The following is a 56,950-nucleotide window of genomic DNA, read 5'->3' on the forward strand; positions in this document are numbered from 1 at the left end:
TTTTCCCGTTGCCGGGCAACAGGCAGAGGTCGAGTTTGTTTTTACTGACATCAATACCGAGATAAATCATAAGACAGCTCCCTTTCACATGAACCATCACGCCATCTTGCCTTGTACATACGAAGTCAGAGCTTCTGGTTACCGTTCAGAGTAGATGCTGGCGTGAAAGGAGAAACGGAGGGCTTTAAGCTACGGCACAAGATCGGGTCTTAAGCGGCGCGACAAGCTGCCTCCGTTTCGTGTAACGGGTAGCTAACCAGTTACAACTTCAAGATACAAGCGGCGCGATTTATCGCGCGTATTTTCATTTTTAGCGCGATAAATCGCGCCGCTACGGTTCCTGCCTGACAGACTTGATGATTACTTCATGGCCGGTGTTTGTAATTTGTCTCCCGCGCCGGTGGTTCGACGTCGCGTTGTGACATCGCTGGCCTGCACTTCCCCCGCCTGGTTACCCCAGGAGTTCCGCACGTAATTCAGTACATCCGCCATCTCCTGGTCATTTAATTTCCAGGCGAAAGCGGGCATTCCGGCGGCGGTCGGGCGGCCTGTAGTATGCGGTGCGCGCGCACCATCCAACAACGCATGGATCATGTTGGTGGGATCGTTCAGCATCGCGCTGTTACCGGCAAAGGCGGGTACCATGCCATGAATCCCTTCACCCGCCAGACCGTGACATGCTGAGCAATCAACTTCATAACGCAGGGCCGCCAGGTCGTGACGGGTTTTATTCATCTCGAAGTGGGTGGGTTGCGGCGTTGTCGAAGCTGGCAGACTGCGCAGATAGGTTGCGATAGCTTTCAGATCCTGGTCGTTGAAATACTGCGTTGAATGTTCAACCGCTTCGGCCATTGGCCCGGCGGCCACACTGGTGCCGTTAGAGCCGGTTTTCAGGTAATCAGCGATCTCTTCGTCCGTCCACTTGCCGATTCCGGCATGGGGATTTGGTGAGATATCCGGCGCATACCAACTGCCAAGATTGCCGCCCTGCAAATACTGGCTACTGATTTCACCGCCAAGAGCATTACGTGCCGTATGGCAGACGCTACAGTGCGCCGGACCATCGACGATATATTTGCCGCGGTTCCACTCATCGTTCTGCGCGCTTTGCGGTTGAAATGCGCTGTTGTCAAAGAACAACAGGTTCCAGCCCGCCATCGCCAGACGGATGTTATACGGGAAATGCATCCCGGCATTTTCGTCGATGGCATTTTTCACCGGTTTCTGCGCGGAGAAATACGCCCAGAGATCGTGCATGTCCTGATCGCTCATCTGGGTGTAGGCGGTGTAAGGCATGGCCGGGTACAGGAAGCCGTGTTTACCGCGTCCCTGACGTACCGCATTGAAGAAATCGCGTTCGGTCATGTTGCCAATCCCGGTGTCGCGATCCGGGGAGATATTGGACGTCAGTAACGCGCCAAATGGGGTATCGATTTTATATCCGCCGGAGAAGTCTGCGTTGTGGCAGGCGGCGCAGTCGGCGAGACGCATCACGTATTCACCGCGTTTGATGGCAGCATCGTCATTGCTGTGAAAATCCGCCAGTTGCACCTTATTGTCAGCTACGTCCGAGCGTGCGCTATCCAGCACCCCCCACATTCTGCCGGTCACGCCAAGCGCTGCCACCACCGCCAGCGCTGCGAAGGTATAAGTAATCTTTTTCGCCTTAGCCATGATTACGCTCCCACCAGCGGTGCCGGATTTTTGACGTAGGTCTGGTGGATGGCCTGCGCGGCACGCACCGCCAGCGCACCCACGGTGACCGTTGGGTTGTAGCCACCGTTATTCGGAAACGCTGACGCACCGACGACAAACAGGTTGTGCGCATCCCAGCTTTGCAGATACGGGTTCAGGGCGGAGGTGGTAGGATCGGTCCCCATCACCGCACCTCCAATGGTATGGGAACTGTGCTGCATATACGGGTTCCAGCTCTTTTCCGCCTGGTTGTCCACCACCAGATGCTGACCGCCGATCTCACGCATGATGTTGATGGCGCGATCGGTGACATATTTCGCCATACGCACATCGTTCTGATTCCAGTCAAAGGTCATGCGCAGCAGCGGCTGGCCGTGGCGATCTTTGTAGTGGGTATCGAGGTCAAGGTATGCCTCACGCATCGGCATTGAGGTGCCCTGGCAGAAAATGGTGCCTGCGGTCTGGTAATCGCGCGCATAACCGGCTTTCCATTCGCTGCCCCAGCGTTTGGTGCCGGGACGTAAGCCATTCATGTTCTGAATTGGGCGGCCATTGGTGGAGAAGCCCATAATTCCGGCTCCACCGATAAAATCGAGGTCACTATGGTCAAAGTTGTCGCCGTTGAAATCGTCGATTTGCACCGCCAGCGCGCCACCGCCGATAAACGGATTCATATATTCGTTATCAAAGAAGCCGGTGACGCTGGAGCAGGTTTGATAGTTGTAGTTACGGCCAATGGTGCCGCGTCCGGTGCGCGGATCGTATTGCTCGCCAACTTGTGACAGCAGCATCAGACGGACGTTATCCATCTGATAGGCGGTAATACAGACGATATCGGCGGGCTGGAAACCTTCCACCCCTTCTTTGGTGATAAATTTCACCCCCTTCACCGTCTTACCGTCGTCGTGTTTGACCGCGTGCAGCACTTCTGTCTCCGTCAACAACGTAAAGTTGGGACGGCGCATCAACACAGGAAGAATGCAGGCCTGCGGCGAAGATTTAGAGAAGTTGCCGCAGCCGTGAAAGTCACAGAAGCCGCAGTAGGTGCAGGGGCCCATGCTGACACCGAGCGGATTGACATAAGCCTGTGACAGATTGCCTGCCGGAACGGTAAACGGGTTATACCCCATGTTTTCCGTGGTCTGGCGGAATTTGCTCATCCAGTGGGTATCTTGCAACGGCGGAGTGGGATAGTCGCGGGTGCGCGCACCTTCGAACACGTTGCCGCCTTTGCGGCGTTCGCCGTTGAGATTGCCGGCATAGCCGGAGGTGCCCGCGATACGTTCGAAGCGATCGTAGAAAGGGGCCATTTCATCGTAGGTGACGCCCCAGTCCTGCAACTGCAATCCCTGCATTTTTCCTGCACCGTAGCGCTCACGCGTACGGGTGGCGACTTCAAAATCCCACGGGGTAAAGCGCCACGACATCCCAGCCCAGTGTGTACCGGCACCGCCGACGTTCCAGCCATACTGGAAGGCTGACCAGTTACGTACCGGTGCTGCCAGTTGATCGTGGCGATTGCGGAAGGTGGTGGTTTCCACGCTCATTGGTTGCAGGATTTTACGCCGGGTGTGGAAGCGTAGTTCATCGGCATCAATTGACACCGGAAAATCGGTTGAGGTATCACGCCAGGCACCACGCTCAATCGCGACGACATGTAATCCGGCGCGGGTCAGTTCTTCAGCCATCACCGAACCGGCCCAACCCAGACCGACGATAACCACGTCAGCCTTATTTCTGATTTGTGACATTAACTCAGCTCCGGCGTATTAATCGTTGGGAATCAGACTGACAGGAATAAGCGCCAGATTTTCATTGCGACGCGTAATATAAGGACGGTAGTCATAGCGGGCGCCGGGGAAGCCAATCATTTTCCAACCCGCCATATTTTTATTGCCGCCGTAAATTGGATCCGCCAAATAGCTTTCGCGTGCGTTTTGTAGCATTAATTCAAAAAAAGCCTGGCTATTCACTTCACGGCCTAAATCAATCTTTCCGTCTTCCATATTTGTCAGGAATTCGTCGATTTGCGGTGCGGTTAAAGTATGAAATGATGCCTGGTGATTTTTTTGCGCCCAATTCTCTAATGCGGTCAGTCCGGTTAAATAACGTTCTTTAGGTGTGGCAAGAAATTGCGGACTACCCATGATTTTCTCTTCATTTTCCGGGTGCAAAGGTGCTGCTAAATAAAGTGCCGCCCCCGTGCCATAATCTCCGGCCAGTTGGTTATCGAGAAATTCGATAGCACCGGCCTCACTGGCCGCAGGGCCCAGGTTGTCGGCAGGGATCAGGCGGTCAAAAATCGCCGCCAGATTCTGGCGATCGAGCGGGCTGATTAAGACCTGATAGCCCTGCTGCCAGGCGGGTTGCGGCAGGTGGTCGGGGCTCATTTGGGTGCTTAGCGGGACATTATGCAGCTCCTTCGCGCGCAGTTGCGGTGCAACGGCCAGTGACGCCACAATCGAACTGAGCGAAAAAAGCGCTTCTCTTCGGTTCATACAACTTTCCTTTCATCATTCCGTCTGATGACGGATACGGCAGATAAATTTTACAGAGCACGACGTTCAAAACATTCAGATGTAATTACGCCGCGCGATAATTCGCGTAGAGGCGTGGTGTTTATATTTATTCTGTAGCGGCGAAATTTATCGCGCGGTGCGAGGTGCGCGATAAATCGCGCCGCTACAATTTTTGCAGAGAGTATTTAAATATGAGGCGGGCGATTCATCATGTGGGTCGCCATTTATATTAATTAATATATGTTCTCATGCTGTCTAAACAACTGCGGGAAATATCCCACAAGTCGTGTTCCCAATGACGCGGGCTTAATAATTCTGGTGACCATACGCCGTCGTAACCGGTGGCTTTGACCGCCGCGACCCAGGCAGCAATATCAACATCGCCTTCACCCGGCGCATAGTTTCGTTGCACCCATTCATCCCAGGCTTCGTCTGGATAAGCCGCACGGCCATCACAAAAGTGGACGCCGTAGATCAGGCTTTTATCCATCTGCGCCACCTCGTCAGGAGTGGTTCCACCTCCGGCGTGCAGATGCCAGAAATCGACCACTACGCCGAGGTTGTCTTTGCCGCTGCGGGCGATAAGGTCCAGTGCCTGTTGCAGGGAATTAAACGCGGTGAAGGCCACCACCTCGATTTGGAATTTGATGCCGTGGGCTTTGCCGATATCGGCAATGGCGGAGATGTTGTCGAGCAGAATGGCATCACGCTCGGCAGCAGGCAGCTGATCCAGCTCGGTCAGTGCCATAATTTGCACCACCGGGCAGCGCAGCTCCACCGCCGCCTGACAAATCTGTTCCGCTTCGCGCAGCAATTCAGCGCGTGCTTCAGGTTGGTGGCGACCGATGCGTTTTAGCGCGTTGATGCAGGTAACGTCGATGTGATGTTGCGCCATCAGCTGACGGAATGCGGCGTAACTGCCGCCATTGTCGAGATAGCGATACAGATGCTCCGGCAGAATCTCCAGACCGCTAAAACCGGTTTCCTGCGCGATACGTAACTGGGTGACGGCATTGCTGTACCAGACAGAAACGCCATGTAACGACAACTTCATCTCTCCTCCTTTCGCTTACGGCTTCAGGTGAGAGCGTCGTACACGCAATTCTCCCTGAGACCAGGCACCACCCGGTGTGGCATGTTCATCAATCAGCCGGTTAAGGGCTTCTTCAATTAACAGGTCAATCCGCTGGCTCCAGGTGGTCAGTTGCCAGCCGGGCAGGGCGGCTTCGTCAATTCCGTCGAAACCCACCACCGCCATATGTTTGTTACCCGCGCCTTCGCGCAAGGCTTCGAGCGCACCCAGCGCCAGCGCATCGTTTTCGCAAAACAGCGCATCGATGCGATCGGCAGGCGCATGTGCGTTGAGATACTCCGTCAGAACCGCGTAGCTGCGTTCCTGCGCATAACAACCGGCGGTCAGCATCTCTTCCAGTGTCAGCCCGACTTCGGTAAGCGCCTGCTGTAAACCCTCCAGCCGTTGCAAATGATTGCTGTTGGTTGCCGGGCCGCGCATGTAGCCAAAACGTGTATATCCCTGAGCCAATAGCAACTCGCCAAGCTGCTTACCGGCGTGGTGATCATCGATTTTCACCACATCAATGCCCGGTACATCGTTGTTGCGGCACAGCTGCACCAGCGGGATGTGGTGCAGGTCCTGTGCTATATCCACCAGTTCCTCGGTCAATACCGTGCCCAGAAACAACAAGCCATCAACCTGCAATTGATCGGCCAACAGCATCACCGATTTGTGGTTCTCGCTATTGGTGATGTTGAGCAACAACGCCATGTAACCGCGCTTTTGTAACTGGTTGGTCACTGTGTCGATCAACAGTAACGAGTGCGGGTTTCTCATCTCATCGATCACGACGCCAATAATGTGCGTTTTCTTCTGCGACAGACTGCGCGCCAGCAGATTGGGGCGATAGCCCAGCTCGGTGGCGACAGCCAGCACGCGTTCGCGCGCTTTGTCGGAGATGGATGCACCGGGCGTAAAGGCACGCGAGACCGTCCATTTCGACACACCAGCGTGACGTGCGACATCACTGGCGGTGGCTTTGTGAGATTTTGCGATGGGTTTGCTCATAGCACCTGCATATCGGAGTTGGCGAAAGACCCCTGCATTGAACGTGAATCCCAATCGAAAATAAACACCCAAAGCGTAAGTGCGTTGAAACCTTATGCGAAATAACCCTGTTTTTATGATGTTGCGATTATGTTTGATCTTTGCACCCGATTGCAACGTTTTTTGCAATCGGGTGCATTTCATCAACATTTTGTGATCACCTCCGCTGATTTTCGTTTTGCCGGATTGACTAAAATGGCTGCATCGCTGACATTTTCGTCAGTAACTCGCCCGAAGAATTGACTGATAGTCTCTTTTTTTTACTTATATTGCACCCGGGTGCAAAAGTAAAAATCAGCAGTGTCTCTCTTCCGGTCGGATCATCACAACATGACCCTACAGGAAACGACCATGAAGACTTTGAAAACCCTGGTGCTGGTATTGAGTGTGCTGTCCATTGGCACTGCGCAGGCAAAAACCTGGCAAGTGGGCGTTGCGCTCGCCAATTTCGATCTCAATTTTGTTTCGATACTGCGTACGCAGATGGTGCATGAGCTGGATGCTTCCGGCATGAAAGGCCAGTTTTCTGATGCCAAAGGGGATGTGGCGCTCCAGGTGCAGCAGGTAGACGATTTTATCAACCAGGGCGTTGACGCAATAATCCTTAATCCGGTCGATACCCAGGGAGTACGCCCGATGATGGAGGCGGCCAAACGCGCCAATATTCCGCTGATCTTTGTCAATCGCAAACCCGAGGTAAAACTGGACGGGCAGATGGCGTATGTCGGATCCGACTCCGCGTTGAGTGGCAAAATGGAGATGGAAGCGCTGGCGAAGCGTATGAATTACAAAGGCAATGTCGCCATCATTATGGGGGCGCTGTCAAATGAAGAGGCGCGCGAACGCACCCGGGCAACGGAAGAAGTGATTGCCGCACACAACGATATGAAAGTGGTGGAGAAACAGACTGCCAAATGGCAGCGCAATGAGGCGGTAGATGTGGTTTCCAGTTGGTTGCTGAACGGCACGCCGATTGACGCCATCGCCGCCAACAATGATGAAATGGCGATTGGTGCCATCATGGCGCTGAAGCAGGCGAAGAAAAGCAATGTGCTGGTGGCGGGGATTGATGGCACACCCGACGGACTGCAATTTATCAAAAACGGCGACATGGCGGTAACCATCTTCCAGGATGCAAAAGGGCAGGCGACCGGGGCGGTGCAGGTCACGAAAGCGATGCTGGATAAGCAGAAAACCGCCGCCTATAACTGGATCCCTTACGCTACGGTGACGCAGGCGAATTATCAGCAGTTTGAACAGAAAAACCAGAAATAAACCCTTGTCTCTGACCTCATTTGCACCCGGGTGCAAAATAATTAAGGAGTGACTATGCTCAATGGTGAAAAGAAAATCCCCCGCCCGTTACGCTGGGCAATGATCGGTGGCGGTCGTTTAAGTCAGGTTGGCTATAAACATCGCTCCGGCGCACTGCGCGATAACACCGCGTATCAACTGGTCGCCAGTGCCTTTGATATCGATGCCGAACGGGGGCGCGATTTCGGCGTCAATCTCGGGCTGGCAGCCGAACGTTGTTACGACAATTATCAGCAACTGCTGGCAGAAGAGGCGAAACGGGAGGATGGGGTGGAGGTGGTCACCATCGCCACGCCGAATGGCACCCATTATGAGATTACCAAAGCGGCACTGAATGCCGGTATTCATGTGATCTGTGAAAAACCGCTGTTTTTTACCACCGCCGAAGCACAGGAAATTAAAGTGTTGGCGGAGGCCAAAGGGCTGATCGTTGGTGTCACCTATGGCTTCTCCGGGCATCCGCTGTTGATGCAGATGCGTGCGATGATCGCCAAAGGCGAGATCGGCGAGGTACGCATGGTTGAGCTGCAATATACCCACGGCTTTAGTGCAAACGACAGTGCCGACAAGTTTAACGATGCGCAGAAGTGGCGCGTTGATCCCAAAATTGCCGGTCCCTCTTTCGTGCTGGGGGATATCTCCACCCATACCTTCTACATCTCACAACTGGTGCTGCCGCATTTGCAGATCACATCGTTGTTATGCGACCGCCAGAGTTTTATCCCGTCGCGCGCGCCGCTGGAAGATAACGCGATGGTGTTGATGCACTACGACAACGGTGCCGTCGGACGGATGTGGGCCTCCTCGATCAACGCCGGTTCCATGGACAGTCAAAGTATCCGGGTGATCGGTTCACGCGCCAGTCTGGAATGGAGCGATTACAACCCCGGCGAGTTGAAATATGAAGTGCAGGGGCAACCTAATCAGGTGATGCATCACGGTATGCCGTATCTCGATGACAGCGCGCTGGCTGAGGAGCGTCTCGGGGCGTTGCATACCGAAGGGCTGGCAGAGTCCTGGGCCAATATCTACCTCAAATTTGCCATTGCCATCAGCGCTGCGCAGCGTGGCGATCAGCAGACGCTGGCGAACCTGATCTATCCCGACATTAACGCCGGGCTGGAAGGGGTGCGCTGGATTGAAAACTGCGTGCGCTCGGCGGATAACGGCGCGAGCTGGGTTAATTACCAATAAGGAAACGTCATGAGACTCTCATTTTGTACTGACAGCCTCGGGCATCTGCCATTTGAAGCGATGCTGGATAAATTACTCGAACTTGGCGTTTGTGGTGTGGAGATGACCACCGGTGGCTGGTCGTCCGCCCCGCATCTGCGTACCGAGGAATTGCTCGCCAGCGCCAGCCAGCGTCAGCAACTGTTGCGGGCGCTGGAGAGTCGCGGTATGTCGATCGCCGCGCTGAATGTCTCCGGCAATCCGCTCGACGTGGGCGAACTGGGCCTGCGCCATAAACGTGATACCGAACAGACCCTGGCCCTGACCGGTGAGTTGGGGGTGAAGAAAATTGTGATGATGAGTGGACTGCCGCCTGCCAGCCCGCATGACACCATCCCCAACTGGATTACTTATACCGTCAGTTGGCCGCCCACACTGAAGAATTGTCTCGATTATCAGTGGAACGAAGTGGCCATTCCTTACTGGCTGGGATTGGTGGAACGTGCCAAAAACCACGGCGTGGAACGCTTCGCGCTGGAGAATTTTAGTTCGATGCTGGTGTGGAACCCGGAAACGCTGTTCCGTCTGCGTGATGCGGTGGGGCCAATGGTGGGGCTGAATCTCGACCCGAGCCATCTGCTATGGATGGGGGGGGACCCGATTGCCGCGGCGCGGGCGCTGGGCCCGGCGATCCACCATGTGCACGGGAAAGATGTACGGCTGGAGCGCGGGTTGGTGAATATCAACGGCTTGCTGGAAACCAAACCGGTGGAGGATGTCGCTAACCGTGCCTGGAACTATGTCGCGGTGGGCTGCGGCCAGGATCTGCAATGGTGGAAGGAATTCTTCTCAGTGGTGCGCATGATGGGATACAACGACTGGGTGTCGCTGGAGATGGAGGATCTCACCATGTCGGTTGAGGCGGGGGTGACCTCGTCGATTGCCGCCCTTCAGCAAACGCTCAGCCAGTGACGCCTGACGGCGCGATAACTCGTGCCGTTACAGCAGGGTTGTTATTGCAACAGCCAGTCAACAGTGGTTGTTGCAAATACCACAGCGTTATTTCCAGGTCGTTGTCATAAATATCGATAAATCATTGCGTTATCCGTACAACAAAACTGGCATAGCCACTGCATAGCGATATATATCCAAAAGATTTAAGTGGTAATAAATCTTTTGATTTTCGATATAAGACACACATCGCATGAGGATTCGCTATGTCTGTACCACAACCTGCCAGTAAACCCCTGCAATTTGCCTATTGGGTGCCAAATGTCTCTGGTGGCCTGGTGATCAGCCAGATTGAACAACGCACGCGCTGGGACGCGGATTACAACCGTCAGCTGGCGAAAATCGCGGAAAATGCCGGTTTTGATTATGCGCTGACGCAAATCCGCTTTACCGCTGGATACGGCGCAGAAAATCAGCACGAATCGGTGACGTTTTCCCAGGACCTGCTCAGCCACACCTCACGGTTAAAGGTCATCGCCGCGTTGCTGCCTGGGCCGTGGAATCCGGTGCTGGCCGCCAAACAAATCGCCACGATCAGCCATCTTTACGGGCCGCGTATTGCGGTGAATATTGTGAGCGGTTGGTTCCGTGGCGAATTTAAAGCCATTGGTGAACCCTGGCTCGACCACGAAGAACGTTACCTGCGTTCGGAAGAGTTTATTCGCTGCCTGCGCGGTATTTGGGGAGAGGAAAGCTTCACCTTTGCCGGGGATTTCTATCGTTTCCGTGACTACGCGCTGAAACCGAAACCGCTGTCACCACAGCCGGAAATTTTCCAGGGTGGCAGTTCGCGTGCCGCGCGTGATATGGCAGCGCGGGTGTCCGACTGGTATTTCACCAACGGTAATACGCCGGAAGGGGTGCGCCAGCAAGTGGAAGATATCCAGGCGAAGGCGCGCGCCAGTCAGCACAGGGTAAAAATCGGCCTGAATGGTTTTGTCATCGCCAGAGAAACCGAACAGGAAGCGCAGGCGGTGTTGCAGGAAATCATCGCCAAAGCCAACCCGGATGCAGTGAAAGGCTTCCAGCATGAAGTGAAAAATGCAGGCAGCGCTTCGCCGGAAGGGGAAGGGAACTGGGCGAAATCCTCGTTTGAAGATTTGGTGCAGTACAACGACGGGTTTAAAACCAACCTGATCGGCACGCCGCAGCAGATTGCGGAACGCATTATCGCGCTCAAGCGTGCCGGGGTGGATTTGCTGCTGCTGGCGTTCCTGCATTTCCATGAAGAGGTGGCATTCTTTGGCCGCGAGATTATCCCGCGGGTACGCGAGCTGGAACGTCAGGAAGCGGCAGCGCTGGTGTGATCAAATATGACGGTCGCGGCCTGCCAGGGTCGCCACCACCATTTGTAGGGCAGAGATCACCAGCAGCAATGTCAGCGGTAGCATCCAGTTGCCGCTGGCATCATGCAGCATCCCGAAACACAGTGGTCCCAGTGCGGCGACGCCATAGCCGACACACTGCGCCATCCCCGAGAGCTTTGAAGCCTGACGATGATCCTGAGTGCGTAAATTAAACAGCGCCAGACAAGTCACCATCGATGCTCCGGCTCCCAACCCCGCCAACAGCAACCATATCAAGGCCCATGTGGGGGCCAGCAGCAATCCCGTCACGCCAGTAAAAATTGCCAGCGATGCCAAAAAACCGATGGCGCGTTGATCGCGTAATCGTTTCAGAGCGTTCATGCAGACCAGGTTGGCGACAATCGCCACAATTTGATAGACGAACAGCAACCAGCCCGCCGCCAGTTGGCTGATCCCCTCATCCTGAGCAAAGGGGGTAAACCAACCAATCAGGGTATAAAACACCAACGACTGGCAGGCCATAAATAAAGATACCTGCCAGCCAATGGCTGAACGCCACGGCGAACGTTGCAACGATTGCGGGACGGCTGGCTGCGCATGCCCGGCGGCGTGTTTGAGTTGCGGCAACCAGGCCAGCAACGCAACCACGCCGGGCACCAGCCAGATACCTAACGACAGAGGCCAGCCCGCGTCAGTGAGCTGCGCCAGCGGCACCGCCACGCCGGATGCGATGCTGGCGGTGATCGCCATAGTGGTGGCATACAACCCGATGTAACGCGCGGTATGCGCAGTGAAATCGCGCTTAATCAGTGGTGGCAATAAGACGTTAGCGGCGGCGATACCGGCGCTGAGCAGCAATGTCCCCGCCCATAACGCATTTTCGCTGCCGGTGATGCGCAGCAACGAGCCGAGGGTGATAAGCAGCAATGCGCTCCACAGGCTGCGTTCAAGTCCGAAGCGGTTGCCCAGCCAGGCGGCAGGTGGCGCAAGAGTGGCGAACATCAGCAGCGGTAAGAAATTCAGCACGCCAGCCGCGCTGGCACTCAACCCGAACGTATGGCGAATGTTTTCCAGCACCGGACCGGTGGCGGTGATCGGTGTGCGCAAATTGGCCGCGGTCAACAGCAGCAAAAACAGGAAAAAGCCGTAACGACGCAGGACAGGATTTACGCTAACAACGGTATGGGTCATCTTTTCGCACCATAGAAAAAAAGCAGAGCAATCCTGCACATGGTGCGTTGGTTAACGTTAACGCTTACGCAGCGACAGAGTGGCGCTGGGAGTCGGCCATACTAGCGGGGGTTAATCGGGATGTAAAGTCGAGCCGAAGCAGCGCGATTTATCGCGCGCCTTTGACCTTGATGCCGCGGGCAAAAGACGCGCGATAAATCGCGCCGCTACTCAAATTGAAACTCAGGCGGTGGTATTTATATTGCGCCCAATAGCCGGATTAGCAGGCAACTGCGGGATTGAGGCGAGGATACTGCTGGCCGCAGACTCCTGGTTATCCAGTGCCTTTTTCAATACCAGGGTATTCACCTGACTTTTCAGATCCAGGTTATCAAGGCCGGAAGCCAGTGAAGTCACTTGCGATACATCCATTTTGCTCTCCTGTTTAGTACAAACAAAAAGGGAACCTATTAAAGCTTGTCGGGTTATCGGCAACGCTGAAGAAGACTTTAGGGCTTATGCAAGAACATGTTCCTGATAGGTTTCAGTCAATTGTGTAATCTGGATTGGCTGCCCGATCAGATAGCCTTGTAAAACATCACAATTGAATTTCTGCAATTGCTCTTTTTGTTGTAATGTCTCGACACCTTCGGCGGTGATCACCAGAGAATAGGCTTTGCCCAGACTTATCAGATTTTCGACGATTTTCAAGGCATTATCAGATTCATGCATTGCAAGAATAAATGACTTATCCAGCTTCAGACCATTAAATGGAAAGTTGCTCAGATAGCCAAACGACGCATACCCGGTGCCAAAATCATCGACATGGAAATTAATGCCAAGTTTATGTAATTCACGCATCGTTTTTAGGGCATCGTCTGGGTTTTTAACTAAGGCATTCTCAGTAATTTCAATCTCAAGGCGATGGCTTGCAAAACCCGTTTTCTCAAGGATCCTCGTTATCCGCTCAGTTAACCCACGGTCGCTAAACTCCAGAGCGCTGATGTTGACCGACACTTTCATTTGGTCAAAGCACGATTGCATATCAAAACAGGCGCGTTCTATCACCCAGTCAGTAATCTCTTTAATCAGCCCGGTCTCTTCCGCTAATGAGATAAACTGGTCAGGCATGACTAACCCACGAACCGGATGGTTCCACCGTACCAGCGCTTCCACAGCGGTAACTTTTGCCAATTTCATATTGAGGCGTGGTTGATAAACAACGGCTAATTGTCCCGAGCGGATAGCTTCTCTTAGCTCGCTTTCCATTTCCCGACGTTGAACAATCTTATCGGTTAACTCCGTATGATAAAATTCATATTTATTACCACCGTTATTTTTTGCTTTATAAAGGGCAAAGTCTGAATATCTTAATATATCCGTAATGTTATCAGCATCTTTGGGGGTGGTAGCGATGCCCATGCTGACCCCAATAGAAATTTCAGTGCCATTGATGTGAAAGGGAGTGTTTATTTTCTCGATGATTTTATCACACAGGTTACTTATTTCCTCCGTGTCCATTGCGGGAACGATAATGACAAACTCATCACCGCCAAGACGAGCGGTAAAACCAACATCATCAACACAGTGGCGAAAACGCAAAGAAACCTCATGCAGAACCGCATCACCCATAGCATGACCATAAATATCATTTACCGGTTTAAATTTATCTAAATCAACCATAATCACAGCCAGGGGGTTGTCGCAGGTATGGTGAATTTCCAATTCGCCGGTTAGAAATTGCTTCATTTGCGTACGATTAGGTAAGCCTGTCAGGTCATCATGCAAGGCGAGGTATTTTGCTTTTTCTTCTGCTTCAACTTCGAGTGTGACGTCTGTCACGGTACCACGAAAACCTTGCCTGCCATTTGCCAGTTCAATCCGGCGGATGGTGAGATCGCAGTAGCGGATGTATTGTTGGGCTGAGAGGTAGCGGCAACGTGACAGGTGAGTGTATTCACCGGGTTTGAGCTTGTCCTCGAGTGAGTTAAGCAGTGAATTCCCATTAAAAAGAAAATCTTGCAGGGTACGGTGAATCCATATATTGCTACTGTAGCCCGTGATGGCAGAAAACCTTGACGATATCCAGTTGAATGCCAGATTGTTGTCAGCTTCCCAAATCCAGTCGGTACTTGTTTCAGCAACATCGCGAAAACGCTTTTCACTGGCCAATAAGGCAAGCTGGCTTTGCTGCAACATAAAGATGTTTTCATCCGAACTTTGGACTATTTTAATAATATGTTTCAATTGCATTATCGCCGCGAATAACATTCCCAAATAAATTACTACGGTTATTGGTAATAGTAACACGATGAGCTGTTTTCCTGGGTTCTCACTCTGCCATGTAAGAATGCCCCGTGCACCGAATTCAGACAGCGGAATCATATTTTTAGCACCATCATACGGAGTTTCTGACTCCTCATAATGAAGGTTATTGATTGTATAGTCGGCACCGAGTTTAATTAACTTCGCATCAGTCATATTAACGACGAATAGCAAAATAGAGTGCTGTTCTGAAACATTTTTGATTGTATTATCGCTACCTGGCGTGATCCATGCGGCGCTAACCAAAACCGGTTTCCCCTTGACCATCATGAATTGCGTTGAGGCCGATCCGTTGCTTTTTCTCAGTTGATGGAGAATGGCAGGCGTTGGATCGGTCTCCATCCATTGTTGGATGGAATCTGTACTTAATTTCCCATTGATTATGCTGTAAACTGTTTTTCCTGCTGGGTTAATCACAAATATCCCATTATAACCAAAATCCTTATATAAGGATGCGCCGAGGTTTTGTTGTTCCCATGCCCAGTTAAGGTTAACCTTCTCATGGAGGTTTTTATAAGATCCGCCCCAAACCGCATTGTCAGTCAAATGAGAACTGATGTCGTCTTGCTGATTCTGGATAAGTTTCCTTATCAGAACGCTATCCTCCGTATCTGAGATGGAATTTAAATCACTGGCGATAAAAAATATCATTCCCAACGTTATTATGAATCCAAAAAACATTAGGAGGATCATGATTATTAATGGTTGCCTGATCAATTTCCGGCTGCTTGCAGATGAAAAGTTCGTGAAGGATTTCAGCATATCGACAACCTTTGTAAGCTTCAGGATTTGAGTAAGGTTGGGATAATAGTCTAATGCTAAAATATATCTTATTGTTTGATAAGAATATTCCCACCTTTGATATGTCGTTATCGGTTCTACCCTTAAGAACTTTAAGGTTATTTGTTGGCGTTGGGTCATTAGTCACAATTTGGCGGGTTTATTATCAGGCTAAATATTTCATCCCTATTTATAACGCATTATCTTTTTTGCAGCATAATTTATGTATTCCAGAATAAGGCGGAAGTTCCGAACTGAATCGCCGGACAGCAGAAAATCGTTGCTGGCTAAGGGGGCAGGGTCAATAAATTGAACTGTGGCACGGCATTTTGGATGTTTGCCATGTCGACGGTGGTCATGATTTTCCTGGGCGTTAATGGCCTGTGGCTGTTGCAGGGCAAAGAAGTTTGCGTGTCATTGGGCTTTTTGTGTGCACCGGCATGCAAAAGTTACAAAAATCACTGCGTCAGCACCATGATAAAAAGCCTGCGTAGCTGTAAAGACGTAGTGTACATCGGCATTGTGTTTTACACTGCGCGCTGCAAAACTGAGTAGATAAACGATTAAATAGGCGGTAATGGCGATGAACGGTACGATCACAACCTGGTTTCAGGATAAAGGTTTTGGATTTATCAAAGATGAAAACGGTGATAACCGTTATTTTCATGTCATTAAGGTCGCCAACCCTGAACTGATTAAGAAAGATGCCGCGGTCACTTTCGAGCCCACGACCAACAATAAGGGGCTGTCAGCGTATGCGGTGAAAGTTGCGCCTGAAAGTAAATACATCTTTATCGCCGGGGAGCGCATCAAGCTGACCTCGATTAAGTCTTTCCTTGTTTACAGCGAAGAAGTGCCGGTCGAAACTCGCATCGATAAAGACAATGCGGTGCTGTCTGTTGGGGTACTGATGAGCAGCATCAGGCCCAAATCAGCCGCTCAACCAGGTGCCATGCGCTCACTGAAGAAACTGGCGATCACTACTTTCCAGGGCACAACGTTAATTTTCTCGGAAGAGGAGATCGACATAGACAGCACGGTGAAGTTGCTGAAGGTCTGATCCTGACTACCGGGTTGGATGACGAGATTCGCTTTGCTGTTTGTTCCAGGGCATGACTGCCAGCAACTTTGCCATCCCGCACCAGCCCGTCACTCCGGCAAACAGCAGGCCAGCCCCGACAAAGCCAGGGATGATATAAAATTCCGGTGCCAGCGCCGCTCCGGCTAGCGTGCCTCCCAGCGCCAGTACCCCGGCTGATATTTGTACCTGCCGCATCAGCGGTAGCGGCTGACGGCGGTCAGTTATCACCGGATAACCGGCTGATTTCCAGGCGTTCAAGCCGCCCTGCATAATCAGAACCTTTGCCGGATGTACCGCTGCGATCAATTGTGCCTGGTATTGTTCGGTTCGCATGCCACTCTGACAATGAAAAATAACCGTATCAATCTGGCTCAACTCCTCCTTACCTAAACAACCAGGCGTGATGTCTTCAACTGGCAGAGAACGGGCACCGGAAATATGTTCCCGACGCCATTCGTCTTGCCCTCTGATATCAATCAGCATGGCATGATCAGAAAGTGCATTTATCTCAGCGGGTGTCGCAAAAGTAGCAGGCATATTATTCTCCGGGACAGTAAATATTTTTAAGCGTTTGCACCACGGCGAATATCGCTTCGTTCTTAATGTGGTAGCGAATAAATCTGGCCTCGCGTATCCCTTCTATCAATCCTTCCGATTTCATTCTCGCCAGATGCTGAGAGGTTGCGGAGGCGCTCAAACCGCTGATCCTCGTCAGCTCTCCGGCTTCGGTTCCGGGTTTATCAATCAATACACATAAAATCATTAAGCGCTGGGTATGGCTCAATGTCTTAAGCAGAGCAGCAGCTTTATCTGCCTGTGTCTGTAGAAGGTTCAGCTCGGTCATAGCGCAACAATTTAGTATTTTCTAAATTTAGATAATGCTAAATTGTTGCGACGCTTGTCAAGAGGACGTATTGAAGAAGAGGGGGTCAGGGGGTGACGCCGCGATCGCTTTCCCATCTGAGTTGATCCACGCGGAAACCGAGTTTACGCGCGGTGTTAACGTAATCCTGCTTGATGGCTTGCGGGATGTCAGGCGTTCGGGACAGGATCCACAGATAACCTCGGTCAGGACCGCTGACCAGCGCGTACTGATAATTTTCATCCAGTTTGATGACGTTATAGCCGCCATAGAAAGGGCCGAAAAACGAAACCTTAAGCGCAGCAGTGGTTGGTGCCCCGGTAAAGTACGCTTTGCCCTCACTTTCGCGCCATTTTTGTTGCTGCGGATCGTAGCCCCGGTTGAGAACGCGAATTCCGCCATCGCTACGTTTACTGTAGGTCGCCGTGACGTGATCCAGCCCTCGTTCGAAGCGATTTTCCAAACGGGCAACTTCGTACCATTTGCCAAGATAGCGATTGGCATCGAAGCCAGTGATCGGCTCGACACCTTTTGGCGGCGTTGGGGATTGGCAGGCAACCAGACTCAATGCAATGGCAACACCTGCCACAACAGGCCATAACTTCATGAAAACTCCTTTCAGCAGCACAGTTGGGGTTACAGTGTAGTGCAAAGCGCCGGGAGTGAATCGGCAGGGAGTGAAGTGATTGGGTATTTGCCTTTACTGGGCTGCCTGTTTGCAAATAACCTGGACATATATCCGACAAAAGTACCGACTGTGGTGAGAGGCAGCTTTGAACGAGGAGCGGAAGTTCGCAGTTGTCCTCAACTATTATGTAAATATTGCTAACTTGGTTATGGCTCCAATTAGTGAACATATATTTTTCAATGAAGGATCTAATGATTATGACGTTCTTAATGCCGACTTTCAGTGTCCTGGTGGTATCACGAACCCCAGCACCATTGAAGGCCATTTCGGTGTTCTGCTCTTTAAACCCTGGTTTAGGGCCTCATAAGATATAAATGAGCTGAAACACGCGGTGGCAGTCACGGCAGCGAAACCTGTCGTATCCTTTAGGGTTCTGACCATGACGGTAAACCTGGGCGGACTGACAACGGGCACAGTGAACGGTAACGCTGACCATGAGTGAATCTTAAAACCAGGCATTATACATCGCATTCAACCAATTAGAGGTATTACCTAAGAACAATGAACTATATTGTCAGGAAGTACAGCCATGATTCGCACTTGAGTTTTTCTTCAAGTCTTGTTCGAAAATATACAAAATTTACTTCTTTAATCAGAAACCGCTCTCAAGAAAGTGGTCTATAAATTCCATTTCCCTCAATCCATCCCGATCTTTTTTTTCATAGTAATCGCGACCATAGGTAACAATCGGGATATCCAAGTAGCTTAATTGTTCGCAAGCAAGTCTATTCGCATAAATATCACAAGAAAAAACATGCGTTCTGTACTCAGTAAACACCTTAGACAGCAACTTGTATATGTCATAATAAGCATCACCAATCATGATCAATTGATCCAATCTAGTGATTTCATCATCCAAAATTTCACGCCTGCGCCTAACAGACAACTGCTTAAGGTATCTTTCCTTATCGTATCTTATTTTTATTAAGTATCTGGCATTGTGCTTATATTCAACAGATTCAATCATTGTAAAATACAATCCATCATAATAATTGCTGTAGGAAAAGTTCATTAAGTTGCAATTTAAGCTTTTCCAAAAAAAATCCCGGGACTGATAGAAGTCTCTTATTTTTACAAAAAGACTTTCAGATATGTATATTGAGTTTATCTCAACCCCACTTTCTTTCAATGAAGCTGGCGTGAGGCTGTCAAATTGAATTTCTGTATTTTCCGGGTGATACTTAATTCTCATTGCAAAGTCTTCTATGTGCTGATTACTTTTTTATGGTTGATTCCAGCCCCTTAAGAGCTGTTCCAAAAGTCAGTCTAACCGTTTTGAAAATCATATGCATGTTCGGGTATTTACAGCTAGTCAATTTTTCTCTAAGCAACTCCCTGAACCTTAGATCGGTCGAGCATCTTTCAGACAACCCCTTCAGATACGCCTCACGCTCTTCCGATAATGCACGAAATTTAGAAGTAATACACGCCTGAAGGTCAGGGTCACTGATCCCTGATGGCTCTTGAATAGGAAGCCAGTTAACTACAAGCTTTTTGTCAGAGTCGACCAGTGCACTGAGTCTAGCCCGGTGTGCCACGAATTGAGAGTTAGTTCCAGGTTCGCTATCTGCAAGATATTTCTCTATTTCAATCTTCCTTTTAACACTCTGACAAAATATCTCAAGGTGCATTCTTTCATGTTCGAATGCTTTTTTAAAATCCCTACTATATTTTTCTATATCGAGTTTAGAGTCTATTTCTTGGTTGATCTTATTAAGAAAATCAGATGCTGTTACCGTTGACACTACTTTAGACTCTGTACTGACCGCCTTCGATTCTTTATATGTATGTGAAACATCAATCAATGATCTAAAAATTTCAACTGTCTTTTTATAGTCGTACAGGACGGTTTTGGCTGGGATTCTAGTTACGTTATAACCACACTTTATACAGTATTCATCACGAACTCTGTCTCGCTCTTTTTGTTCTTGTGAAGAGTGCCAGGCAGCCCCATCAACTTCAATTATCTGCGATGAATTTAATAAAAAATCGAATCGATAACGTGATTTGACAACTTGCATTTCAAGAGTGATTTTTTCACCTACAAGTCTCCCCCGCTCTGGCACAAGGTTAAAAGCTTCAATCACTGTAGTAAGGAAACTTTCTTCAGCCGGAGATTCGCAATCAGCTAAAAAATACTTTTCCCATTCGTCGTCATTCTTCGATACATTTCGTCGATCCTTTATTGTGTCGAAAGAAGAGTCATGTTTTGTATATTCGTGCTTTGCCGGTTCGAAATTCTTCGTGGAAGGTGATTTCAGATCCTCATAAATCGACCAGGCAAGTGCAGCGGCAAGAAGTAAAGCGAGGTGAAAAACAACGCCAACCAGAAGTAATACAAAAATTAGCATCAGTCTTGTAATGATTTTCTTATCCAATTTTCAAGCCATCCATTTGATTTTTATAAATTTATTTGTTACCACTTGATTCTCCAAAGGGACACCCTCCGATGAAGGAGATAGGGGGATTTGGCCGAGCTTGAAAAGCCCGTGGTTTTAGGGGACATCCCTTAGCCTAACAATCGCCTGATAAAAAACTGATTGCATTCATTTTTAACATACTCACGCAGATCGAGATATTCATTTCTCAGCCTTTAGCTGGTTACTGCTTTGAGTGAGTTCGTGGTGATTCCAATTGACTGAAAATGTTTTATGTTCATGACATGCTCCCCGTTGGTTAATGCGCCACGATGTTAGTGACTTCCGCTCCTTGCACACAGCAGACGTTCAGATGAAACTTTTTCTCCTTCGAGTGTACGATCAGATTTAGTTGGGGATGCTCAAGTAAATTGCCAACCGTCACCAGGTAAATTGCAAATAGCCAGGCAAGTCAGAGGCAGTTCCACAGTCAAGATACGGCGAGTCGTCACCCGCCGTTTACTGCGTTTATTTTGCCAACAACGGCGGAATACTCGGCACTTCCGGCGCATTATCGATATCGCTTTGCGTCATCCGAAATGCCTCCGGGTAGTGCTCGCGTTGCGTGCGGCGGGCCGGTTCAGTATCGCGCCAGGTGTAGAGGCAGTGCTGGCACTGGAACACCGTCCAGACCCCTTTCACCGGTGAGGTCGCCATGATTTCAATATGTTCTTCGGCACAACGTGGACAGGTCATCTTTATCTCCTTATTTACGGTTGGCCAGTAAGGCGGTCAGTTTCTCTACCCATGCACCGGTTTCCGGCAAATCTTTTACCGGCTGGCTGTAGTGACCACGGGTATCCGGGGCGACCGGGGTGGTGGCATCAATAATCAGTTTGTCGGTGATCCCCGCCGGGCTGGAGCCGGGGTCCAGTTCCAGTACTGACATGTTGGGGAGTTGCACCAGGTCCCCGGCTGGGTTCACTTTTGATGACAGCGCCCACATCACCTGCGGCAGGTTGAAGGGATCGACGTCTTCATCGACCATAATCACCATTTTTACGTAGCCGAGGCCGTGTGGCGTGGTCATTGCGCGCAACCCGACCGCACGGGCAAAACCGCCGTAACGTTTTTTCGTTGAGATAATGGCGAGCAACCCGTGGGTATACATGGCATTGACCGCCTGCACCTCCGGGAAATCGGCTTTCAGCTGTTGGTAAAGTGGTACGCAGGTGGCGGGCCCCATCAGATAATCGATTTCGGTCCACGGCATGCCGAGATACAGCGATTCGAAAATCGGTTTTGTACGGTATGAAACCTTGTCGATACGGACCACCGTCATATTACGACCGCCGGAGTAATGGCCGGTAAATTCGCCAAACGGGCCTTCGATTTCGCGTTTGCGCCCTTCAATCACCCCCTCAAGGATCACTTCAGAACCCCAGGGTACGTCGAAGCCGGTTAGTGGGGCGGTGGCGATAGGATAGGGGCTTTCTCGCAGTGCGCCCGCCATCTCGTATTCAGATTGGTCGTAGCGCAGCGGCGTGGCACCCATCAACGTGATGATGGGATCGTTTCCGAGGGTGATAGCGATCGGCAAATCCTCACCGCGCTCCTCAGCTTTATGCAGATGCAGCGCAATGTCATGCATCGGCACCGGTTGCAAACCCAGTTTGCGTTTGCCTTTGACCTCCATACGGTAAATGCCGACGTTCTGTTTACCAAAATGGTCAGGATCGAGCGGGTCGCGTGACACGACGCAGGCTTTATCAAGATAGAATCCGCCATCGCCGTCGTTCAGGCGAAACAGGGGAAAAATGTCGAACAAGTTAATCGCGTCGCCATCCACGGTGTTTTCTGACCAGGGGGCATTTTCCCGACGTTCAGGAGCAACCGGGAAGTTATCCCAGCGTCGAATAAATTCATCAATTTGCTGTTTCACCGGCGTATTTGCCGGAAGTCCGAGGGAAATGGCGTGGTTTTGCCATGAACCGATGGTATTCATCACCACATGTGCGTGGTTAAAACCCTTAATTTTAGTGAAGGAGATAGCGGGGGCACCTTCGCCGATACGTCCGGTAGCGTTGGCAGCGGCGGCGATATCCGGTTCTGCCTGGACTTCTTCATCGATATTCAGTAACTGGCCCTGTTCATCCAGGGCATGTAGAAAACTACGCAGGTCATCAAAGGCCATTCTTAACTCTCCTTTTGCAGAACATGTTGTGAAGTTGCTTCGCTTAAGCCTTGCCAGCGCCGGGCTTTGGGTGACGCGATGCCGAATTGATCGAGCACGCGAGCTACGATGTGGTTGGTGACGTCATCTATAGTGGCGGGATGGTTGTACCAGGCGGGCATGGGTGGCACCATCGCCACGCCCATGCGGGACAGGGCCAGCATATTTTCGAGGTGGAGGGTACTGAGTGGGGTTTCGCGTGGCACCAACACCAGTTTGCGTCCTTCTTTCAGCACCACATCAGCCGCACGTCCGACTAAACCTTCGGCGTAACCCGCGCGGATACCGGCCAGGGTTTTCATGCTGCACGGGATAATGATCATCCCATCGGTGTGAAAAGAGCCGGAGGAGATGGACGCAGCCTGATCTGCTGGGTTGTGTACCACATCGGCCATAGCAGCGACTTCGCGTGCGCTGTAACGCGTCTCCAGTTCAATGGTGGTTTTGGCCCATTTGCTCATTACCAGATGGGTTTCCACCTCTTTGATGGTTTGTAACGTCTGGAGCAGCGCCACGCCTAAAGGTGCACCGGTGGCACCGGTCATTCCGATTATCAGTTTCATCTCGACCCTCAAACATATTGTTCGTATACGAACGTTAAAATTAAAATAACGCCACGTCCAAGGATGCGCAAGGGGTGAGCACGAAAAAAGTTCGTGTACGAATTTTATGATTGCAACGATTGATGCAGAGGTTGTTGGCGCGAATTGTTGTTGCTGCATTACAATCAAACGCTTAGCGATCTTCTTCTTAACGTCAGGCGAACCTCATGCAAAAAGAGTTGGGCAATGTCTTCTTTCACCTGATGCGCGAGCTGCTTCAGGACCATACTGCGCTATGGCAGAAATCGTTGCCGGAACTGACCAAACAGCAATACGCGGTGTTGTGTGCGGTCGAAGCGGAACCGGGGATTGAGCAGCTCGATCTTACCGAAGCGGCCTTAAGCACCAAGGCGACGCTGGCGGAGTTGCTGGTGCGTATGGAGAAAAAAAACCTGATTGAACGACAGCAGGGCACCACTGACAGGCGTCGGCGGTTTATTTTTCTCACCACTGAAGGCAAACGTGTGTTGCTGGAAGCGCGTCCCATCGCCGAGCAGGTTGATACCTTTTTCCTTTCACGCCTTGGGGAACAGCAGCAAAATGAGGTGGTTGTCCTGTTGAAATCCATGCTGGCGAAGGGGGAAAGTGGGCGATGAAATTACCTGTGGTGCTGATCCCCGGATTTATGCTCGATGAAACACTATGGGACGATTTTGTCGACGCCTTCCCTGATGATCGCGAGTTTATCTATGCCAACCTCTCCGGTGGCGACAGCATCAGCGCCATTGCCCAGGCGATTGCCGCACAACTGCCGGAACGTTTTATTGTGGCCGGATTTTCCCTTGGCGGTTATGTCGCCCGCGCGATTGTTGAAGCATTTCCCGCACGGGTGGCAGGAATGATCCTGATTGCCACCTCATTGCGTGAGGATACCCCCGCACAGCGACACGCCAAACAGGATGCGGTGGAGGCGATCAACAGGGGAGACTTTCGTGGTATCAGCAGCGGCGCGATAAAAAAATCGCTGCATCCCGCCCGGTATGACGACACCGGGTTAATCGGCAAGATACAGAACATGGGTCAGCGGCTTGGGGCGGCAGCCTTCATCAACCAGTCGGGGCTTATCCGCGATCATATTACGCAGCACCCGATTCCTTGTCCGGTTGCTATTATTGCTGCTCAACAGGATCAATTACGTTCTTATCAGGAAGCGCTGGAACTCGCGCAACTGACCGGCAGCGGTGTCGAGTTGATTGAGGAGAGTGGACATATGATCCCATTGGAAAAACCGCAACAACTCGCTGCGCGGGTTGCGGCCTGGCTGAGAAAGGTTGACCTGTAAAAAGGAGGAACCATGATGTGGTTAGTCAATACTCTGATCCTGCTTTTCTCCTTGGTGCTGATGGAAGTCGTCGCAGCTCTGGCGCATAAATACATCATGCATGGCTGGGGATGGGGTTGGCATCTGTCGCATCATGAACCCCACGATGGCGGTTTCGAACTCAATGATCTCTACGCGGTGATTTTTGCGCTGATGGCGGTGGTGATGATTTACCTCGGCGTCAATGGGCTGTGGCCGTTGCAATGGGTCGGTGCGGGCGTGAGCCTGTATGGCGTGCTGTATTTTATGGTGCATGATGGCCTGGTGCATCAACGCTGGCCGTTTAAATACATTCCACGTCGTGGTTATCTGAAACGTTTGTATATGGCGCATCGCATGCATCATGCGGTGCGCGGTAAGGAAGGTTGTGTGTCGTTTGGCTTTTTGTATGCGCCACCGTTGCCGAAGTTGCAGCAGGCGCTGCGTCAGCGACAAAAACCGCCGCGATAAATCGCGTTACTACGGACGTTGCCACAGCCCTTCGGGCCGTTGCGCCGGGCGCGTCAAGCGTGAACTGAGTGCCAGGCCTGCCCCTTTTAGCAGTAAGCCCAGCTTTTCTCCCTTGCTGGTACGCTGGCGTCTGTCCCAGGCGTGTGAGCCTGCCTGCTGGACTTTGACGCCAATCTCACGATACACGCCATGCGCAGTGGCGATGGCCCATGCCGATCGCAGCGATAAACCCGGTAACCCGGCATGCGCTGACTGATAATAGGGTTCCGCCTCTGCCACCAGCCGTGCAGCCAGGGTGGCGAGCGTAGCACGGTGCTGCGTTTCCGCCAGATTCGCAGCGTGCAGACCCAGCGGATGCAGCCACTCTTCCGGCAAATAACAGCGTCCCTGGTGCGCGTCCTCAACGATATCACGGGCGATGTTGGTGAGCTGAAATGCCAGCCCCAAATCACAGGCGTGATCCAGTACGCGTTCGTCACGTACCCCCATCACACGGGCCATCATCAACCCCACAACCCCGGCAACGTGATAGCAATAGCGCAGGGTGTCCTCAAAGCGCAGATAGCGCTGCTGGTGCACATCCATAGCAAAACCTGCGAGGTGGTCAAATGCCAGTTGTGGTGGAATACGGTGCATCAGCGCCACCTCCTGAAAGGCGGCAAAGGCCGGTTCTTCCATAGCGGCACCGCTGTAAGCTCGACGTGTTTCCAGCTCCAGATGCGCCATGCGCGCCTGTGCATCATCGCGCGGGTGCTGCACGGCGGATGCGCCTAACGTTTGTCCATCAATGACGTCATCGCAGTGGCGACACCAGGCATACAGCATCAGCGTGCTGCGTCGCGTTGAGGCATCAAACAGTTTGGCAGCGGTGGCAAAACTCTTAGAACCAACCGCCATGGTTTGGCTGGCATGTTCCATTAACGGCATACTCATCCTGCAAGATCCTCCAGCATCAGCTGTGCGGTGGCTTTGGCGGAACCGATCACGCCAGGCACGCCTGCGCCAGGGTGGGTGCCTGCACCGACCAGATAAAGATTGCGAATCACATCGTCGCGATTATGTGGCCGGAACCACGCGCTTTGCGTCAGAATCGGTTCCAGCGAAAAAGCCGAGCCGTGGTGGGCATGCAGCCTGTCGCGAAAATCAAACGGGGTGAACATCCGTTCCGTCACCAACTGGGAACGTAAACCCGGCATGTAATGCGTCTCCAGATAAGCAAAAATGCGGTCGCGCAGGCGTGGACCCTCTTGCCGCCAGTCAATATCTGCGGTGCCAAGATGTGGCACCGGGGTCAGCACATAAAAGCTGGCGCAGCCCGGTGGTGCCAGGCTCGGATCGCTATTGCTGGGCGCATGCAGATAAAGCGAAAAATCTTCCGCCAGCTGGCCGCTGTTGAAAATCTCATTAATCAACTGACGGTAGCGCGGACCAAAGCAGACGGTGTGATGCGCCAGCTGTGGATGCGGCTGGTTAAGCCCGAAATAGATCACAAACAACGAGTTACTCATTCGTTTGCGTTTCAGCGCTGCGGCGCGCTTTGCGACGGCTGGATGATGTGCCAGTAAACAATTATAGGTATGGACGACGTCGGCATTCGAGGCGACGGCCTGCGCATGAAAACGCCGACCATCGGTCAACTGCACGCCGCTGATACGATCGCCGGTGATATCGAGCCGTTGTACTTCGGCATTCAGCAACACCTCGCCGCCCAAATCCTGCAATAACTTCACCATGCCATTGACCAGCGCGCCGGTACCACCGCGCGGAAACCACACGCCCCATTCACGCTCCAGCGCATGGATTAAGGTATAGATCGAGGATGTGGCAAAGGGATTACCACCCACCAACAAAGAGTGAAAAGAGAAGGCCTGACGCAGGTGGTCATCCCGAATAAACTTCGCCACCATGCTGTAAACGCTGCGCCATGCCTGCAACCGCCCCAGTTGCGGCCCGGCGCGTACCATATCGCGCCACGACAGAAAGGGCACGCTGCCCAGCTTGAGATATCCCTCGTTAAACACCTCGCGTGAATAAGCGAGAAACTGGCGATAACCGGCAACATCTTGCGGGTTAAAGGTGGCAATCTGCTGCTCCAGACGCTGCGGATGGTTATCGTAATCCAGCCTGCGTCCATCTTCCCAGCACAGACGATAAAAGGGCGTCACCGGCATCAACTCGACATAATCGTGCAGGGATTTCCCCGCCAGGGTAAACAGCGCCTCGATGGCGCTGGGGTCGGTAATGACCGTTGGTCCGGCATCAAAGGTAAACCCCTGATCCTGCCAGACATAAGCGCGCCCGCCGGGTTTGTCGTGCTGTTCCAGTACTGTGGTGGCAATGCCCGCCGCCTGCAAGCGAATAGCGAGGGCGAGACCGCCAAAGCCTGCGCCAATAACAAAAGTCCGATTCATGGTTGCTTCCCTGTGTGTGTCGTCAGTAACGCGCGTAGCGCGGCACCCGGCGGGACCGGGGGTTTACCGCACAAAATGCGGGCTTTGTCAGTCAGGGTGAGTTGACCGGCATAAAAGCGGGCGATCAAATCCGCATCAAGCTGGTAAAAACGTTGCATCACACGCCAACGCTGTTCCGGGCGGGCGGCGAGAAACAGCATGCGATTCAGCAGCCGAAAAAAACGCTGTTCGCGCCAGTGGCGGCGGGCGAAAGCCTCGATATGCTGGCTGAGGGTGCTGGCATCGCAGGGCAGCATCGCGACGATGAGCTCAGCCAGCCTGAGTGCGGTTGGCAGAGAATAACCGGTGGTGGCGTGAAACAAACCGGCGCGCAGACCGCTGCACGGCTGGCCGCGTTGTTGTTGCCAGAAAGCATCAATGTCGCCGCTCAGGGTGATGGGCAATGCGCCACGCTCTTCGCGCATCAGCAGGCTCAGACGCCAGCCTTGTTGCTGGGCGTAATCGGCGATATGTTTGCGCGTTTCGCTATCATCCAGCAGCGGGGTATCGATGTAGTGCGTATCTTCAATCAGCACGCGATCCGCGCTCAGCGGCAGGGTATAGACAAAGCGGTATCCTTGTTGCTGCGGCACGGTGGCATCCATCAGCAGCGGTTGCGTCAGGCCATGCGGTTTTGCCAGTTGCCACTCCTGACCGACAAAAACCTGATAACCGAGACGCACATAGGGCGAGTAGCGCACGCCGCGCCCATCAATCACCGCTCTGGCGTGTAACTGGCGGCCATCAGCCAGCGTCACGCTGGTGGGGGTGAGATGGTGTACCGCGCAACCGGTACGCAAATCATCCCCCAGCGCGGCAATCAGTTGACGGGCAAAGTGGGCCGATGAGATGGAAAAGTAGTCACCTGGCAAGTGACGTTGTAGCGCCGGGAAGCGCACCTGATAACCAGACCAGCGTGCGCTGACCAGGGGCGCGATCCAACGGTGCTGCCCGGCATGCAAATCCCCCTGATGAAATGACCAGGTATGATTGCTGTCAGCCTGTGGGCTGCTCTCCAGTAGCAGGCATTGCAGCGAGGGATGTTGTTGACGTAACCGCAGGGCTATCAGGCCGTTTGCCAGCCCGGCGCCCACCAGAATCACGTCATAGTGGTTGTTTAACGGCAATCAGTTGCGCCTCGCCAACTGTTGGTTAAACAACGCGTGCATATATTGGCGGGTAGCCATACCGCGATGGCAGGCGCAGGCCAGATGGGCATCCGCACTCCGCAGATGGTCTCGCAGGCGGCGTTCAGCACCCTCCGCCCCCAACATCGCCACCAGCGTGGATTTACCCTGATCCTGATGGCGATCTTTTCCGGTGTATTTATCGCCATCGGTCAGATCGTCGAGCAATTGAAACGCCAGACCCAAATCCTGCGCAAAGGAGCGGAGATTTTGCCGTACCGTCGGGGACGCATTGGCGGCGATCGCAGCCATTTGCAGCGTGGCGCGGAACAGCACGCTGGTTTTGAGCTCATTGGTTAGCTCAATCGCTTCTGCGCTGCGGGCGTGCGCGCCATCATGCAGGTCCTGAAACTGCCCCTGAACCAAACCCTGTAAACCGACCGCCGCAGAAAGCTCGGCGATGGCGTCAGATTTACGCTGCGCCGCCAGGCCCGGGGCCACGGCAATCACCTCAAAAGCGCGGCTGACCAGGGCAATGGCGGCGAGAATCGCGACGTTTTCACCGAACTCGCAGTGCACGGTGGGGCGACCTCGACGCATCTGCGCGTTGTCCATTGAAGGAATATCATCAAGGATCAGCGACGCCGCGTGGACCATCTCCACCGCACACGCCAGGTCAAGCAGGCCCGGTTGTCGGCTGTCACAACCCATGTCGTGCGCTGCCAGCAACAGCAGCAGGGGGCGAATGCGTTTGCCCGGCGCCAGGGTGCCTGCCCGCATTGCCGCGCGCACCTGATCCGCCTGCTGCCCACACGGCAGCAATTGTTCAAGGTGGGTTTGCAGCCGCTGATGCAACTGAGGTAATTCACTTTGTGGGTTCACAGCGGTATCGACACGGACGATCATAACGTCTTCCAAAAGTGGTGAGATCTTTGTGGTTTTTTTAACCGTAGCCTGCCGGGGGAGAGTTCGCCAGATAAGCGAAGCGATTTGTCCCGTGACTCTGGGTTGGGATGGCACGATACGGCCAGGTCACCACATGGCGTAGCGGCGCGATTTATCGCGCAATCTTATGCACTCGACCAAAAAGACGCGCGATAAATCGCGTCACTACGGGGCAGGGTCAACGTGATCGCTGCGACGAAATAAGTAACCATTCGCCGTAACATTAAATTTATCCGTTAGTCTGACGCTAAATCCATTTGTTAACGCGGAAAGAAAAATGTCAATTACGTTACCTGAAGTTCTGATTATTCAACCGTTGATGCCTCAGTTGGATGAAAAGTTAACGCAACATTTCCACTGTCACCGTTTATATGAATATGCCGATCCGGCGTTATTTCTTCAGCGCCAGGGGAAATCAATTCAGGCGATTGTTACGCGCGGTGATGTCGGGGTGGAAAATACCCTGCTGGAACAATTACCGGCTTGTAAAGCAATTGCGGTTTTTGGTGTGGGCACCGACCGTATCGACTTAAGCACCACCAAGGCACGTCAGATTCAGGTCAGTATCACCAAAAATATTCTTACCGATGACGTGGCCGATCTGGCATTGGGCTTGACGCTGGCATTCTCACGTAAGCTGCTGCAATACGATCAATTTGCCCGTTCGGGCCAGTGGGAAACGCAGGGACCGGTGCTTTCCAGTAAAGTCAGTGGCAAAAAGCTGGGGATCGCCGGTCTGGGCGCGATTGGGCTGGCGATTGCCCGTCGTGCAGAAGCCTTTGGTATGGAGGTGGCGTATACCGCGCGCAGTGCCAAAACCACGCCGTATCGCCGTTGTGACAACCTCGAACAACTGGCGGCATTCAGTGATTTTCTGGTGCTGGCCCTGCCGGGCAGTGCGGAGAATCAGCACATTGTCGACCGCAACGTGCTGAAAGCGCTTGGTGCAGACGGGGTATTGATTAATGTGGCGCGTGGTAATGTGGTCAATGAAGCGGATTTGATTACGGCATTGCAGCAGGGGGTAATTAAAGGGGCGGCACTGGATGTGTATCCACAGGAGCCGGTTATTAATCCAGCGCTGCGGCAGTTGGAGAATGTTATTCTGATGCCGCATATTGCCAGCGCCACGTTTGAAACCCGTGAGCAGATGGCAAATAATGTGCTGGAGAATTTGTTGTCATATTTTTCTACCGGAAAAATTATCAGCCCGGCATAATTTTTTAATCTGGACCCAGAGGAAAAACTTATATCCTTTGCATCATCGTGCGCGGCGGGAATTTCATTCCCGCTGTCTGAGATTGATTATGCTATGGTGAGTTTTTTTTCAGGGAGCCAGATATGACAGCACAGAAAATCGCAATTATTGGCGGCGGCGTCATCGGTATGGCGGTGGCGCGGGCGCTTGCCTTACAGGGGGCACAGGTCACCCTTTTTGAACAACAGCACCTCGGGGCGGGCACCAGCAGTACCTCCTTTGCCTGGCTCAATTCCAACGGCAAACAACCTGACAGTTACCATCAGCTCAATGCGCTGGCGATGGAAGAACATGTCAGGCTGCAACTGTCCCAACCCAACGGACTGCGCTGGCTGGAAACCTGTGGGACCTGGGAATGGGCGTCAGACAGCGACCAGCACGCATTGAAACAGCGTGCGGAGCGGTTGCAGGCTTTGGGGTATCCGGCGCGGGAAGTCACCTTCAATGAGTTGCAGCGCGAAGTCCCCGAGTTACGCAGCACCGCTGTCAGCGGCAGTCTGTGGCATTTCCCTTCCGAATCGATTCTCTATCCATCGCTATATCTGGCGCGCCTGTGGGCCGACGCCCGCAGCTCCGGTGCGGTGCTGCATCAGCAATGTCGGGTTACCGATGTGCAGGAGAGTGCAACGGAGGTCAGGCTAAGGCTGGATGATGGCGGGCAGTGGCGGGGGGATCGGCTGGTGGTGGCGAGTGGACGCTGGTCAGCGGAAGTGATGCAGCATCTTGGCCTGCAATTGGCGATGACCGACGCCAGCCAGCCAAATAAAGTCGCCTGTAGTTTCCTGGCGCGCACTGCGCCGCAGCCGCTCTCGCTCGCCACGAACCTGATTACCCCGCAGTTGAATGTACGCCCGGATGGCGGTGGGCGTCTGTTGTTACAGGCGCTGGATCTCGACGACCAGGCCGATCCCGCAGCGCCGCCCGCCGTTGATAGCGCCATCGCGCAGCAGATGCAGGCCCGTTACCGTGAATTGTTTGATGACGCCGGTTCGCTGCACATCGAACAGATTGTGGTGGGGCAGCGAGCGCGTCCCGCCGATGGGTTACCGGCGCTGGGCTTTGTCACGCCGCAGCAGCGAGTCTATCTGGCGGTGATGCACAGCGGGATGACGCTGTCGCCGCTGATTGGCCGCCTGTTGGCGGAGGAGCTGGGCAGCGATACTCCCAGCCCGTTATTGCGGGATTTTCGCCCGCAGCGGTTGCTGGGAAAAACCGCTGCCGATTTCCCCACGCCGGTTCATTATTTTCCGGCGGCGCAGTAAAAATATTCCGAAATCACACTTTGTGAAATTTCCGTGTTGTTTGCCAGTGGATTTTTGCTATCGTTGGCAAAGGGTACATCACCCGTCATCACACGGAGGGAGTATGAAAGTTGGATTAGTGGGTTATGGCACTGGCGGGCAGAATTTTCACGCCCCATTTATTACCGCCGCTGAGGGGCTGGAGCTGGCAGGGATTGTGGCGCGCGCCCCCGCCACTATAGCAAAGGCGCAGGCTGATTTTCCCGATGTGCCGATTTATGCCAGCCTGACCGAGCTGCTGGCGGCGGGGGTGGATATGGTCACTATTACCACCCCGCCACAAACGCGACGTGAACTGGTGCTGGAGGCGATTGCGGCCGGTGTTGCCGTGGTGGCGGATAAACCCTTCGCGCCAGACGCCAAAACCGGACGCGAGCTGGCCGCAGCGGCACAGGCGAAAGGGGTGGTGCTGGGTGTGTACCATAACCGACGTTTTGATTCCGACATGCAGACCCTGCATCAGTTGATTGAACAACAGCGGCTTGGCAAGCTGTGGCGCTTGCATAACCGTATGGATCTTGACGAACCTCATACCCTGGAAGGGGGCGCAACCGGCGGTTTATTGCGTGATATGGGTAGCCATCTGGTGGATCAGGCGCTGTGGCTGATGGGGCCGGTCACCTCGGTGCTGGCGCATCTGGATATTGTCGATCGTCCAGAAGGGGCGACCGATGCCAGTTTTGTCCTGACGCTGACCCACAGCAGTGGCGCGCACTCGTACATCTCCTCCAGTAAGATCAATTATCTTTCCTGTCGTGAACTGCGTCTGTATGGCGAGGCCGGTAGCTACGTTGCGCAAGGCTCGGACGTCCAGGCGCGCGATATCTTTGCCGGTAAACGTCCGGCTAACGATCGAGCGGGCTGGGGCTTTGAACCGCCAGAACACTGGGGCACGCTGCATACCGCTGCGGGTTATGAACGTATCCCGGCAGCGCAGGGCGCATACCATGATTACTACCAGGCCTTTGCTGCCGCGGTGAAAAATGGCAGCGCACCTCCGGTCACAACCGAACAGGCGATTCGCGTACTGGAAGTGCTGGATGCCGCGTTTATCAGTGCGCGTGAAGGGCGGATTGTCGCTCTCTGATTCCCTCCCGTAACGGCGCGATAAATCGCGCCGTTACGGGCTATTTACCTGCCAGCAACGCACCGCGCGGTTCCCTTCCACCCCCCGTAATTGCTGCGGCGTACCACAGGCCTCCACAGCCAGCGGGCAGCGATCGCGAAAATAGCAGCCGCCGGGTAACACGCGATTGCCCGGCAAATCGGTTTTACGTAACGCGATGTGTTCTGCCAGCGGTTGATGGATGTCCGGCACTGAGGCCAGCAGCAGTTGCGTATAAGGATGCTGCGGCTGCGTCAGGACGTCGTCGGCCTTGCCCAGCTCAACTATCTGCCCGAGATACATCACCGCCACACGATCGCTCATATGTCGTACCACCGAGACGTTGTGCGAAATCAGCACATAGGTCAGATTGCGCTGCTGCTGGAGCATGACCAGCAGGTTGAGGATCTGTGCCTGTACGGATATATCCAGTGCCGAGGTAGGCTCATCCAGCACGATGATCTGCGGGGTGGAGGAGAGGGCGCGGGCAATGGCGATACGCTGGCGCTGACCACCGGAGAAGGCATGCGGCAGACGATCAAGGTATTCAGGGCGAATTCCCACCAACTGAGCCAGTTCAACGGCGAGCTGGCGACGCGCCGCCTCCTTCATGCGCTGCTGAATCCACACCGGTTCCGTGATGATGCGCCACACCGGTAAACGGGGATCGAGAGACGACAAGGGGTCCTGGAATACCATCTGCATGGTGCCCGAGGCGGGTGCAGCGCGTTGGCACTGGCCCTGCTGCGGTTGCAACATCCCCATCAACAGTTGGGCGAGGGTACTTTTGCCACAACCCGATTCGCCCACAATGCCCAGGGTTTCGCCGCGGTTAAGCTGTAAATCAAGACCATTCAGCGCATGGGCCTGTTCGGTGATGCGGCCCAGCCAGTTGCGACGCAGCGGAAAATTCACATGCACATCGCGCAGTTCCAACAGCATCTCAGACATAAGCGTTCTCCCGTTGCGGATACCAGCAGGCGGCAGACTGGCTACCACAAGGTTGCAGCGTTGGCGTTTCGCTACAGCGCGGCCCGGCGGCAAAGCAGCGTTCACGGAAAGCGCACCCGGTGGGGAGATGCGCCAAATTTGGCACGGTGCCAGGGATTGCGGGTAGCGTTGAACGGGGTTCACGTTGTTCCGGCGCGCACTGCAACAACCCCTGGGTATAGGGATGCACCGGATGGCGAATCAAATCCTGTGTGGCCCCCTGTTCAATCACGCTACCGGCGTACATCACGTATAAACGATCACACAGCTGCGATACCACGGCCATGTCGTGGCTGATAAATAACACCGAAGTACCGCTGGTGCGGGCTTTCTGTTTCAGCAGGCGTAGCACCTGGAGTTGAACCGTGACGTCCAGCGCGGTGGTGGGTTCATCGGCGATAATCAGCGTGGGATCGCAGGAAAAGGCCAGTGCGATCATCACGCGCTGGCGCATGCCGCCTGACAGTTCAAACGGATAACGTTTCATCACCTGGGCGGCATCGGGAATTTGCATCTCCTCCAGCAGGCCGATGGCTTTTTGCTGTGCCGCTTTGCGCGTCAGCGCCTGGTGATGGCGGATCACCTCCACGATTTGCCGCCCGATGCGGCGTGTCGGATTGAGCGCCGTCATCGGCTCCTGAAAGATCATCGCCACGCGCGAACCACGCCACTGTCGCAATTGTTTCTCACTGGCGCGCAGCACATCTTCTCCGAGCAACGTGACTTCACCCTGCGGCACGCGGTAACGTCCCTCTGGCAGCAGGCGCATTGCCAGCATGGCAGTGACCGATTTACCGGAGCCGGATTCACCCACCACGCCAACAATCTCGCCGCGTCCGACCTCCAGTGACACATGATTGAGCGCATGGACTTCACCCTGGTAGATCGGGAAGTTCAACTGCACGTCGCGCATGGAGAGTACCTGAGTCACCATCAGTGTTGTCCTCCGGTTTTCGGGTCGAGCAGATCACGCAGACCATCGCCAAACAAGTTAAAACCAACCGCAGTGATCAGAATGGCTCCGCCCGGGAATGTGCAGTACCACCACTGATCCAGCACATAATTACGCCCTACCGCCACCATCGCGCCCCATTCGGCCGTGGGTTGCTGCGCGCCAAGGCCGATGAATCCCAGCGTTGCCGCCATCAGAATCGCGCTGCCAATATCCAGTGACGCTTGCACAATCAGCGGTGGCAAAGCGTTACGCAGGATATGCCAGCTGATCAGATGCCAGCGTGAAGCGCCAAAGGTACGGGCGGCCTGAACATAGGTGAACTGACGCACAATCAGCGTCTGGCCGCGTGCCAGCCGCACATAAAACGGAATACGCACGATGGCAATGGCCAGCATGGCGTTGACCAGACTTGGCCCGAGTGCCGCCGCCAGCGCCATCGTCAGCACCAGCGAGGGAATCGACAGCATGATATCCATCAGCCGCATGATCAATGCATCACCGCGCCCACCGATCACCCCGGAGAAGCAGCCGAGCAGTGAGCCGATGCCGCCCGCAATCACCACCACCATCAAACCCGCCACCATCGATTGCTGGCTACCGACCAGCACGCGACTAAACAGATCACGGCCCACTTCATCGGTGCCAAACCAGTGCAGTGCGGAAGGCGCTTGCAGACGTGCGGTGAGGTCCAGCGCGTTGGGATCATAGGGGGCCAGCCACGGCGACAGGATCAGCAGCAACAACATCAGCAGCATGATCACGCCGCCCACCAGGGTCAGCGGGCTTTGCCGCAACAGCCAGAAGGTACGTTTCAGGCTGGACTGCCAGCGGCGGTGGTTGCGTGTACGCGGCTCGACTTCCGTCATCATCATGCGTCACCTCCGCGACCGATGCGCGGGTCGATCCACAGATAGATCAGGTCCACCGCCAGATTGACCAGCACATAAACAAAGGACACCACCACGGCAAACCCCATCACCGCCGGGAAATCAAGCGCCTGGATCGAAGCCACCACCCACGCCCCCATCCCCGGCCAGGCAAAAACCGTTTCGGTCAGAACCGCGCCGTACAACAGATCCCCCAGCGCCAGGCCCAGCACGGTGACGGACGGGATCAGCGCATTCGGCAGCGCATAGCGCAGGATAATCACCCGGTTTGGCAAGCCGCTGGCGCGGGCGGTACGAATGTAATCTTCGCTGAGTTGCTCCAGCATCGCGCCGCGTATCTGGCGTGCCACAATGCCGAGATGGACAAACGCCAGCGTCAGCGACGGCAATATCAGATGCTGTAAGGCGTTGAAAAACACCTCGCTGTCACCCGCCAGCAGCGCATCGATGGTGTAAAACCCGGTGATACGCGCCGGGGGATCAAGCCAGTCATCCAGCCGTCCACCACCGGGCAACAGTTGCAGATGACCGTAAAACAGCACAATCACCCCCAGCCCGAGCCAGAAGGCCGGGGTGGAGATGCCGGTGATCGCCAGCAAACGTACCAGATGGTCGAGCCAGCGATTGCGATACACGGCCGACAACACGCCGAGCGGGATACCGATCAACAACGCCAACAGCAGGGCGCAGCAGGCCAGCTCCAGCGTCGCGGGGAAAAAGGTACGCATCTCCTCCAGCACCGGTCGCCCGGTGCGGATTGAGGTTCCCAGATCGCCATGCAACAACGCCATCACATAGCGTCCAAACTGCACCCATAGCGGCTGGTCCAGCCCGAGTTGCTGGCGAATATGTTGCACAATCGCCTCGCTGGCGCGATCCCCGGCCAGCATCCGCGCCGGATCGCCCGGTATCAGATGCGAGATAATAAAGGTGATCACGCAGACCCCAGCCACCACGAGGAGAAGTCCCCAGCAGCGCTGGCGTAAAATTTGCCAGAGTGTCATCGGCGCTCCCTGACGGCGTCGTTGTCGACGCCTTACGTTGAGTTGCTTACTTACTCATGTTAGCGATGTTGAACACCTGTTCCAGCATCGGGTTAAACACAAAGCCTTTGACCTGTTTGTTCATCGCCAGCTGATAGTTTTTCTGGAACAGATAAACGTAGGCTGCCTCGTCGATGACGATTTTTTCCGCCTGCTGATAATCTTTGGTGCGCGCCTGTTGATCGGTGGTTGCCAGCGCGCTTTTCAGCAGCTTGTCGACGTCGGCGTTTTCATAGAAGGAACGGTTGCCCGGCAGCCCTTTCTTGTCCGACTCAAACCAGTAATTCATAAACATGTAGGGATCCGCAAAATCCGGGCTCCAGTTGCCGATCGCGATGTCGTAATCGCCTTTACCGACGCGTTCACGCATGGTGGCGTTGGCAAGTTTTTCCAGCTTCACATTGATACCGATTTTGCCGAGGCTGGCCTGAGTGGAAAGGGCGATAGGTTCCCAGTTGGGATCGTTATCTGAGTAGAGGAACGTCAGGCTGGCCGGTTTTTGTGGCACTTTGTCCAGCGCGGCTTTGGCTTTGGCCTCATCCATGTTGTATTGCATTGCGGAGGCATCATAACCCCACATGCCTTCGGGGATCGGCCCGCGCATCTGCTTGCCGTAGCCGCTCAGAATGCCTTTCACCATACCCTGATAATCGGTGGCCCAGGAGACGGCACGACGCAGATCCACCTGATTCATCGGTGCCTTGCTGTTGTTGAGATAAAGATAAGTAACGCGCAGCGACGGGTATTCCGCCACCTCGACTTTACCTTCCTGTTTCAGCGCGGTGAGTTGGTCAATCGGTAGCGAATCAGCGATATCGATATCACCGCGCGACAGTTGCAGACGGCGTGAGGCGCTTTCCCCGATAATCTTTACCGACACGCGTTTAAACGCCGGCTTATCCCCGGCGTAATGCGGATTAGGCACCAGCACCAGTTGCTGACCTTTCTGCCAACTTTTCAGCATAAAGGGGCCGGAACCGGCGGTGTGTTCTGCCAGATAACCGCGTGCATCGTCAGCGGCATGTGCCTTCAACACCGCCGGATTAATGATCGATGCGCCATCGTTCGCCAGGGTGTAGAGAAAGGGAGCAAAAGGCTGGCTGAGGGTGAATTTCACCGTATGCGGGTCAACCACATCGATTTTCAAATCGGCCGGATAGGCTTCTGCCGGACCTTGTTTGATTTTGAGCAAACGTTCGAATGAGGCTTTTACCGCATCGGCAGTCACGGCGCTGCCGTCGTCAAATTTTTCATTATCTTTCAGTTTGAAGGTCCAGGTTTTCTGATCTTCCGAAGCCTGCCAGCTGGCGGCCAGATCCCCTTCCACTTCGGTAGAACCTTTGCCATCGACCGTTTTATAGCGCACCAGACGTTGATAAGCCGGGTAAGTGACGGTCCAGTCGTTATTATCAATGGTGACCGCCGGGTCAAGGGTTTGCGGATCGGCGGCTTTGCCGATCACCAGCATATCTTTCGGCACCGCCGCCTGTACGCCAGGGACAGCGAGCGCCAGCGCGCTGGTCAAAAGGGCCGGACGTAACAGCGAACGTAACAGGTGTGTCGTCTTCATCGCAAAGCTCCAGTTAACAGGAAAATAAGGTGTCGTCGTAACAGGAAAAACGATCGTCAAGCAGCGGATAGCGCAGCGCATCGGGCAACTCGAAGTGCCACCATTCGCTGCTCATGCCAACAAAGCCGCCGCCAAACATAATCGCGTTGAGCAACAGGCGATTACGCTGTGCGGCGACCGGCACGGAAGGGTGATATTGATGGGAACGTTCATGCATCTCATCGAAGCCGGCGCCCATATCAAGGATGTGTCCGTCCTGGTCCATCAGGGTCACATCAATGGCGACGCCCCGGCTGTGATTGGAACCCAGGGTAAGATCGGCGACATATTGCGGGTCGGGGCAGGCTTGCCACAGCAACGCCTGCGCCTGGCGGGGGCGATACGCGTCGTAAACGCGCAACTGAAAACCAGCCAGTGCCGCAATAGCGAGACTTTTTTCCAGCGCCGGTACGGCATCAGGATGCAGCAGGCAGCGCGCTTCGCGATAAATCGGACGGCCGGTCAGGTTATCCGCCGTGGCGTATTTCAGATCGATAGTTAATTGCGGGAAACGCGCAGTGAGATCGACCAGTTCACAATTGTCAGACATAGCAACCCTTAACGTTCAAATTGACCAAATTCCTGCTGTAACTGACGATTCGCCGCCAAACGGGTGGCAAGGTTGTCACCCAGTTGATCGACGACGCCTGACAACAGCAGGTTAAACAGGCAGGTGATTGGTGCCAGCGAATCCCAGAAATGGCCGGTATCAGTTTTCACCTGTAATAAATCCAGCGGGTAGTCACGCGCCCACGGACACCAGATATCGGTGATTAACGCCAGCTGCACCTGTTGTTCGCACGCTACGCGGCAATACTGGCGGGCAATGGCGGAGTAGGCGCGGGTATCGGTGATCACCACATAGGGGCGTTCAAAGCCAGAATTCAGGGATTCCACCCAACTGCCCGAAAGCCCCTCGGCATAGCTGACGCGCGGTCGCAGGTATTCGAGATGGCTAAAAAAGGCGTTAGCGATACCACGGGTGGACTGGATGCCGAGTACAAATACCGCATCGGCGTGCGTCAGTTGCTGCACCACGCGCTGAAACACCTCGCTTTGCGCCAGTTGATAGACATGCTGGATGGCGTCAAGCTCCAGTTCCAGCGACTGCTGCGAGCGGCGCGGCAGCCGATTCTGTTGCTGCCAGGCATCAAGACGTTCATTCATTCCCCAGGCCTGATAAGGGCTGGCGGGTACATCCCGCAGGCTTTGCTTGACGTCGTCCAGGTTGCGATAACCGAGCTTACGCAGATAGCGACCGACGGTAATTCCGGTAGTACCCGTAGCCTGCGCGATGCTGTCTGCTGTTTCAAACGGGATCTGCGCACTGTGCGTCAGCAACCAACTGGCGATGCGCTTCGCACTCGGCGTTTGCTGGTTGAAACTGGCTTCAATGCGAGCAATCAATTCGGGTTTAGCAGTCATCGCGGCCTCAATGTTAGCAAGCTGTCATTGGTTGGCATTTTGTTAGCTGAGTAACAATGCAGAACGCGTGCCAACGCGGCAGGGCGCGTCACACCTGCGGAATCGGTGGCGAGTGAATTAACAACAGATCAACATTTGTGCAGCGTAGTTCACTTTTGGTGCAACACGTCAGGGGATTAAGACGATTCTGTGCTGCGGCTCGGATATTTTTGATTTCACTGAAGTGGAAGCGTAAGTTGGTTATTTTTTGTTCCGAATTAAATTCTAAACTGACCAAAATCAATAAAACTTACTACTGGCGGCTCAAGATGGAGATCGAAACACAGGAGATATAGGAGGCTATGATGCGCACTTCAGTTATGACATTACCGGAAATGGCGCGCTATCTGGGCGTTCCCCCTGCGACCCTGGCTCGAGCAATCTGCAATCGGGGTACGCTGGAAAAATTACCGCTGCCGGAAGCGGTTGATGAGGATGTTCCCCTGTCACGTCGCTGTTGGTACCCGCACGACGTTAGTCAGTTCCGTCATGCGCTACAGCGGGCAAGGCATGGTCATTAGTCCTTATCTTAACCCTCTCCCGCAAGCGGGAGAGGGAGTCAATCGGGTAAATAAAAAGTGGTTAGGTCCATTCCCCCAGTATATTCGTGTCACTGATTACGGCTGAATAACGGCCCGAAGCCTTAAAGTCATTTAGCTTTCCCGGCGTACTCATTGATTAACAATGTTTTTGATTAAGTAACCTGCTGTCTGACCATTATCGTTTACCGGACGTCGCATCTGATGCTTTTTATTTTTTTCTGTCTGCAAATATCTACTGGGCCAGATATCCTCAGGCGCAACGCCTATTGCTTGTGCAATAATATGCTCACCTCTGGCCCAGGGCCGGTTAAGGGCATAATTTAATGTTCCTGAAGCAAGGCCACTTTCTCTTGATAGAGCAGCAAGAGACTTTTTCTTTTTCCTTACTGCTGCAAGGATGTCTTCTTTATGCCAGTCTTTTTCCATTTTTCTTCTTTGCATGTTTATCTGTACTCCATATTTGAAGTCTATATGTAAATATCCCATGTCTATTTAATTTAACAGGGGGGTTGTGACCGAAAGAAAATAGTCGAGAGTGTATTGATGTGAAAGCTGCAGAAGATAAGTCCGAAGTTGTCAGAACGAAAGTGGTAGGGATGAGTGTTGGCTTAGTCAGTCGGAATAACTTTGAAATGTTTATTTTTTAATGGGTTAGGTGTGCAATTTAAGGTTCGATTCAATAAAAGCGATGCCTTCTTATCAGATGGCGATCGCTTTATTCAGCAGTTCATCAGGAATGTTTCAGCGGCTACTATTAATCATCATGTTACTTTAATCATGTCCTTGTTAATCTTAAGTCTGGATGGATGGAAAATTATTGAGCTGGCATCAGCCGTAAACAACAAACGGCGTAGCTCATTTCTGAATCCCATCGCATCTGCGGCTTTAGTTAGATTCAATATGCGTCCTCTAAGAACTACATCATCCAGTTCTGAAAGTGCTATCTTTCTGTCAGGATTGTTATACAGATACTCAAAAAGGGTATGATTTAAAGATTGATTACGAAATGATGCAACAATATATCTTCCATCTAAAATGACAGTGCGTGTGTCGTAATCGTATAAAAGCGAAGGTCTTACTGGCAAAGGATGAGTCATAACCGAAGGATTTTTTATCTCCATCAGTGCTATCACCAGAGCAAATAATAAGACCTCAAGCACACAACCGTAAAGGAATATATTCATAATAACGACACAACTTTTTCCACAAGTTTATCAATCCCCTCTTTCGCTTCCTTGATACTTTGCGCCAGCATGTAAGCCGGTGTTGTGACGACATTTCTCGTTTCATCTACCACGATTTCATTATATCTTGCTATCTGGTGTTGACAGCCAGCCTTCTTGATAAACTCAATGACTTCCCCGTCATTCCCGATGGTGATCTTCACGTCAGGACCATAGACTGAAGGGATAAGGATCGGTGCGATACACATATATCCGGCGGGTTTGTTTTCCGCTGCAAATTGTTTAAGTGCGGAAAGGGTGTTTTTTTCGACGCGAAACTCAGATTCACCGGTTGCAAAATTGGAGAGGTTTTTTGCGACACCGAAGCCTCCCGGAACAATTACGGCTGCAAATTGTTCACTGTTGCACTCCGTGACAGGTTTGATATTCCCTCTGACAATCCTTGCTGATTCTGTAAAAACATTTCTGATTTCAGGTGGAATGTCACCTTTTTTATGATCTATGACGTGATGTTGTTGAATATCTGGAGCAAAACACTGATGCGAAAAGCCGTTATTTTCAAGAGCCAATAAAGTTAGTACAACTTCATTGATTTCAGCACCGTCAAAAACGCCACAACCGGATAAAAGCACTGCAACTTTTTTATTGCTCATAGTAAACTCCTTCTTTGGTTAATTTCTCTATAAGTTTCCTGCTTGTTATGTTCTGGTACTCTTCCATTACATCTGTGATATTGCGTATTTTTTCATCTACATTTAATTCTCCGTCAAAGACGATTGCATAAACATCCTGGAGGAAAGTATTGAAATCAAAATTTTCCTGATACCAGTTCCCTAAGTTTCATATGGGGGTGTGTAAAGTATTAAATTCCCGGATGTAAGCAGAGGAACGGTGTTGCAACATATTTTTTATGCGAATTTCAATCCTCTCTTTCTGCGTTAAATCATCCGTCTTTAGGATTGAACGCAGTTCCTGGAGTTTTCCCCGTGAGTGATACCAGACCATGGCTCTAACATAATTGATCGTCATATCAGGAGATATGTTATTGAGGGTGGGCGTATTTTTTGTATGATCAAGTTGAGACTGGTATTCATACCAACCAAGGATGCCCACAAGACCATACACAGCGATTGCTGTGTATTTAGCAAACTTAAGTATATCCAACACAAAATCCTTTTTTTAGTGATCGATCATTTCCCTGACGACCATGATAGTTAAGTGAGTTTATTATCGATATGTTTATGGCAGATACCAGCTTCTTTGTGGAATATTTGATGCACTTCACGAAGTGTCGTGTAACAAACATGATTGGTGCTATAAAAATTCGCGTCAGTTCAAAATAAATGGCGTCAAAAATTATTATGGGGACGAATCAGATTGCCTTTTAACTCGCTGCATTCATTTGACATTTCGTTAAGGCGCCAAATGAATTTTAGTAGGTCACTAATAATGACAATCAAATTTCAGTAATCAATCCTGATTTTATGATTCACTTCAATTCATATCGGCCAGAGACAGAAGTGACTTTGAAACAACAATATAAAGAGCGAGGCAGCTATAAACTACCTTAATTCATCATGATGAATATCTGATTTTTCTAACAAATGCTTCTGATAAAGCTTTGTGCGATTGAAAATTGATCTATCCTCCGCACTGCTAAAAAAACCAAACCGCTAAAGACCCTGTAACAGCAGCAACTACACCATTACGTCAAAGGAGATCGATAATCATGGAACAGATCAGATCAGACCTTGGTATTCTCGCAGGAAACTCCCGTGTTAAGAGGGATGGCTGTGGATTCATCACTGTTGAAGCACAACTGTTCGCTTTTGAGGCTGCTCTGAAGCTTGCGCGTGAGGAGTTGGATCGCGGGATGCCTTTGCCAGAGCTTTCCGTTGCGTTCGATCATCATGGTATTTTTCGCCTCCAGTTCCTTGCAGAAAATCTTTCAAATAGCCAAAAACGCCATCCGCGCCTTAGTCATTTGCATTCGTCAATACAACACGTATTCCTTCCAATCGCAGAAAAATACGCAATAGCCCTGTGTGATATTCATGCAATTCATGAAGATTCAGCCCGACAGCATTTGGCCCATCTTTTATCCACGCAAGAGATACCTGAAAGGCTTAGTCGGAGAATCCTCCATGAGTCACCGGCACTGCCTGATGCGGATAAAAAACTCACTTGTGCAGCCATTACGAAAGAGTATTTCGAGCGTGCTGTTGTGGGTGGGAAAAAATCATGTACGCAACTTGAAGTCTTCTTTGAAGAGTGTAAATGGTCTGAAAGTCTTGCTTATGTGCGAGGGTTGCAATTAAGTCATTTGCTCGGCGTATCTGCCCGTATTCGTCTTAATCTGGTCAATATATCTGGAGAAATCATTCAGGGAGAGTGGACCTCTCCTCGTTCATCAAGCCAGGAAACGTTAACAACACCTTATGCATGAGAAAGGAGTTCATCATGTACCCATCGTCTCGGCCAGTTTATTTGGATAATAATGCCACGACCGCGCTCGACCCTACAGTGCTGCAAACCATGATGCCCTGGTTAACCAATAATTATGGTAACGCTGCCAGCAACAGCCATAGCTTCGGTTGGGAAGCTCAGCGCGCCGTTGAACAAGCCAGAATGTCTATTGCTCATGCCATCAATGCAGCCAGTCCCTCCGATATTATCTTTACGTCAGGGGCTACAGAAGCTAATAATCTGGCGCTAAATGGACTCCAGCTTCCGCCGGGTAGAAGTCATATTATTACCCCAATGATTGAACATAGGTCGGTGCTGGCGTGTTGTGTTCGCCTTGCAGCACAAGGAACACCCATCACTTATCTGAGGCCTCAATCAGACGGAATTGTTTCCCTGAATGAACTCAATAACGCCCTCAGACCAGAGACGGGTTTGGTTTCTGTCATGGCAGCCAATAATGAGACGGGTACGCTGCAAAAGATTGAGGAAATTGGCGCACTTTGCCGCGATAGAGGAATCTTATTTCACACTGATGCGACACAGGCTTTCGGGAAAATTGCCCTGGATGTCCAACGCATGAACATCAGTCTGGCCGCCTTTTCTGCTCACAAAATCTATGGACCTAAAGGTGTCGGTGCGCTTTATGTGAATACCGCAGATGAACGCCTGCGACTTTCACCACAAATTGTTGGGGGCGGTCAGGAACATGGTTTGCGGTCTGGCACACTTAATGTGCCAGGTATTGTCGGTTTTGGTCGTGCTGCTGAAATAGCAATGATTAATTTACCCAGCGAGTTAGTCAGATTATCTGGACTGCGTAACCGATTAAAACAGGCACTTTTCGATACCGTTCCCAACATCAGTATTAATGGCCATCCCCACGAATGTCTGCCCGGCGTGCTCAACATCGCCTTCTCGGGGGTTGATGCGAGTTCGTTGCTGCTTGAACTACCTGATATCGCGTTATCGTCAGCGTCGGCCTGTTCTTCTAAACATCAGACACCTTCTCATGTACTTCAGGCTATGGGTGCCAGTGTGGCGCAAATACAGGCCAGTGTACGAATCAGCATTGGGCGATTTAATAACGAAAAAGACATTGTCTGGGCGGGTGGGAGGTTGATCGACGCGGTGAGCTTATTAAGGTCAATGGCTCCCATTCCGCAGAAAGAGGGTAAATGATGCGCTTCTTATCTATGTCTTACCTTCTGTTGGGCACGCTGCTCACTGCCGGGGGATACGGAAGTACTTTCCTGATTTCGGCCTGGTTCCGTTTACATGGGGGGAGTGACATTGAAACCGGTCATGCTCTCAGCATGGCTTTAGTGGGGACGCTGATCGGGGTACCTATAGTGGGCTGGGGGGCGGGTAAGATGGATGCTGCTCGTCTTGCGGCGATTGCTGCTCTGGTTATTGCTTGTGGCTACGCTGTGCTGGGTAATTTGCATGGGCTGGAGCCGGGATATCTCCCCCGTCTCGCAGTTTTACTGATGGGAATAGGGTGGGGGATGTTTTACCTTGGTGCACCATTAGCGTTGTCGGAGCGTCTGAATGATGCTGAACGCGGCAGTGGTTTCACGTTGTTCAGCGCTTTTCAAATGACCGGAATTTGTGGCATTCCGGTGATGCAGAGCATTTTGATTGCTCAGGCCAACTTATCACTGCAAATCACCTTTCTCGTTGTCGCAGCGATGTTGGCCGTCGCCTCATTCCTGTTGCTACTTTTTGGCCGCAGAGAACCACGTCCTTTGTACGAACGCGTTTTTCGCTCTTGGGTACGTAAACTACCGATATTGTTGGCTGGGCCAGCACGACGCCCGGTGATAATGGTTGGCCTGGGTGGGGCGGTATTTTCAGGCATGATGGCGTTCCAGGTCTCTCTGACGGAAGGTACGGATGCCAGTGCCGGGGTCTTTTTCTTCGTGCATGCCGCCACCGCAGTCACCACCCGCCTGATGCTGTTCCGGTACCTTGCCAGTTGGCCGCGCCAGCCGCTTATTATTGGGCTGCTTGGGTGCCTGATCATGGGTCTGGTCTGTCTGTCCGGGGTGGCGCTACACCCGGCCTTCCACATTGTAGCGGCTATGTTGACCGGCGCGGGATATGGCCTGTTATATCCGGTCATTCAGACCTGGGCGGTGAACGATTCACAGCCCCAGCATCGGCATGCCGTTTTGACCTGGTTTGTGGTGTCCTACTTTGTGGGGATATTTGGTTTTCCCGCACTGGGTGGCTGGCTGTTGGTGGTTGCAGGAAAAACCTGGCTTATTGGTTCACTGGTCATCCTGGCGATGATTGAACTGGGAGTGGGGGTTATCAGACGCCCACGGACAGCAAAAGTTGTAGCCTCAACCTTGGAATGATTTAATCCGGGTCACCACTTTTCAGCGGATTGCAGTTATGCGCGGGTAATCAACTGCTGCAATGCCGCTGTGCTGGCCGCATCGTCTGGCACATACACCAATAAACGATCGCCATTACGTGATGCTGACCACCAGTTATTCTGCCGCAGTGTCATTTCACTCACCCCAGGACGCCGGAAACGTTTCACACGGTTTTCCACCTTGCCCAGCTCGTAGCGCTGCCAGGTGCGGCCAAATTCATCGGAACTGGCGAGCAGCCGCGCGAGATAACTTTCCCAATGTGGGTCGCCAAGGTGTTCCCCCATCTGACCCCGAAACATCGCCACCATCTGAGGCATCACTTCATCCCAGTCGGCCATCGCGGCACGCCAGCCGGGATGATTGAACGCCAGCCAGATGCAGTTACGATCTTCCGGCGGAATTTCTGCCAGATCCACCCCCATCAGCGCACACCATGCCGCGTTATAGCCAAGAATATCGAAACGCGGGGTTTCAATGATGGCGGGTAGCTGAATTGCATCCAGCATCTTTTGATTATGTTCGGCAATTTTGCAGCAAGCCGCCACCACCCGCACCGAAGGCAGGTTATGCCCGGCAAGGGAAAACAGATGCTGTGTCTCGACATCGTTGCATTGCAACGCCGTCGCAATCGCCGTCAGGGTTTTTGGCGAGGCTTTAATATCGCGCCCCTGCTCCAGCCAGGTGTACCAGGTCACGCCAACATCTGCCAGCTGTGCCACTTCCTCACGTCGCAGACCCGGCGTACGGCGATGGCGCATACGCGGCAGGCCGAGGCGATTTGGATCGAGACTTTCGCGTCGCGTGCGCAGAAAAGTCCCGAGCAATTTGCGGTTGTGATTGGCGGCGTTAGTGATGGGCTGCGTGCTGAGCATTGAAGGCACTCCTGATAAGACGGGTAGAATTTATACCATGATAAACAAGAACTGGTACCCGTTTAATGGTTAGGTGATGCTATGCCTCACAGAAGACAAAAACAAGGGTAAAACCGATGCAATCATCGCAACTTCAACGGGCAGGATTGGTGGTCCTGCTGTCCGGGCAACTGCTGCCCATGATCGATTTTTCAATTGTTAACGTCGCACTCGACGCGATGGCGCATAGCCTGCACGCCACGCCCATTGAGCTGGCGTTGATCGTGGCAGTTTACGGCATTGCCTTCGCCATCTGTCTGGCGATGGGGGGCCGACTCGGGGATAACTATGGTCGCCGCCGGGTATTTCTGGCGGGCGTCTGGACATTTGGTTTTGCCTCACTGTTGTGCGGCATCGCCAGTCATGTCGGAGTATTGATGTTTGCCCGCGCATTGCAGGGGGTTGGGGCTGCATTTATCGTGCCACAGATTCTCGCCACATTGCATGTGTCCCTCAAGGGCAGAGCGCATGCGCGCGCCATTGGTCTGTATGGCGGTATCGGTGGGCTGGCATTTATTGTGGGGCAGGTGCTGGGCGGCTTCCTGATTAAAGCCGACATCGGTGGTTATGGCTGGCGCAGTGTGTTTCTGATCAACCTGCCAATCTGCCTGTTTGTTGTGTTAACGGCACGCCGCTTTGTGCCAGAAACCCATAACAGCCAGCGCGTGGCGATTGATGTTAGCGGTACGCTGCTGCTGGCTGGGGCGGTGGGTTGTCTGATGCTGGCACTGGCATTGGGTCCGGTGTTGCACTGGTCGTGGCCGTGCATCTTATTGTTGGCGCTGTTCCCGCTGTTTTTGCATCGCCTGCGCCAAAGTGCATTACGCCTGGAGGCCGCACAAGGCGCACCTTTGCTGCCGCCTTCGCTGTTGCGCCTGCCCGGGGTACGGTTTGGTTTAACTATGGCGGTGCTGTTCTTCTCCTGCTGGAGCGGCTTTATGTTTGCCGTGGCGCTGACGTTGCAATCAGGACTGGGGTTGAGCGCCTTTGAATCGGGCAATGCGTTTATTGCGCTTGGCGTGGCCTATTTTATCGGGTCGATGCAGAGCACGCGCATGGTGGAACGCTTTGGCAAACGTGTCACGTTGCTGACCGGTTGTGTTATCCAGATGCTCGGTTTGCTGTTGTTGATTGCCACGCTGCATTACGCCTGGCCGAACGTGGGTATCGTCACGCTGATCCCCTCTACGGTCCTGATTGGTTTTGGACAGTCGTTTATCGTCAGCACCTTCTACCGTATTGGTATGACTGGTGTGCCGCATCATCAGGCGGGAGCGGGCAGCGCGATGCTTTCAACCGTACAACAATCGGCACTGGGTTTAGGTCCGATGTTACTTGGCGGTGTCTTCACACAGATCTGGTTACAGGGTACGCATCTGATGGCGATCACCGGGACGTTGATGGTCGAATGGATGTTAATGGCGGTGCTGGTGGTGTTAACCAGCCTGAGCCGTCGCTCCTTTCAGCCGGTCGTAACTGAAGGCTAATTGTTTCTGGGGCGTAATTCTTGTGGGGTAATTTCAGCAGTGGATTTTCAGCTTATTGTAAAATAACCGAAAATACGCCTGCTTCACTGAATTTACCTTTGGCTAAGCGGTCTTTTTTCCGGAACATAACGCCACTATCAATGGGCTGAACCCTGTGTTCAGCCCGTTTTTTGTGGTGCGGGAATTAAGGCAATCGCCACAGGCACAGGAATAGCGGCAGGCTCATAGCAGATGAAAAAGATGTTAACCGGGTTACTCTTTATGGTGACCACCACTGCCTTCGGTGCAGATGATTTCACCCTCAGGGATATTCATTTTGATGGACTACAGCGTGTCGCACCGGGTGCGGCGATGCTGAGTATGCCAGTGCGTGTCGGCGATCGTGTTAACGATGACGATATCAAAAATACCATTCGTGCCCTGTTTGCCACCGGCAACTTTGAAGATGTGCAGGTATTGCGTGATGGCGATACGCTGCTGATTAAAGTGAAAGAACGTCCGTCGATTGCCAGCATCTCGTTCTCCGGCAATAAAGCGATTAAAGAAGATCAACTGAAACAAAACCTGGAAGCGTCTGGCGTCAGCGTCGGGAATGCGCTGGACCGCACCACACTCTCCTCGATTGAAAAGGGGCTGGAAGACTTTTACTACAGCGTGGGTAAATACACCGCCAGCGTCAAAGCGGTAGTTACCCCCTTGCCACGTAACCGTGTCGATCTGAAATTTATCTTTACCGAAGGTGTATCGGCAAAAATTCAGCAGATCAATATTGTCGGCAACCACGCTTTTTCTGATGATGAACTGATTACGCAATTTCAATTGCGTGACAGCGTGCCCTGGTGGAATTTTATCGCCGATCAGAAATACCAGAAACAAAAACTGGCTGGCGACCTGGAGACGCTGCGTAGTTATTATCTCGACCGTGGCTACGCCCGTTTTAATATTGATTCCACACAGGTCAGTCTGACACCGGACCGTAAAGGTATTTACATCACCGTGAATATTCACGAAGGCGATGTTTATCATGTTAGCGGCGTGGTAGTGAACGGTAATCTGGCGGGTCACTCTGCTGAAATCGAGAAACTGGCACAGATCCCAAAAGGGGGTCTGTATAGCGGTGCGAAGATCACCCAGAATGAAAATGCGATCAAAGATCTGTTAGGTCGCTATGGTTATGCCTTCCCGCAGGTCAGTACCCAGCCGGAAATTAACGATACCGATAAGACGGTGAAACTGCATGTCAATGTGGATGCTGGCAACCGTTTCTACGTCCGTAAGGTGCGTTTTGAGGGCAACGACACCTCAAAAGATTCCGTACTGCGTCGCGAAATGCGCCAGATGGAAGGGGCCTGGCTGGCGAACAACCTGGTTGATCAGGGCAAAGAGCGTCTGAACCGTACGGGCTACTTCGAAAGTGTGGACGTCGATACCCAGCGTGTGCCCGGCAGCCCGGACCAGGTTGATGTGGTCTACAAAGTCAAAGAGCGCAACACCGGTTCGTTCAATATCGGTGTTGGTTACGGTACCGACAGTGGCGTCAGTTTCCAGCTTGGCGTCAGCCAGGATAACTGGATGGGCACCGGCAATACCGTTGGCTTTAGCGGCACCAAAAACGATTATCAAACGTATGTTGAAGTCTCCGCCACCAACCCGTATTTCACGGTGGATGGCGTTAGCCTCGGTGGCAAGTTGTTCTACAACGACTATAAAGCCGATGATGACGATCTGTCTGAATATACGCTGAAGAGTTTAGGGGCGGGCACCACATTAAGTTTCCCGATCAGCGAAAATAACAGCATCAACACCGGGTTTGATTACGTCTACAACCGTGTCAGCAATATGGCACCGCAGGTGGCGATGTGGCGTTATCTGGGTTCTGTGGGCATACATCCGCGAGTGATCGAAACCGATGACGACGACGATGATGATTACGCCACCAGTTCCAATACCTTCAGTGCCAATGACGTGTTCTGGAATGTTGGCTGGGGCTATAACTCACTGGACCGTGGCTTCTTCCCGACATCGGGTGTAACGGCGGGTTTTAACACCAAAGTCACTGTACCGGGTTCGACCAACAGCTATTACAAAAGCACACTCAGCGCCAACGCCTATCTGCCACTCAGTAGCGATCACCGTTGGGTGTTGATGGGACGAACCAAAGCCGGTTACGCCGATGGTCTGGGTGGTAAAGACGTACCGTTCTACGACAACTTCTATGCCGGTGGTTCCAGCTCGGTGCGTGGCTTCTCCTCCAACACCATTGGTCCGAAAGCGGCGTATTACAGCTGTAGCGGCAGTGAAAGCAGCTACAGTGATTGTGCGGTGAAAAAATCTGATGATGCGGTGGGCGGTAACGCGATGGCAGTCGCCAGCGCCGAGCTGATTGTGCCGACGCCGTTTGTCAGCGAGCGCTATGAAAGTTCTCTGCGTACGTCGGTGTTTGTTGATGCCGGTACGGTATGGGATACCAAGTGGGAAAATACCGCCGCAACCCGCGCTGCCGGTATTCCGGATTACGGTGATCCGAACAATATCCGTGTTTCCAGCGGCCTTGCGCTGCAATGGCAGTCGCCACTGGGACCTCTGGTGTTTTCTTATGCCGTGCCGATTAAGAAATATGAAGGCGATAAGTCTGAGCAGTTCCAGTTTAATATCGGTAAGACCTGGTAACGGCGTGATTTAACACGTTGACATCCGTAACAGCGCGATAAATCGCGCCGTTACGGGACATTATGAAAAGGGTTTTACAGTTTCTTTAAACGACCAAGACAGACGAAAACATCTGTACTGGTAAAATAGTAAATCGTGCAATGCTTAGGGAAAGAGGGTTCGCGAAAACATCGTTGTTATGCGTTTTTAATTAACTGAATTTTATTTCGCCACCCTCATATTGAGGGTGGCTTTTTTATTTTCAGTGGCCGGATTCGGTTAAGCGATAACCCGTCTCAGCATCAAACAGATGTATTTTCTCGCTATTAAAACCGAGGATCAATTCATCGCCACTGTTGGCGGCGTGGCGTCCGGCGATCTGCATATGTAACGCGTGACCGTGCCAGTCGAGATGTAACAGGGTCGATTCCCCGGTGATTTCCACCACATTCACCCGCGCAGCGGCACCGTTATCCACTTCGCGCAGATCGTGTGGACGTAAACCAATGGTAACCGGTTTACCGTCATGCTCGCGCGCCACCGCATGCCAGCGTGCCGGCAACGGTTGCCACAGATCCTGACACTGCACGCCTGGCACACCCTCATGGCTCACCAGTTGCGCAGGCAGCAGATTCATCGGCGGTGAGCCGATAAAGCGCGCCACAAAGGTGTTAGCGGGACGATCGTAAATCTCCAGCGGCGCGCCTTGCTGCACGATGTAACCAGCCTGCATCACCACAATCTGATCTGCCAGCGTCATTGCCTCGACCTGATCATGGGTGACATACACCATGGTGGTTTTAAAGCGCTGATGTAGCGATTTAATCTCCGCGCGCAACTCCATACGTAATTGCGCATCAAGGTTGGAGAGCGGTTCATCAAACAGGAACACCTGCGGGTTGCGCACCATCGCGCGCCCCATCGCCACACGCTGCCGTTGTCCCCCGGACAAGGCGCGCGGATAGCGCTGCAATAGCTGATCAATGCCGAGAATGGCAGCGATACGCTGAATTTTGCTTTGCTGCTCCTCGCGTTTGACCTTTTTCACCTGCATATGAAACGCCAGGTTTTCCGCTACCGTCAGATGCGGGTACAGCGCATAGCTTTGAAACACCATCGCGATATCACGGTCAGCCGGATCGCGATCGTTAATCTGCACCTGGTCCATCAAAATGGCGCCTTCGGTCAGGCTCTCCAGTCCGGCCAGCAAACGTAACAGCGTGGATTTGCCACAGCCGGACGGCCCGACCAGCACGGTAAAACTGCCATCGGGAATGGTCAGATCGAGCGGATGCAGCACCGACTGTTTGCCGTAGCGTTTGGCGACTTTGATCAGTTCAACACTGGCCATGATTATTGTTCCTTTGCCGAAAATTGGAGTTGTTGCCAGTTGGGGTAGCGACGTGGTGCGGTGCTGATCGCCAGCGCGGCTACCGCAATCCCCCATTGCAGAGCCGCGGTAACGTCCTGCTGATGGAGCAGGGCGGTGAGAAACCCGGCGTTAAAGCTATCGCCCGCGCCAATGGTATCCACCACCGTGACCGGACGGGCGGGTTGGCTGAGCTGTTGATCGCGCAGCCAGCAGCGCGCACCCTGTTCTCCACACTTCACCACGCAACCGCCGCGACCACTTAACTGCCGGGCCAGTTGCGTTGCGCTGGTGGGGAGCTGCGACTGTGCCGCCAGCCCGAGGGTTTCCACTTCGTTCAGCAGCAACCAGTCGCACAGCGGCAGCCAACGGGCGATATCCTGCCGCACTTCCTCCGTCCAACCCTGCGGTGGCCAGCCGGTATCGACAGCAATCAGATAGCCACGCTGGCGCAGCTCAGTGAGTAACGCGGGATAGTCGCCATACAGATGCAGGCAGAGAAAAGTGCCGCACAGCAACACGATATCGCCCTCAGTCGCCTGCTGCGGCAGTTGATCCAGCACCTGCTGCGCGGTGAGCTGCACAATATGACCGTAGTTGCTGATAAAGGAACGCTCGTGGTCGGAGTGGGTGACGCCTACCGTCAGCGAGGTTTCGCACTGGCTACGCGGCCAGTGTGCGGCGCTGTGGGGAAAATGGCTCGCCAGCCACTGGCTGAGGCCATCGTCACCCTGATTGGCGATAGCGCGATGACGCACCTGCATTGCCTCCAGCGCCAGCGCGCAGTTACCGGCTGAGCCGCCGGGGCGCAACTCGCTGTGTTTGACCATGACTTCAGTGCCACGCTGTGGCCACTGATCCAGCGTGCCCATAATTAAATCGACATTGATATTGCCCACCACGTAAAGGGTGGCGGTGGTTGTGTTGATCATCCCTTACTCCCCCCGCTGGCAAGACCGCTTACCAGGGTTTTTTGTAGCCAGATAGCAATAAACAGGGGCGGTACTGAGGCCAGAATTCCGACCGCCGCAATTAAACCGTCATCGGTGGCACGTCCGGCAGTGAAACCGGCAATGGTCACCGGCAGGGTCTGCGCAGCGATGTTGCTGGTGAACAGCAGGGCATAGAAAAATTCGTCCCATGCCAGCAGCCAGCCAAACAGCGCCGCAGCGCCCAGGACCGGTTTTGCCAACGGCAAGGTGATGCGCAGCAATACCTGCCACACGCGCAGACCATCAAGACGAGCGGCCTGCTCGATATCCCGGGGCAGGGTGTCGAACTGGTTTTTCAGCATCCAGGTCAGAAACGGCAAAATCAGCGAACAATAAACGATGATCAAACCGGGTCGGGTGTTGAGCAAATCAAAGTGCTGCAACAGGAAGTAAAGCGGCAGGACAAAGGCGACCGGCGGCACCATATAGATGGCGAGGGAGGCAAACAGCCAGCCATCGCGTCCACGATAGCGTGAGAAGCTGAAGGCGGCCGGAATCGCCAGCAACAGGCAAATCACGGTCGCGCCGGTGGCGACGATCAGACTGTTGCCCAGCGCATGCAGAAACAGCGTGCCGGGCTGATCCGGTGCCAGCGACAATAGCCTGCCGTAGCGAGTGAAATCCCACTGGCGCGGCAACCACTCCAGCGGGATGCGCGTCAGATCGCTGGTCGCGCTAACGCTCATCAGAAACAGCCAACTCATGGGTGCCAGTACCGATACGGCGACCAGCAGCGCGGCGAGGTATTTCGCCACCGTGCGTATTTTAGCCTTCATCGGCACTCCCGCGGCGGCGCTGCCGCCACAATAACAACATGTAAATAGTGATCAGCACAGCACACAGTAGCGTCATCAGCATGGCGTAGGCGGCACCGCTGCCGGCACGCAGATAGCTGAATGACTCCTGATAGACGTAAAAGCTGAGAGTTTTGGTGCTATCGACCGGGCCACCGCGCGTCATGACGTAAATAATGTCGAAGATCTTGAACGCATCGATGGTACGTAGTACCAGGGCAACGCTGAGTGGACCCACAATCGCCGGAAAGGTAATGGCGTGAAAACGTCGCCATGCTGATGCGCCATCCAGGCGTGCCGCTTCATAAAGGTCGTCAGGAATGGATTGCAGCGCTGCCAGCACCAACAACGTCACCAGCGGGTAGTTTTTCCAGATATCCGCCAGCATCACTGCGTTAAGCGCGGAATCGGGTGATCCCAGCCAACTGCGGTAGCCATCAATAATCCCCAACTGGGTCAACAGGGCATTGATGCTGCCGTAGTCCGGGTTGAAATTGAGTCGCCACATCATCGCGTTGACGATGGTCGGTAGCGCCCACGGCAGAATCACCAGCACGCGCAGCATGTTGCGGCCGACAAATTTCTGGTTTAGCAGCAGCGCGACCAGCACGCCAATCACCCCTTCAATCGCCACCGACACTACGGTGAAGTACAGGGTGCGCCACAACGAGCTCTGAAAATCAGCATCGGTTATGGCATACAGGTAGTTTTCCAGTCCAACCCAGCCGGGGGCTTCACCGCTGCCAATCAGGGCGGCATCGGTGAAACTCAGCCAGATGGTGCGTAGCAGAGGCCAGGCGGTGAGCAGCAGCATCACCAGTAACATGGGTGCCAGCAGCACCCATGCCTGCCGCTGTTCGCGTTGACGCAAACTCAGCATACTGACCCCTTAATGCAGACGTGCCGCGCTTTTATCCACCGTCTGCATCGCCGATTCCGGCGTCACACTGCCCAGCAGCACCTGTTGCAGTTGCTGTTGCAGGGTATTGGAGAGACGGGAATAATCGGCGGTTTCCGGGCGTGACAGCATCACGTTGAGTGATTTATCCGCCGCAGCGATCAGGCTTTCCTGATTTTTCAGCACCGCCGGATCCTGATAGGAGCTTTTCCAGATCGGCAGGCTTAGCGTGGCGTATTTATTCTGCACCGGCTGCGAGGTCATATAGCTGATGTAGTCCCATGCCTGTTCCGGGTGGCTGCTGCCTTTGGCAATGCCTAAGCCCATTGACCCGTTAACCGCGCCGACTTTACCCGGCGCATCGCCTGGTGCAGGCATGATGCCGACCTGACCAGCGACTTTGCTCTGTTTCGGATCGTTCGCCATGTTGTACATATAGGTCCAGTTCAGCGCGAAGGCGGCGTCACCGTTGGAGAAGGATTTACGCACATCTTCTTCGAGGTATTCACGCGAAGCCGGATTGCTCAAACCTTCATCCAGCGAGCTTTTCATCAACTTCACCGCCTGCAATGACGCCGGGCTGGAGAAATCCAGTTTGCCGTTCTGGTAGAACTTGCCACCAAAGCCAGAGACCAGGGTGGTGTAATCGCACACCAGCGCTTCTGCTTGCGACCAGCTCCAGACCAGCGGATATTTCACGATGTTTTTCTGTTTGATGGTGCGCGCATCATCCATCACCTGTTGCCAGGTTTCAGGCAGGGTGGTGATCCCGGCTTTTTCCAGCATCGCTTTGTTGTAGTAAAGGTATTTGGTATCGAGGATCCACGGCATCCCGAGGGTCTTCCCTTTGAACACCACGGTATTCATCGCTCCGGGGAAGATCTGTGATTTTTCTTCCGGGGTGATACGGCTGCTCACGTCCTGCAACAGGTCAAAACGGGTGAATTCAGCCGGCCAGATGGCATCGAACAACACCACGTCATAGCCGTTGCCACCGGCGCCGCGTGCGGCGACGATTTTATCGTGCAGCGCTTCGTAAGGCACAAACTCCAGATTGACCTGCACGTCCGGGTGCGCTTTTTCAAACTCCTGTGTCATGGCGCGAATATCATTTTCGCTATACGCGGCCTGGG

Annotated in this window: 54 protein-coding genes and 1 pseudogene (1 of these 55 running past the window's edge); 17 read left to right on the plus strand and 38 right to left on the minus strand. The window is 53.0% G+C overall.

Annotated features, from left to right (window positions below; all coding sequences use genetic code 11):
• Positions 1-360: 360 nt before the first annotated feature.
• From CTZ24_RS20615 to CTZ24_RS20635, 5 genes are all read right to left on the minus strand, one after another.
• The gene (locus CTZ24_RS20615; RefSeq protein ID WP_208726107.1) at positions 361-1,674 is read right to left on the minus strand and encodes a cytochrome c; all 1,314 of its coding nucleotides are present in this window, start codon (positions 1,672-1,674) and stop codon (positions 361-363) included.
• 2 nt (positions 1,675-1,676) lie between these two features.
• Positions 1,677-3,446 carry a GMC family oxidoreductase gene (locus CTZ24_RS20620; protein ID WP_208726109.1) on the minus strand — a complete coding sequence of 590 codons (1,770 nt, stop codon included), beginning with the start codon at positions 3,444-3,446 and terminating at the stop codon, positions 1,677-1,679.
• Between the two features lie 18 nt (positions 3,447-3,464).
• The gene (locus CTZ24_RS20625; RefSeq protein WP_208726111.1) at positions 3,465-4,193 is read right to left on the minus strand and encodes a gluconate 2-dehydrogenase subunit 3 family protein; all 729 of its coding nucleotides are present in this window, start codon (positions 4,191-4,193) and stop codon (positions 3,465-3,467) included.
• 250 nt (positions 4,194-4,443) lie between these two features.
• Entirely contained in the window at positions 4,444-5,268 is an 825-nt protein-coding gene (locus CTZ24_RS20630; RefSeq protein ID WP_208726113.1) for a sugar phosphate isomerase/epimerase family protein, read from the minus strand.
• A 15-nt stretch (positions 5,269-5,283) separates the two neighbouring features.
• Positions 5,284-6,297, minus strand: coding sequence for a LacI family DNA-binding transcriptional regulator (locus tag CTZ24_RS20635; RefSeq protein ID WP_208726116.1), 1,014 nt, complete (start codon positions 6,295-6,297; stop codon positions 5,284-5,286).
• Between the two features lie 390 nt (positions 6,298-6,687).
• Between CTZ24_RS20635 and CTZ24_RS20640 the strand changes: the two genes are divergently transcribed.
• From CTZ24_RS20640 to sfnG, 4 genes are all read left to right on the plus strand, one after another.
• Positions 6,688-7,611 carry a substrate-binding domain-containing protein gene (locus CTZ24_RS20640; protein WP_208726118.1) on the plus strand — a complete coding sequence of 308 codons (924 nt, stop codon included), beginning with the start codon at positions 6,688-6,690 and terminating at the stop codon, positions 7,609-7,611.
• 54 nt (positions 7,612-7,665) lie between these two features.
• Complete coding sequence (locus tag CTZ24_RS20645) at positions 7,666-8,844, plus strand: Gfo/Idh/MocA family protein (RefSeq protein WP_208726120.1); 1,179 nt, start codon at positions 7,666-7,668, stop codon at positions 8,842-8,844.
• 9 nt (positions 8,845-8,853) lie between these two features.
• On the plus strand, positions 8,854-9,795 hold the full coding sequence (locus CTZ24_RS20650) for a sugar phosphate isomerase/epimerase family protein (protein ID WP_208726122.1): 942 nt from the start codon (positions 8,854-8,856) through the stop codon (positions 9,793-9,795).
• Between the two features lie 245 nt (positions 9,796-10,040).
• A complete protein-coding gene (sfnG, locus tag CTZ24_RS20655) occupies positions 10,041-11,141 on the plus strand; it encodes a dimethylsulfone monooxygenase SfnG (protein ID WP_208726124.1) in 1,101 nt (366 codons plus the stop codon).
• Here sfnG and CTZ24_RS20660 read toward each other — a convergent pair whose 3' ends face one another.
• The 3 genes from CTZ24_RS20660 to CTZ24_RS20670 form a co-directional block, all read right to left on the minus strand.
• Positions 11,142-12,332 (minus strand): CynX/NimT family MFS transporter, encoded by a 1,191-nt coding sequence (locus CTZ24_RS20660; RefSeq protein ID WP_208726126.1) that lies wholly within the window; start codon positions 12,330-12,332, stop codon positions 11,142-11,144.
• Positions 12,333-12,554: 222 nt separating this feature from the next.
• The gene (locus CTZ24_RS20665; protein ID WP_208726128.1) at positions 12,555-12,743 is read right to left on the minus strand and encodes a YjfB family protein; all 189 of its coding nucleotides are present in this window, start codon (positions 12,741-12,743) and stop codon (positions 12,555-12,557) included.
• A gap of 84 nt (positions 12,744-12,827) precedes the next feature.
• Positions 12,828-15,398 carry a bifunctional diguanylate cyclase/phosphodiesterase gene (locus CTZ24_RS20670; protein WP_208726129.1) on the minus strand — a complete coding sequence of 857 codons (2,571 nt, stop codon included), beginning with the start codon at positions 15,396-15,398 and terminating at the stop codon, positions 12,828-12,830.
• 595 nt (positions 15,399-15,993) lie between these two features.
• On the opposite strand from CTZ24_RS20670, the gene CTZ24_RS20675 reads away from it, so the two are divergent.
• A complete protein-coding gene (locus CTZ24_RS20675) occupies positions 15,994-16,476 on the plus strand; it encodes a cold-shock protein (protein WP_208726131.1) in 483 nt (160 codons plus the stop codon).
• Between the two features lie 6 nt (positions 16,477-16,482).
• On the opposite strand, the gene CTZ24_RS20680 is transcribed toward CTZ24_RS20675, so the two are convergent.
• From CTZ24_RS20680 to CTZ24_RS20720, 9 genes and pseudogenes are all read right to left on the minus strand, one after another.
• Complete coding sequence (locus CTZ24_RS20680) at positions 16,483-17,034, minus strand: rhodanese family protein (protein ID WP_208726133.1); 552 nt, start codon at positions 17,032-17,034, stop codon at positions 16,483-16,485.
• A 1-nt stretch (position 17,035) separates the two neighbouring features.
• A complete protein-coding gene (locus tag CTZ24_RS20685) occupies positions 17,036-17,341 on the minus strand; it encodes an ArsR/SmtB family transcription factor (protein ID WP_208726135.1) in 306 nt (101 codons plus the stop codon).
• 85 nt (positions 17,342-17,426) lie between these two features.
• Positions 17,427-17,966: an outer membrane lipoprotein Blc gene (blc, locus tag CTZ24_RS20690; RefSeq protein ID WP_208726136.1), complete on the minus strand. Its 540-nt coding sequence runs from the start codon at positions 17,964-17,966 to the stop codon at positions 17,427-17,429.
• Positions 17,967-18,243: 277 nt separating this feature from the next.
• Positions 18,244-18,483: pseudogene (locus CTZ24_RS20695) on the minus strand (IS1 family transposase); the annotation flags it as partial.
• A 156-nt stretch (positions 18,484-18,639) separates the two neighbouring features.
• Entirely contained in the window at positions 18,640-19,239 is a 600-nt protein-coding gene (locus CTZ24_RS20700; protein ID WP_208726138.1) for a hypothetical protein, read from the minus strand.
• 22 nt (positions 19,240-19,261) lie between these two features.
• A complete protein-coding gene (locus CTZ24_RS20705; RefSeq protein WP_208726140.1) occupies positions 19,262-20,425 on the minus strand; it encodes a DUF559 domain-containing protein in 1,164 nt (387 codons plus the stop codon).
• Positions 20,426-20,932: 507 nt separating this feature from the next.
• Positions 20,933-21,160: a non-oxidative hydroxyarylic acid decarboxylases subunit D gene (locus CTZ24_RS20710; RefSeq protein ID WP_208726142.1), complete on the minus strand. Its 228-nt coding sequence runs from the start codon at positions 21,158-21,160 to the stop codon at positions 20,933-20,935.
• A 10-nt stretch (positions 21,161-21,170) separates the two neighbouring features.
• On the minus strand, positions 21,171-22,598 hold the full coding sequence (locus CTZ24_RS20715; RefSeq protein WP_208726144.1) for a non-oxidative hydroxyarylic acid decarboxylases subunit C: 1,428 nt from the start codon (positions 22,596-22,598) through the stop codon (positions 21,171-21,173).
• Positions 22,599-22,600: 2 nt separating this feature from the next.
• Positions 22,601-23,200: a non-oxidative hydroxyarylic acid decarboxylases subunit B gene (locus tag CTZ24_RS20720; protein ID WP_208726146.1), complete on the minus strand. Its 600-nt coding sequence runs from the start codon at positions 23,198-23,200 to the stop codon at positions 22,601-22,603.
• 206 nt (positions 23,201-23,406) lie between these two features.
• On the opposite strand from CTZ24_RS20720, the gene CTZ24_RS20725 reads away from it, so the two are divergent.
• The 3 genes from CTZ24_RS20725 to CTZ24_RS20735 are packed head-to-tail and all read left to right on the plus strand — an operon-like array spanning position 23,407 to position 25,010.
• The gene (locus CTZ24_RS20725; RefSeq protein WP_208726148.1) at positions 23,407-23,835 is read left to right on the plus strand and encodes a MarR family winged helix-turn-helix transcriptional regulator; all 429 of its coding nucleotides are present in this window, start codon (positions 23,407-23,409) and stop codon (positions 23,833-23,835) included.
• Positions 23,832-24,521 carry an alpha/beta fold hydrolase gene (locus CTZ24_RS20730; RefSeq protein ID WP_208726150.1) on the plus strand — a complete coding sequence of 230 codons (690 nt, stop codon included), beginning with the start codon at positions 23,832-23,834 and terminating at the stop codon, positions 24,519-24,521. The genes CTZ24_RS20725 and CTZ24_RS20730 overlap by 4 nt, the downstream gene beginning before the upstream one ends.
• 12 nt (positions 24,522-24,533) lie before the next feature.
• Entirely contained in the window at positions 24,534-25,010 is a 477-nt protein-coding gene (locus CTZ24_RS20735) for a sterol desaturase family protein (protein WP_208726152.1), read from the plus strand.
• Positions 25,011-25,019: 9 nt separating this feature from the next.
• Here CTZ24_RS20735 and crtB read toward each other — a convergent pair whose 3' ends face one another.
• Genes crtB through CTZ24_RS20755 form a run of 4 tightly spaced genes read right to left on the minus strand, consistent with a single transcriptional unit; the run spans position 25,020 to position 29,493 of the window.
• Complete coding sequence (gene crtB, locus CTZ24_RS20740) at positions 25,020-25,943, minus strand: 15-cis-phytoene synthase CrtB (protein WP_208726154.1); 924 nt, start codon at positions 25,941-25,943, stop codon at positions 25,020-25,022.
• Positions 25,940-27,421 carry a phytoene desaturase gene (locus CTZ24_RS20745; RefSeq protein ID WP_208726156.1) on the minus strand — a complete coding sequence of 494 codons (1,482 nt, stop codon included), beginning with the start codon at positions 27,419-27,421 and terminating at the stop codon, positions 25,940-25,942. Before CTZ24_RS20745 ends, crtB begins: the two co-directional genes overlap by 4 nt.
• Positions 27,418-28,587 (minus strand): lycopene beta-cyclase CrtY, encoded by a 1,170-nt coding sequence (gene crtY / locus CTZ24_RS20750; RefSeq protein WP_208726158.1) that lies wholly within the window; start codon positions 28,585-28,587, stop codon positions 27,418-27,420. Before crtY ends, CTZ24_RS20745 begins: the two co-directional genes overlap by 4 nt.
• A complete protein-coding gene (locus CTZ24_RS20755; protein ID WP_208726160.1) occupies positions 28,588-29,493 on the minus strand; it encodes a polyprenyl synthetase family protein in 906 nt (301 codons plus the stop codon).
• 316 nt (positions 29,494-29,809) lie between these two features.
• Between CTZ24_RS20755 and CTZ24_RS20760 the strand changes: the two genes are divergently transcribed.
• The 3 genes from CTZ24_RS20760 (at position 29,810) to CTZ24_RS20770 (ending at position 33,178) form a co-directional block, all read left to right on the plus strand.
• Positions 29,810-30,751, plus strand: a complete 942-nt coding sequence (locus CTZ24_RS20760; RefSeq protein ID WP_208726162.1) for a 2-hydroxyacid dehydrogenase — start codon at positions 29,810-29,812, stop codon at positions 30,749-30,751.
• Between the two features lie 122 nt (positions 30,752-30,873).
• Positions 30,874-32,052, plus strand: a complete 1,179-nt coding sequence (locus tag CTZ24_RS20765; protein WP_208726163.1) for an NAD(P)/FAD-dependent oxidoreductase — start codon at positions 30,874-30,876, stop codon at positions 32,050-32,052.
• Between the two features lie 103 nt (positions 32,053-32,155).
• Positions 32,156-33,178, plus strand: a complete 1,023-nt coding sequence (locus CTZ24_RS20770) for a Gfo/Idh/MocA family protein (RefSeq protein WP_208726165.1) — start codon at positions 32,156-32,158, stop codon at positions 33,176-33,178.
• Between the two features lie 33 nt (positions 33,179-33,211).
• Here the strand turns inward: CTZ24_RS20770 and CTZ24_RS20775 are convergent, their stop codons facing one another.
• From CTZ24_RS20775 to CTZ24_RS20805, 7 genes are read right to left on the minus strand one after another with little or no spacing between them, the layout of a single operon-like run.
• Positions 33,212-34,147, minus strand: a complete 936-nt coding sequence (locus CTZ24_RS20775) for an ABC transporter ATP-binding protein (protein ID WP_208726167.1) — start codon at positions 34,145-34,147, stop codon at positions 33,212-33,214.
• Positions 34,140-35,120 (minus strand): ABC transporter ATP-binding protein, encoded by a 981-nt coding sequence (locus CTZ24_RS20780; RefSeq protein ID WP_208726169.1) that lies wholly within the window; start codon positions 35,118-35,120, stop codon positions 34,140-34,142. Before CTZ24_RS20780 ends, CTZ24_RS20775 begins: the two co-directional genes overlap by 8 nt.
• Entirely contained in the window at positions 35,120-36,013 is an 894-nt protein-coding gene (gene ddpC, locus CTZ24_RS20785) for a D,D-dipeptide ABC transporter permease (RefSeq protein ID WP_208726171.1), read from the minus strand. The genes CTZ24_RS20780 and ddpC overlap by 1 nt, the downstream gene beginning before the upstream one ends.
• Positions 36,010-37,032 carry an ABC transporter permease gene (locus CTZ24_RS20790; protein ID WP_208726173.1) on the minus strand — a complete coding sequence of 341 codons (1,023 nt, stop codon included), beginning with the start codon at positions 37,030-37,032 and terminating at the stop codon, positions 36,010-36,012. The genes ddpC and CTZ24_RS20790 overlap by 4 nt, the downstream gene beginning before the upstream one ends.
• A gap of 46 nt (positions 37,033-37,078) precedes the next feature.
• A complete protein-coding gene (locus CTZ24_RS20795; RefSeq protein WP_208726175.1) occupies positions 37,079-38,641 on the minus strand; it encodes an ABC transporter substrate-binding protein in 1,563 nt (520 codons plus the stop codon).
• Between the two features lie 13 nt (positions 38,642-38,654).
• The gene (gene ddpX / locus CTZ24_RS20800; protein WP_208726181.1) at positions 38,655-39,230 is read right to left on the minus strand and encodes a D-alanyl-D-alanine dipeptidase; all 576 of its coding nucleotides are present in this window, start codon (positions 39,228-39,230) and stop codon (positions 38,655-38,657) included.
• 8 nt (positions 39,231-39,238) lie between these two features.
• Positions 39,239-40,105: a MurR/RpiR family transcriptional regulator gene (locus CTZ24_RS20805; protein WP_208726183.1), complete on the minus strand. Its 867-nt coding sequence runs from the start codon at positions 40,103-40,105 to the stop codon at positions 39,239-39,241.
• Between the two features lie 341 nt (positions 40,106-40,446).
• On the opposite strand from CTZ24_RS20805, the gene CTZ24_RS20810 reads away from it, so the two are divergent.
• On the plus strand, positions 40,447-40,665 hold the full coding sequence (locus CTZ24_RS20810; RefSeq protein ID WP_437180284.1) for a hypothetical protein: 219 nt from the start codon (positions 40,447-40,449) through the stop codon (positions 40,663-40,665).
• 150 nt (positions 40,666-40,815) lie between these two features.
• Here CTZ24_RS20810 and CTZ24_RS20815 read toward each other — a convergent pair whose 3' ends face one another.
• The 4 genes from CTZ24_RS20815 to CTZ24_RS26765 form a co-directional block, all read right to left on the minus strand.
• Complete coding sequence (locus CTZ24_RS20815) at positions 40,816-41,127, minus strand: helix-turn-helix domain-containing protein (protein WP_437180285.1); 312 nt, start codon at positions 41,125-41,127, stop codon at positions 40,816-40,818.
• Between the two features lie 320 nt (positions 41,128-41,447).
• Complete coding sequence (locus CTZ24_RS20820; protein WP_208726186.1) at positions 41,448-41,870, minus strand: hypothetical protein; 423 nt, start codon at positions 41,868-41,870, stop codon at positions 41,448-41,450.
• The gene (gene elbB, locus CTZ24_RS20825; RefSeq protein WP_208726188.1) at positions 41,867-42,523 is read right to left on the minus strand and encodes an isoprenoid biosynthesis glyoxalase ElbB; all 657 of its coding nucleotides are present in this window, start codon (positions 42,521-42,523) and stop codon (positions 41,867-41,869) included. The genes CTZ24_RS20820 and elbB overlap by 4 nt, the downstream gene beginning before the upstream one ends.
• A 187-nt stretch (positions 42,524-42,710) precedes the next feature.
• The gene (locus CTZ24_RS26765; RefSeq protein WP_244634069.1) at positions 42,711-43,034 is read right to left on the minus strand and encodes a hypothetical protein; all 324 of its coding nucleotides are present in this window, start codon (positions 43,032-43,034) and stop codon (positions 42,711-42,713) included.
• Positions 43,035-43,599: 565 nt separating this feature from the next.
• On the opposite strand from CTZ24_RS26765, the gene CTZ24_RS20835 reads away from it, so the two are divergent.
• From CTZ24_RS20835 to CTZ24_RS20845, 3 genes are read left to right on the plus strand one after another with little or no spacing between them, the layout of a single operon-like run.
• The gene (locus CTZ24_RS20835) at positions 43,600-44,316 is read left to right on the plus strand and encodes a hypothetical protein (RefSeq protein ID WP_208726191.1); all 717 of its coding nucleotides are present in this window, start codon (positions 43,600-43,602) and stop codon (positions 44,314-44,316) included.
• Between the two features lie 14 nt (positions 44,317-44,330).
• The gene (locus CTZ24_RS20840) at positions 44,331-45,515 is read left to right on the plus strand and encodes a cysteine desulfurase family protein (RefSeq protein ID WP_208726193.1); all 1,185 of its coding nucleotides are present in this window, start codon (positions 44,331-44,333) and stop codon (positions 45,513-45,515) included.
• A complete protein-coding gene (locus tag CTZ24_RS20845) occupies positions 45,515-46,696 on the plus strand; it encodes an MFS transporter (protein ID WP_208726571.1) in 1,182 nt (393 codons plus the stop codon). Before CTZ24_RS20840 ends, CTZ24_RS20845 begins: the two co-directional genes overlap by 1 nt.
• Before the next feature lie 35 nt (positions 46,697-46,731).
• Here the strand turns inward: CTZ24_RS20845 and CTZ24_RS20850 are convergent, their stop codons facing one another.
• On the minus strand, positions 46,732-47,589 hold the full coding sequence (locus CTZ24_RS20850) for a helix-turn-helix transcriptional regulator (protein ID WP_208726195.1): 858 nt from the start codon (positions 47,587-47,589) through the stop codon (positions 46,732-46,734).
• A 116-nt stretch (positions 47,590-47,705) separates the two neighbouring features.
• Here CTZ24_RS20850 and CTZ24_RS20855 point away from each other — a divergent pair, with 116 nt between their 5' ends.
• Complete coding sequence (locus CTZ24_RS20855; RefSeq protein ID WP_208726197.1) at positions 47,706-49,115, plus strand: MFS transporter; 1,410 nt, start codon at positions 47,706-47,708, stop codon at positions 49,113-49,115.
• A 231-nt stretch (positions 49,116-49,346) separates the two neighbouring features.
• Complete coding sequence (bamA, locus tag CTZ24_RS20860; RefSeq protein ID WP_208726199.1) at positions 49,347-51,785, plus strand: outer membrane protein assembly factor BamA; 2,439 nt, start codon at positions 49,347-49,349, stop codon at positions 51,783-51,785.
• A gap of 241 nt (positions 51,786-52,026) precedes the next feature.
• On the opposite strand, the gene CTZ24_RS20865 is transcribed toward bamA, so the two are convergent.
• The 5 genes in view from CTZ24_RS20865 to CTZ24_RS20885 are tightly spaced (at most 9 nt apart) and all read right to left on the minus strand, a layout consistent with a single transcriptional unit that may run on beyond the window.
• Positions 52,027-53,115, minus strand: coding sequence for an ABC transporter ATP-binding protein (locus CTZ24_RS20865; RefSeq protein ID WP_208726201.1), 1,089 nt, complete (start codon positions 53,113-53,115; stop codon positions 52,027-52,029).
• A 2-nt stretch (positions 53,116-53,117) separates the two neighbouring features.
• A complete protein-coding gene (locus CTZ24_RS20870; RefSeq protein ID WP_208726208.1) occupies positions 53,118-54,065 on the minus strand; it encodes a carbohydrate kinase family protein in 948 nt (315 codons plus the stop codon).
• Positions 54,062-54,901, minus strand: coding sequence for a carbohydrate ABC transporter permease (locus tag CTZ24_RS20875; protein WP_208726210.1), 840 nt, complete (start codon positions 54,899-54,901; stop codon positions 54,062-54,064). Before CTZ24_RS20875 ends, CTZ24_RS20870 begins: the two co-directional genes overlap by 4 nt.
• Positions 54,891-55,799 carry a carbohydrate ABC transporter permease gene (locus tag CTZ24_RS20880; protein WP_208726212.1) on the minus strand — a complete coding sequence of 303 codons (909 nt, stop codon included), beginning with the start codon at positions 55,797-55,799 and terminating at the stop codon, positions 54,891-54,893. The genes CTZ24_RS20875 and CTZ24_RS20880 overlap by 11 nt, the downstream gene beginning before the upstream one ends.
• Positions 55,800-55,808: 9 nt before the next feature.
• Positions 55,809-56,950, minus strand: the 3' portion of a protein-coding gene (locus tag CTZ24_RS20885; RefSeq protein ID WP_208726214.1) for an extracellular solute-binding protein. Its footprint extends 106 nt past the window's final position; only the last 1,142 of its 1,248 coding nucleotides appear in the window; its start codon lies beyond the right edge, outside the window — the gene reads right to left on this strand; the stop codon is at positions 55,809-55,811.

The organism is Pantoea phytobeneficialis (assembly GCF_009728735.1).
GTDB lineage: Bacteria > Pseudomonadota > Gammaproteobacteria > Enterobacterales > Enterobacteriaceae > Pantoea > Pantoea phytobeneficialis.

Bases quoted from the DNA above. Each gene is read 5' to 3' on its own strand.
- CTZ24_RS20615 (WP_208726107.1), bottom strand. From the start codon at position 1,674: ATGGCTAAGGCGAAAAAGATTACTTATACCTTCGCAGCGCTGGCGGTG.
- CTZ24_RS20620 (WP_208726109.1), bottom strand. From the start codon at position 3,446: ATGTCACAAATCAGAAATAAGGCTGACGTGGTTATCGTCGGTCTGGGT.
- CTZ24_RS20625 (WP_208726111.1), bottom strand. From the start codon at position 4,193: ATGAACCGAAGAGAAGCGCTTTTTTCGCTCAGTTCGATTGTGGCGTCA.
- CTZ24_RS20630 (WP_208726113.1), bottom strand. From the start codon at position 5,268: ATGAAGTTGTCGTTACATGGCGTTTCTGTCTGGTACAGCAATGCCGTC.
- CTZ24_RS20635 (WP_208726116.1), bottom strand. From the start codon at position 6,297: ATGAGCAAACCCATCGCAAAATCTCACAAAGCCACCGCCAGTGATGTC.
- CTZ24_RS20640 (WP_208726118.1), top strand. From the start codon at position 6,688: ATGAAGACTTTGAAAACCCTGGTGCTGGTATTGAGTGTGCTGTCCATT.
- CTZ24_RS20645 (WP_208726120.1), top strand. From the start codon at position 7,666: ATGCTCAATGGTGAAAAGAAAATCCCCCGCCCGTTACGCTGGGCAATG.
- CTZ24_RS20650 (WP_208726122.1), top strand. From the start codon at position 8,854: ATGAGACTCTCATTTTGTACTGACAGCCTCGGGCATCTGCCATTTGAA.
- sfnG (WP_208726124.1), top strand. From the start codon at position 10,041: ATGTCTGTACCACAACCTGCCAGTAAACCCCTGCAATTTGCCTATTGG.
- CTZ24_RS20660 (WP_208726126.1), bottom strand. From the start codon at position 12,332: ATGACCCATACCGTTGTTAGCGTAAATCCTGTCCTGCGTCGTTACGGC.
- CTZ24_RS20665 (WP_208726128.1), bottom strand. From the start codon at position 12,743: ATGGATGTATCGCAAGTGACTTCACTGGCTTCCGGCCTTGATAACCTG.
- CTZ24_RS20670 (WP_208726129.1), bottom strand. From the start codon at position 15,398: ATGCTGAAATCCTTCACGAACTTTTCATCTGCAAGCAGCCGGAAATTG.
- CTZ24_RS20675 (WP_208726131.1), top strand. From the start codon at position 15,994: ATGGCGATGAACGGTACGATCACAACCTGGTTTCAGGATAAAGGTTTT.
- CTZ24_RS20680 (WP_208726133.1), bottom strand. From the start codon at position 17,034: ATGCCTGCTACTTTTGCGACACCCGCTGAGATAAATGCACTTTCTGAT.
- CTZ24_RS20685 (WP_208726135.1), bottom strand. From the start codon at position 17,341: ATGACCGAGCTGAACCTTCTACAGACACAGGCAGATAAAGCTGCTGCT.
- blc (WP_208726136.1), bottom strand. From the start codon at position 17,966: ATGAAGTTATGGCCTGTTGTGGCAGGTGTTGCCATTGCATTGAGTCTG.
- CTZ24_RS20700 (WP_208726138.1), bottom strand. From the start codon at position 19,239: ATGAGAATTAAGTATCACCCGGAAAATACAGAAATTCAATTTGACAGC.
- CTZ24_RS20710 (WP_208726142.1), bottom strand. From the start codon at position 21,160: ATGACCTGTCCACGTTGTGCCGAAGAACATATTGAAATCATGGCGACC.
- CTZ24_RS20715 (WP_208726144.1), bottom strand. From the start codon at position 22,598: ATGGCCTTTGATGACCTGCGTAGTTTTCTACATGCCCTGGATGAACAG.
- CTZ24_RS20720 (WP_208726146.1), bottom strand. From the start codon at position 23,200: ATGAAACTGATAATCGGAATGACCGGTGCCACCGGTGCACCTTTAGGC.
- CTZ24_RS20725 (WP_208726148.1), top strand. From the start codon at position 23,407: ATGCAAAAAGAGTTGGGCAATGTCTTCTTTCACCTGATGCGCGAGCTG.
- CTZ24_RS20730 (WP_208726150.1), top strand. From the start codon at position 23,832: ATGAAATTACCTGTGGTGCTGATCCCCGGATTTATGCTCGATGAAACA.
- CTZ24_RS20735 (WP_208726152.1), top strand. From the start codon at position 24,534: ATGATGTGGTTAGTCAATACTCTGATCCTGCTTTTCTCCTTGGTGCTG.
- crtB (WP_208726154.1), bottom strand. From the start codon at position 25,943: ATGAGTATGCCGTTAATGGAACATGCCAGCCAAACCATGGCGGTTGGT.
- CTZ24_RS20745 (WP_208726156.1), bottom strand. From the start codon at position 27,421: ATGAATCGGACTTTTGTTATTGGCGCAGGCTTTGGCGGTCTCGCCCTC.
- CTZ24_RS20755 (WP_208726160.1), bottom strand. From the start codon at position 29,493: ATGATCGTCCGTGTCGATACCGCTGTGAACCCACAAAGTGAATTACCT.
- CTZ24_RS20760 (WP_208726162.1), top strand. From the start codon at position 29,810: ATGTCAATTACGTTACCTGAAGTTCTGATTATTCAACCGTTGATGCCT.
- CTZ24_RS20765 (WP_208726163.1), top strand. From the start codon at position 30,874: ATGACAGCACAGAAAATCGCAATTATTGGCGGCGGCGTCATCGGTATG.
- CTZ24_RS20770 (WP_208726165.1), top strand. From the start codon at position 32,156: ATGAAAGTTGGATTAGTGGGTTATGGCACTGGCGGGCAGAATTTTCAC.
- CTZ24_RS20775 (WP_208726167.1), bottom strand. From the start codon at position 34,147: ATGTCTGAGATGCTGTTGGAACTGCGCGATGTGCATGTGAATTTTCCG.
- CTZ24_RS20780 (WP_208726169.1), bottom strand. From the start codon at position 35,120: ATGGTGACTCAGGTACTCTCCATGCGCGACGTGCAGTTGAACTTCCCG.
- ddpC (WP_208726171.1), bottom strand. From the start codon at position 36,013: ATGATGATGACGGAAGTCGAGCCGCGTACACGCAACCACCGCCGCTGG.
- CTZ24_RS20790 (WP_208726173.1), bottom strand. From the start codon at position 37,032: ATGACACTCTGGCAAATTTTACGCCAGCGCTGCTGGGGACTTCTCCTC.
- CTZ24_RS20795 (WP_208726175.1), bottom strand. From the start codon at position 38,641: ATGAAGACGACACACCTGTTACGTTCGCTGTTACGTCCGGCCCTTTTG.
- ddpX (WP_208726181.1), bottom strand. From the start codon at position 39,230: ATGTCTGACAATTGTGAACTGGTCGATCTCACTGCGCGTTTCCCGCAA.
- CTZ24_RS20805 (WP_208726183.1), bottom strand. From the start codon at position 40,105: ATGACTGCTAAACCCGAATTGATTGCTCGCATTGAAGCCAGTTTCAAC.
- CTZ24_RS20810 (WP_437180284.1), top strand. From the start codon at position 40,447: ATGATGCGCACTTCAGTTATGACATTACCGGAAATGGCGCGCTATCTG.
- CTZ24_RS20815 (WP_437180285.1), bottom strand. From the start codon at position 41,127: ATGCAAAGAAGAAAAATGGAAAAAGACTGGCATAAAGAAGACATCCTT.
- CTZ24_RS20820 (WP_208726186.1), bottom strand. From the start codon at position 41,870: ATGAATATATTCCTTTACGGTTGTGTGCTTGAGGTCTTATTATTTGCT.
- elbB (WP_208726188.1), bottom strand. From the start codon at position 42,523: ATGAGCAATAAAAAAGTTGCAGTGCTTTTATCCGGTTGTGGCGTTTTT.
- CTZ24_RS20835 (WP_208726191.1), top strand. From the start codon at position 43,600: ATGGAACAGATCAGATCAGACCTTGGTATTCTCGCAGGAAACTCCCGT.
- CTZ24_RS20840 (WP_208726193.1), top strand. From the start codon at position 44,331: ATGTACCCATCGTCTCGGCCAGTTTATTTGGATAATAATGCCACGACC.
- CTZ24_RS20845 (WP_208726571.1), top strand. From the start codon at position 45,515: ATGCGCTTCTTATCTATGTCTTACCTTCTGTTGGGCACGCTGCTCACT.
- CTZ24_RS20850 (WP_208726195.1), bottom strand. From the start codon at position 47,589: ATGCTCAGCACGCAGCCCATCACTAACGCCGCCAATCACAACCGCAAA.
- CTZ24_RS20855 (WP_208726197.1), top strand. From the start codon at position 47,706: ATGCAATCATCGCAACTTCAACGGGCAGGATTGGTGGTCCTGCTGTCC.
- bamA (WP_208726199.1), top strand. From the start codon at position 49,347: ATGAAAAAGATGTTAACCGGGTTACTCTTTATGGTGACCACCACTGCC.
- CTZ24_RS20865 (WP_208726201.1), bottom strand. From the start codon at position 53,115: ATGGCCAGTGTTGAACTGATCAAAGTCGCCAAACGCTACGGCAAACAG.
- CTZ24_RS20870 (WP_208726208.1), bottom strand. From the start codon at position 54,065: ATGATCAACACAACCACCGCCACCCTTTACGTGGTGGGCAATATCAAT.
- CTZ24_RS20875 (WP_208726210.1), bottom strand. From the start codon at position 54,901: ATGAAGGCTAAAATACGCACGGTGGCGAAATACCTCGCCGCGCTGCTG.
- CTZ24_RS20880 (WP_208726212.1), bottom strand. From the start codon at position 55,799: ATGCTGAGTTTGCGTCAACGCGAACAGCGGCAGGCATGGGTGCTGCTG.